Source organism: Faecalibacter macacae, assembly GCF_003687725.1.
Classification (GTDB): Bacteria; Bacteroidota; Bacteroidia; order Flavobacteriales; family Weeksellaceae; genus Empedobacter; species Empedobacter macacae.
The window spans coordinates 244-55,728 of sequence record NZ_RDOJ01000013.1 but is presented as its reverse complement, the minus strand read 5'-3'; the positions used below and the strand labels follow the sequence as shown (position 1 = coordinate 55,728).

General features: G+C 34.1%; 73 protein-coding genes, 1 tRNA gene and 1 CRISPR repeat array (1 of these 75 only partly in view). Of the genes, 13 read left to right on the top strand and 61 right to left on the bottom strand.

Translation table 11 applies throughout. The features are described 5' to 3' along the window. From paaC to EAH69_RS09935, 11 genes are all read right to left on the bottom strand, one after another. A protein-coding gene (gene paaC, locus EAH69_RS09985) for a 1,2-phenylacetyl-CoA epoxidase subunit PaaC (protein WP_121935062.1) crosses the window boundary here: on the bottom strand, positions 1-66 show its beginning. The gene continues 711 nt to the left of window position 1, outside the view; the window shows 66 of its 777 coding nt (coding positions 1-66); the start codon lies at positions 64-66; the stop codon falls past the left edge of the window. Between the two features lie 3 nt (positions 67-69). After that, a complete protein-coding gene (paaB, locus tag EAH69_RS09980) occupies positions 70-357 on the bottom strand; it encodes a 1,2-phenylacetyl-CoA epoxidase subunit PaaB (protein WP_121935061.1) in 288 nt (95 codons plus the stop codon). Between the two features lie 6 nt (positions 358-363). Then, complete coding sequence (gene paaA, locus EAH69_RS09975; RefSeq protein WP_121935060.1) at positions 364-1,329, bottom strand: 1,2-phenylacetyl-CoA epoxidase subunit PaaA; 966 nt, start codon at positions 1,327-1,329, stop codon at positions 364-366. 28 nt (positions 1,330-1,357) lie between these two features. Continuing rightward, positions 1,358-2,440, bottom strand: a complete 1,083-nt coding sequence (paaE, locus tag EAH69_RS09970) for a 1,2-phenylacetyl-CoA epoxidase subunit PaaE (RefSeq protein WP_121935059.1) — start codon at positions 2,438-2,440, stop codon at positions 1,358-1,360. 10 nt (positions 2,441-2,450) lie between these two features. Next, on the bottom strand, positions 2,451-3,023 hold the full coding sequence (locus EAH69_RS09965) for a TetR/AcrR family transcriptional regulator (RefSeq protein ID WP_121935058.1): 573 nt from the start codon (positions 3,021-3,023) through the stop codon (positions 2,451-2,453). A gap of 10 nt (positions 3,024-3,033) precedes the next feature. Further along, positions 3,034-4,365, bottom strand: a complete 1,332-nt coding sequence (locus EAH69_RS09960; protein ID WP_121935090.1) for a phenylacetate--CoA ligase family protein — start codon at positions 4,363-4,365, stop codon at positions 3,034-3,036. Between the two features lie 115 nt (positions 4,366-4,480). Then, entirely contained in the window at positions 4,481-6,538 is a 2,058-nt protein-coding gene (locus EAH69_RS09955; RefSeq protein ID WP_121935057.1) for an alpha-ketoacid dehydrogenase subunit alpha/beta, read from the bottom strand. A 21-nt stretch (positions 6,539-6,559) separates the two neighbouring features. Then, positions 6,560-7,795 carry a dihydrolipoamide acetyltransferase family protein gene (locus tag EAH69_RS09950; protein ID WP_121935056.1) on the bottom strand — a complete coding sequence of 412 codons (1,236 nt, stop codon included), beginning with the start codon at positions 7,793-7,795 and terminating at the stop codon, positions 6,560-6,562. A 112-nt stretch (positions 7,796-7,907) separates the two neighbouring features. Then, complete coding sequence (locus EAH69_RS09945; RefSeq protein WP_121935055.1) at positions 7,908-9,284, bottom strand: MFS transporter; 1,377 nt, start codon at positions 9,282-9,284, stop codon at positions 7,908-7,910. 33 nt (positions 9,285-9,317) lie between these two features. Next, positions 9,318-10,634 carry a DcaP family trimeric outer membrane transporter gene (locus EAH69_RS09940; protein WP_121935054.1) on the bottom strand — a complete coding sequence of 439 codons (1,317 nt, stop codon included), beginning with the start codon at positions 10,632-10,634 and terminating at the stop codon, positions 9,318-9,320. A gap of 211 nt (positions 10,635-10,845) precedes the next feature. Continuing rightward, entirely contained in the window at positions 10,846-12,084 is a 1,239-nt protein-coding gene (locus EAH69_RS09935; RefSeq protein ID WP_121935053.1) for a DUF3748 domain-containing protein, read from the bottom strand. A 130-nt stretch (positions 12,085-12,214) separates the two neighbouring features. Here EAH69_RS09935 and EAH69_RS14065 point away from each other — a divergent pair, with 130 nt between their 5' ends. Together EAH69_RS14065 and tyrS are read left to right on the top strand one after the other, a co-directional pair. Next, positions 12,215-12,340 (top strand): hypothetical protein, encoded by a 126-nt coding sequence (locus EAH69_RS14065; RefSeq protein WP_262602243.1) that lies wholly within the window; start codon positions 12,215-12,217, stop codon positions 12,338-12,340. A gap of 231 nt (positions 12,341-12,571) precedes the next feature. Beyond that, positions 12,572-13,771, top strand: coding sequence for a tyrosine--tRNA ligase (gene tyrS / locus EAH69_RS09930; RefSeq protein WP_121935052.1), 1,200 nt, complete (start codon positions 12,572-12,574; stop codon positions 13,769-13,771). Positions 13,772-13,806: 35 nt separating this feature from the next. Here the strand turns inward: tyrS and EAH69_RS09925 are convergent, their stop codons facing one another. Further along, positions 13,807-14,133, bottom strand: a complete 327-nt coding sequence (locus EAH69_RS09925) for a DUF493 domain-containing protein (protein WP_121935051.1) — start codon at positions 14,131-14,133, stop codon at positions 13,807-13,809. Between the two features lie 212 nt (positions 14,134-14,345). Between EAH69_RS09925 and asnB the strand changes: the two genes are divergently transcribed. Then, positions 14,346-15,959 (top strand): asparagine synthase B, encoded by a 1,614-nt coding sequence (asnB, locus tag EAH69_RS09920; RefSeq protein ID WP_121935050.1) that lies wholly within the window; start codon positions 14,346-14,348, stop codon positions 15,957-15,959. Between the two features lie 70 nt (positions 15,960-16,029). After that, positions 16,030-16,539: a CRISPR direct-repeat array (repeat unit 48 nt; unit sequence GTTGTGAATTCCTTTCAATTTGGTATTTTTACTAAAGCAATTACAACT). A 108-nt stretch (positions 16,540-16,647) separates the two neighbouring features. On the opposite strand, the gene EAH69_RS09915 is transcribed toward asnB, so the two are convergent. The 28 genes from EAH69_RS09915 to EAH69_RS09775 all read right to left on the bottom strand — a co-directional run bounded on the left by EAH69_RS09915 (position 16,648) and on the right by EAH69_RS09775 (position 36,276). After that, positions 16,648-16,935, bottom strand: a complete 288-nt coding sequence (locus EAH69_RS09915) for a hypothetical protein (RefSeq protein WP_147439128.1) — start codon at positions 16,933-16,935, stop codon at positions 16,648-16,650. A 103-nt stretch (positions 16,936-17,038) separates the two neighbouring features. Then, positions 17,039-17,806, bottom strand: coding sequence for a DNA adenine methylase (locus EAH69_RS09910; RefSeq protein WP_230466778.1), 768 nt, complete (start codon positions 17,804-17,806; stop codon positions 17,039-17,041). A 220-nt stretch (positions 17,807-18,026) separates the two neighbouring features. Then, on the bottom strand, positions 18,027-18,572 hold the full coding sequence (locus EAH69_RS09905) for a hypothetical protein (RefSeq protein WP_147439127.1): 546 nt from the start codon (positions 18,570-18,572) through the stop codon (positions 18,027-18,029). Between the two features lie 7 nt (positions 18,573-18,579). Then, positions 18,580-18,993, bottom strand: a complete 414-nt coding sequence (locus EAH69_RS09900) for an N-acetylmuramoyl-L-alanine amidase (protein ID WP_121935047.1) — start codon at positions 18,991-18,993, stop codon at positions 18,580-18,582. Positions 18,994-19,319: 326 nt separating this feature from the next. Continuing rightward, positions 19,320-19,637: a hypothetical protein gene (locus EAH69_RS09890; protein WP_121935045.1), complete on the bottom strand. Its 318-nt coding sequence runs from the start codon at positions 19,635-19,637 to the stop codon at positions 19,320-19,322. A 1-nt stretch (position 19,638) separates the two neighbouring features. After that, positions 19,639-19,830, bottom strand: a complete 192-nt coding sequence (locus EAH69_RS09885; RefSeq protein ID WP_121935044.1) for a hypothetical protein — start codon at positions 19,828-19,830, stop codon at positions 19,639-19,641. 5 nt (positions 19,831-19,835) lie between these two features. After that, positions 19,836-21,131, bottom strand: a complete 1,296-nt coding sequence (locus EAH69_RS09880; RefSeq protein ID WP_121935043.1) for a hypothetical protein — start codon at positions 21,129-21,131, stop codon at positions 19,836-19,838. Continuing rightward, complete coding sequence (locus EAH69_RS09875) at positions 21,131-22,030, bottom strand: hypothetical protein (RefSeq protein ID WP_121935042.1); 900 nt, start codon at positions 22,028-22,030, stop codon at positions 21,131-21,133. The genes EAH69_RS09880 and EAH69_RS09875 overlap by 1 nt, the downstream gene beginning before the upstream one ends. Position 22,031: 1 nt before the next feature. Beyond that, positions 22,032-23,579: a hypothetical protein gene (locus EAH69_RS09870; protein ID WP_121935041.1), complete on the bottom strand. Its 1,548-nt coding sequence runs from the start codon at positions 23,577-23,579 to the stop codon at positions 22,032-22,034. A gap of 2 nt (positions 23,580-23,581) precedes the next feature. Further along, complete coding sequence (locus EAH69_RS09865) at positions 23,582-24,415, bottom strand: hypothetical protein (protein ID WP_121935040.1); 834 nt, start codon at positions 24,413-24,415, stop codon at positions 23,582-23,584. Further along, complete coding sequence (locus tag EAH69_RS09860) at positions 24,412-24,870, bottom strand: hypothetical protein (protein WP_230466777.1); 459 nt, start codon at positions 24,868-24,870, stop codon at positions 24,412-24,414. The genes EAH69_RS09865 and EAH69_RS09860 overlap by 4 nt, the downstream gene beginning before the upstream one ends. 19 nt (positions 24,871-24,889) lie before the next feature. Further along, the gene (locus EAH69_RS09855; protein WP_121935038.1) at positions 24,890-25,732 is read right to left on the bottom strand and encodes a nucleotidyltransferase; all 843 of its coding nucleotides are present in this window, start codon (positions 25,730-25,732) and stop codon (positions 24,890-24,892) included. A 1-nt stretch (position 25,733) separates the two neighbouring features. Continuing rightward, positions 25,734-26,042: a hypothetical protein gene (locus tag EAH69_RS09850; RefSeq protein WP_121935037.1), complete on the bottom strand. Its 309-nt coding sequence runs from the start codon at positions 26,040-26,042 to the stop codon at positions 25,734-25,736. Continuing rightward, a complete protein-coding gene (locus EAH69_RS09845; protein WP_121935036.1) occupies positions 26,042-26,386 on the bottom strand; it encodes a hypothetical protein in 345 nt (114 codons plus the stop codon). The genes EAH69_RS09850 and EAH69_RS09845 overlap by 1 nt, the downstream gene beginning before the upstream one ends. Continuing rightward, complete coding sequence (locus tag EAH69_RS09840; protein ID WP_121935035.1) at positions 26,383-26,661, bottom strand: SH3 domain-containing protein; 279 nt, start codon at positions 26,659-26,661, stop codon at positions 26,383-26,385. Before EAH69_RS09840 ends, EAH69_RS09845 begins: the two co-directional genes overlap by 4 nt. Then, on the bottom strand, positions 26,661-26,867 hold the full coding sequence (locus tag EAH69_RS09835; RefSeq protein WP_121935034.1) for a hypothetical protein: 207 nt from the start codon (positions 26,865-26,867) through the stop codon (positions 26,661-26,663). Before EAH69_RS09835 ends, EAH69_RS09840 begins: the two co-directional genes overlap by 1 nt. Positions 26,868-26,874: 7 nt before the next feature. Then, positions 26,875-27,369, bottom strand: a complete 495-nt coding sequence (locus tag EAH69_RS09830; protein ID WP_147439125.1) for a hypothetical protein — start codon at positions 27,367-27,369, stop codon at positions 26,875-26,877. Further along, entirely contained in the window at positions 27,347-28,318 is a 972-nt protein-coding gene (locus EAH69_RS09825; RefSeq protein ID WP_147439124.1) for a hypothetical protein, read from the bottom strand. The genes EAH69_RS09830 and EAH69_RS09825 overlap by 23 nt, the downstream gene beginning before the upstream one ends. A gap of 11 nt (positions 28,319-28,329) precedes the next feature. After that, positions 28,330-28,953 carry a DUF6046 domain-containing protein gene (locus EAH69_RS09820; RefSeq protein ID WP_121935031.1) on the bottom strand — a complete coding sequence of 208 codons (624 nt, stop codon included), beginning with the start codon at positions 28,951-28,953 and terminating at the stop codon, positions 28,330-28,332. Beyond that, the gene (locus EAH69_RS09815; RefSeq protein WP_121935030.1) at positions 28,953-31,166 is read right to left on the bottom strand and encodes a phage tail tape measure protein; all 2,214 of its coding nucleotides are present in this window, start codon (positions 31,164-31,166) and stop codon (positions 28,953-28,955) included. The genes EAH69_RS09820 and EAH69_RS09815 overlap by 1 nt, the downstream gene beginning before the upstream one ends. Beyond that, positions 31,159-31,347: a hypothetical protein gene (locus EAH69_RS09810; RefSeq protein WP_121935029.1), complete on the bottom strand. Its 189-nt coding sequence runs from the start codon at positions 31,345-31,347 to the stop codon at positions 31,159-31,161. Before EAH69_RS09810 ends, EAH69_RS09815 begins: the two co-directional genes overlap by 8 nt. 47 nt (positions 31,348-31,394) lie before the next feature. Continuing rightward, on the bottom strand, positions 31,395-31,700 hold the full coding sequence (locus EAH69_RS09805; protein WP_121935028.1) for a hypothetical protein: 306 nt from the start codon (positions 31,698-31,700) through the stop codon (positions 31,395-31,397). A 23-nt stretch (positions 31,701-31,723) separates the two neighbouring features. After that, a tRNA-Thr gene (locus EAH69_RS09800) sits at positions 31,724-31,795 on the bottom strand. 117 nt (positions 31,796-31,912) lie between these two features. Further along, positions 31,913-32,221 carry a hypothetical protein gene (locus tag EAH69_RS09795; protein WP_230466776.1) on the bottom strand — a complete coding sequence of 103 codons (309 nt, stop codon included), beginning with the start codon at positions 32,219-32,221 and terminating at the stop codon, positions 31,913-31,915. Between the two features lie 130 nt (positions 32,222-32,351). Beyond that, a complete protein-coding gene (locus EAH69_RS09790; RefSeq protein WP_121935026.1) occupies positions 32,352-33,602 on the bottom strand; it encodes a DUF2586 domain-containing protein in 1,251 nt (416 codons plus the stop codon). Positions 33,603-33,610: 8 nt separating this feature from the next. After that, positions 33,611-34,060, bottom strand: coding sequence for a hypothetical protein (locus EAH69_RS09785; protein ID WP_121935025.1), 450 nt, complete (start codon positions 34,058-34,060; stop codon positions 33,611-33,613). 80 nt (positions 34,061-34,140) lie between these two features. Next, positions 34,141-35,151 (bottom strand): hypothetical protein, encoded by a 1,011-nt coding sequence (locus EAH69_RS09780; RefSeq protein WP_121935024.1) that lies wholly within the window; start codon positions 35,149-35,151, stop codon positions 34,141-34,143. Between the two features lie 9 nt (positions 35,152-35,160). Then, entirely contained in the window at positions 35,161-36,276 is a 1,116-nt protein-coding gene (locus tag EAH69_RS09775; RefSeq protein WP_230466775.1) for an ATP-dependent Clp protease proteolytic subunit, read from the bottom strand. 165 nt (positions 36,277-36,441) lie between these two features. Here EAH69_RS09775 and EAH69_RS09765 point away from each other — a divergent pair, with 165 nt between their 5' ends. The 8 genes from EAH69_RS09765 to EAH69_RS09730 all read left to right on the top strand — a co-directional run bounded on the left by EAH69_RS09765 (position 36,442) and on the right by EAH69_RS09730 (position 42,865). Then, positions 36,442-36,936: a DUF1804 family protein gene (locus EAH69_RS09765; protein WP_121935021.1), complete on the top strand. Its 495-nt coding sequence runs from the start codon at positions 36,442-36,444 to the stop codon at positions 36,934-36,936. Then, the gene (locus tag EAH69_RS09760; RefSeq protein WP_121935020.1) at positions 36,933-37,196 is read left to right on the top strand and encodes a hypothetical protein; all 264 of its coding nucleotides are present in this window, start codon (positions 36,933-36,935) and stop codon (positions 37,194-37,196) included. The genes EAH69_RS09765 and EAH69_RS09760 overlap by 4 nt, the downstream gene beginning before the upstream one ends. Next, positions 37,180-38,700, top strand: a complete 1,521-nt coding sequence (locus EAH69_RS09755) for a phage terminase large subunit family protein (RefSeq protein ID WP_121935019.1) — start codon at positions 37,180-37,182, stop codon at positions 38,698-38,700. Before EAH69_RS09760 ends, EAH69_RS09755 begins: the two co-directional genes overlap by 17 nt. Then, positions 38,697-39,113, top strand: a complete 417-nt coding sequence (locus tag EAH69_RS09750) for a DUF1320 family protein (protein WP_121935018.1) — start codon at positions 38,697-38,699, stop codon at positions 39,111-39,113. The genes EAH69_RS09755 and EAH69_RS09750 overlap by 4 nt, the downstream gene beginning before the upstream one ends. Next, the gene (locus EAH69_RS09745; RefSeq protein WP_121935017.1) at positions 39,113-40,390 is read left to right on the top strand and encodes a phage portal protein family protein; all 1,278 of its coding nucleotides are present in this window, start codon (positions 39,113-39,115) and stop codon (positions 40,388-40,390) included. Before EAH69_RS09750 ends, EAH69_RS09745 begins: the two co-directional genes overlap by 1 nt. Positions 40,391-40,401: 11 nt before the next feature. After that, positions 40,402-41,733: a phage minor head protein gene (locus EAH69_RS09740; protein ID WP_121935016.1), complete on the top strand. Its 1,332-nt coding sequence runs from the start codon at positions 40,402-40,404 to the stop codon at positions 41,731-41,733. Positions 41,734-41,831: 98 nt separating this feature from the next. Then, positions 41,832-42,356: a phage virion morphogenesis protein gene (locus EAH69_RS09735; protein WP_121935015.1), complete on the top strand. Its 525-nt coding sequence runs from the start codon at positions 41,832-41,834 to the stop codon at positions 42,354-42,356. Next, a complete protein-coding gene (locus EAH69_RS09730; protein WP_147439122.1) occupies positions 42,356-42,865 on the top strand; it encodes a hypothetical protein in 510 nt (169 codons plus the stop codon). Before EAH69_RS09735 ends, EAH69_RS09730 begins: the two co-directional genes overlap by 1 nt. On the opposite strand, the gene EAH69_RS09725 is transcribed toward EAH69_RS09730, so the two are convergent. Beyond that, positions 42,862-43,053, bottom strand: a complete 192-nt coding sequence (locus EAH69_RS09725; protein ID WP_121935013.1) for a hypothetical protein — start codon at positions 43,051-43,053, stop codon at positions 42,862-42,864. The genes EAH69_RS09730 and EAH69_RS09725 overlap by 4 nt on opposite strands. 71 nt (positions 43,054-43,124) lie before the next feature. On the opposite strand from EAH69_RS09725, the gene EAH69_RS09720 reads away from it, so the two are divergent. Then, complete coding sequence (locus EAH69_RS09720; protein ID WP_121935012.1) at positions 43,125-43,310, top strand: hypothetical protein; 186 nt, start codon at positions 43,125-43,127, stop codon at positions 43,308-43,310. 28 nt (positions 43,311-43,338) lie between these two features. Here the strand turns inward: EAH69_RS09720 and EAH69_RS09715 are convergent, their stop codons facing one another. The 20 genes from EAH69_RS09715 to EAH69_RS09620 all read right to left on the bottom strand — a co-directional run bounded on the left by EAH69_RS09715 (position 43,339) and on the right by EAH69_RS09620 (position 54,050). Continuing rightward, the gene (locus tag EAH69_RS09715) at positions 43,339-43,812 is read right to left on the bottom strand and encodes a hypothetical protein (protein WP_121935011.1); all 474 of its coding nucleotides are present in this window, start codon (positions 43,810-43,812) and stop codon (positions 43,339-43,341) included. 109 nt (positions 43,813-43,921) lie between these two features. After that, a complete protein-coding gene (locus EAH69_RS09710; RefSeq protein ID WP_230466773.1) occupies positions 43,922-44,443 on the bottom strand; it encodes a 3'-5' exonuclease in 522 nt (173 codons plus the stop codon). 13 nt (positions 44,444-44,456) lie between these two features. After that, complete coding sequence (locus EAH69_RS09705; RefSeq protein ID WP_121935009.1) at positions 44,457-44,708, bottom strand: LolA-like protein; 252 nt, start codon at positions 44,706-44,708, stop codon at positions 44,457-44,459. After that, positions 44,699-45,118, bottom strand: a complete 420-nt coding sequence (locus EAH69_RS09700) for a hypothetical protein (RefSeq protein WP_121935008.1) — start codon at positions 45,116-45,118, stop codon at positions 44,699-44,701. The genes EAH69_RS09705 and EAH69_RS09700 overlap by 10 nt, the downstream gene beginning before the upstream one ends. Before the next feature lie 102 nt (positions 45,119-45,220). Continuing rightward, the gene (locus EAH69_RS09695; protein ID WP_121935007.1) at positions 45,221-45,541 is read right to left on the bottom strand and encodes a hypothetical protein; all 321 of its coding nucleotides are present in this window, start codon (positions 45,539-45,541) and stop codon (positions 45,221-45,223) included. Position 45,542: 1 nt separating this feature from the next. Beyond that, a complete protein-coding gene (locus EAH69_RS09690; RefSeq protein ID WP_230466772.1) occupies positions 45,543-46,211 on the bottom strand; it encodes a DNA methyltransferase in 669 nt (222 codons plus the stop codon). 1 nt (position 46,212) lies between these two features. After that, positions 46,213-46,641, bottom strand: coding sequence for a hypothetical protein (locus tag EAH69_RS09685; RefSeq protein WP_121935006.1), 429 nt, complete (start codon positions 46,639-46,641; stop codon positions 46,213-46,215). Positions 46,642-46,648: 7 nt separating this feature from the next. Further along, positions 46,649-46,951 (bottom strand): hypothetical protein, encoded by a 303-nt coding sequence (locus EAH69_RS09680; RefSeq protein WP_121935005.1) that lies wholly within the window; start codon positions 46,949-46,951, stop codon positions 46,649-46,651. Continuing rightward, positions 46,948-47,136, bottom strand: a complete 189-nt coding sequence (locus EAH69_RS09675; RefSeq protein WP_121935004.1) for a hypothetical protein — start codon at positions 47,134-47,136, stop codon at positions 46,948-46,950. Before EAH69_RS09675 ends, EAH69_RS09680 begins: the two co-directional genes overlap by 4 nt. Then, positions 47,136-47,396: a hypothetical protein gene (locus tag EAH69_RS09670; protein ID WP_121935003.1), complete on the bottom strand. Its 261-nt coding sequence runs from the start codon at positions 47,394-47,396 to the stop codon at positions 47,136-47,138. The genes EAH69_RS09675 and EAH69_RS09670 overlap by 1 nt, the downstream gene beginning before the upstream one ends. A gap of 112 nt (positions 47,397-47,508) precedes the next feature. After that, on the bottom strand, positions 47,509-48,174 hold the full coding sequence (locus EAH69_RS09665; RefSeq protein ID WP_121935002.1) for a hypothetical protein: 666 nt from the start codon (positions 48,172-48,174) through the stop codon (positions 47,509-47,511). A 1-nt stretch (position 48,175) separates the two neighbouring features. Beyond that, positions 48,176-48,409 (bottom strand): hypothetical protein, encoded by a 234-nt coding sequence (locus EAH69_RS13865; protein ID WP_147439121.1) that lies wholly within the window; start codon positions 48,407-48,409, stop codon positions 48,176-48,178. Between the two features lie 286 nt (positions 48,410-48,695). Then, positions 48,696-48,914, bottom strand: a complete 219-nt coding sequence (locus tag EAH69_RS09655; RefSeq protein WP_121935000.1) for a hypothetical protein — start codon at positions 48,912-48,914, stop codon at positions 48,696-48,698. Further along, the gene (locus tag EAH69_RS09650; RefSeq protein WP_121934999.1) at positions 48,892-49,242 is read right to left on the bottom strand and encodes a hypothetical protein; all 351 of its coding nucleotides are present in this window, start codon (positions 49,240-49,242) and stop codon (positions 48,892-48,894) included. Before EAH69_RS09650 ends, EAH69_RS09655 begins: the two co-directional genes overlap by 23 nt. 14 nt (positions 49,243-49,256) lie before the next feature. After that, positions 49,257-49,898, bottom strand: coding sequence for a P-loop NTPase family protein (locus EAH69_RS09645; RefSeq protein ID WP_121934998.1), 642 nt, complete (start codon positions 49,896-49,898; stop codon positions 49,257-49,259). Further along, positions 49,879-50,331, bottom strand: coding sequence for a hypothetical protein (locus EAH69_RS09640; RefSeq protein ID WP_121934997.1), 453 nt, complete (start codon positions 50,329-50,331; stop codon positions 49,879-49,881). The genes EAH69_RS09645 and EAH69_RS09640 overlap by 20 nt, the downstream gene beginning before the upstream one ends. Further along, positions 50,324-51,175 carry an AAA family ATPase gene (locus tag EAH69_RS09635; RefSeq protein WP_121934996.1) on the bottom strand — a complete coding sequence of 284 codons (852 nt, stop codon included), beginning with the start codon at positions 51,173-51,175 and terminating at the stop codon, positions 50,324-50,326. The genes EAH69_RS09640 and EAH69_RS09635 overlap by 8 nt, the downstream gene beginning before the upstream one ends. A 56-nt stretch (positions 51,176-51,231) precedes the next feature. Next, entirely contained in the window at positions 51,232-53,184 is a 1,953-nt protein-coding gene (locus EAH69_RS09630; RefSeq protein WP_121934995.1) for a hypothetical protein, read from the bottom strand. Positions 53,185-53,548: 364 nt separating this feature from the next. Further along, positions 53,549-53,758 carry a hypothetical protein gene (locus EAH69_RS09625; protein ID WP_121934994.1) on the bottom strand — a complete coding sequence of 70 codons (210 nt, stop codon included), beginning with the start codon at positions 53,756-53,758 and terminating at the stop codon, positions 53,549-53,551. A gap of 79 nt (positions 53,759-53,837) precedes the next feature. Further along, positions 53,838-54,050 carry a hypothetical protein gene (locus tag EAH69_RS09620; RefSeq protein WP_121934993.1) on the bottom strand — a complete coding sequence of 71 codons (213 nt, stop codon included), beginning with the start codon at positions 54,048-54,050 and terminating at the stop codon, positions 53,838-53,840. Positions 54,051-54,114: 64 nt separating this feature from the next. Between EAH69_RS09620 and EAH69_RS09615 the strand changes: the two genes are divergently transcribed. Continuing rightward, the gene (locus tag EAH69_RS09615; protein ID WP_147439120.1) at positions 54,115-54,780 is read left to right on the top strand and encodes a S24 family peptidase; all 666 of its coding nucleotides are present in this window, start codon (positions 54,115-54,117) and stop codon (positions 54,778-54,780) included. Positions 54,781-55,485: the final 705 nt, after the last annotated feature.

The window sequence follows — 55,485 nt, the reverse complement described above, 5'->3', positions numbered from 1 at the left end:
TGTATCTGCTAAATGCAAGATAAAATCTATGTAATTTTGATTGTTTTGATAAACTGTTGCAGTCATAAATTACATGTTTTTAATTTCTTCTGGTACGTCATAAAAAGTTGGATGACGGTAAACTTTATCTTCAGCTGGATCAAAGAATTGATCAGCTTCGTCTGGATTAGAAGCATGAATATTAGAAGATTCAACAACCCAAATACTAACACCTTCCATACGACGAGTATAAACGTCACGAGCATTTTCTAATGCCATTTTCTCGTCAGCAGCATGTAAACTACCTACGTGTTTGTGATCTAATCCTTGTCTACTTCTAATGAATACTTCCCATAAAGGCCAATCTCTATTTTCCATTTTATTTTATGCGTTTTTGCGTTGTTCTTGATTTAATTCTCTTTGTTTTCTCTTTTCTTGGTATGCTGTTGCAGCATCACGTACCCAAGCACCATTTTCATGTGCTTTACGACGAGCATCTAAACGTTGTTTGTTACATTTTCCGTTTCCTTTTACCACATTCCAGAATTCTTCCCAATCAATTTCTCCGAAATCGTAATGTCCTCTTTCTTCGTTCCATTTTAAATCTGGATCAGGAATAGTTAATCCTAAATATTCAGCTTGATGAACTGTGATATCTACGAAACGTTGACGTAATTCGTCATTAGAGAAACGTTTAATTCTCCATTTCATTGATAGTTCAGAGTTAGAAGATTCTTCATCTTTTGGTCCAAACATCATTAATGTAGGCCACCACCAACGGTTCATTGCATCTTGCATCATAGCTTTTTGCTCTTCAGAACCACGAGATAACACCACTAAAGATTCGTACCCTTGTCTTTGGTGGAAAGATTCTTCTTTACAAACACGAACCATTGCACGAGCGTAAGGTCCGTAAGAAGTACGACATAATGGAACTTGATTTAAAATCGCTGCTCCGTCAACTAACCATCCAATCATACCTATATCTGCCCAAGTAAGAACAGGATAATTGAAGATTGAAGAGTATTTTGCTTTACCAGAATGTAAGTCATTTAACGTTTGAATACGTGAAACTCCTAACGTTTCTGCTGCGCAGTATAAGTATAATCCGTGACCAGCTTCGTCTTGAACTTTAGCTAACAAGATTTTCTTTCTATTTAAAGAAGGAGCTCTTGTGATCCAGTTCGCTTCTGGTAACATCCCTACAATTTCTGAGTGAGCATGTTGAGAGATTTGTCTAATTAATGTTTTACGGTATGCTTCTGGCATCCAATCTTTTGGTTCGATACGAACCTCGTTTTCGATTTTATTATCGAAAACTTGTTGTAAGTCAATTTCTTTAGCGCTCATAGCTTTTTCTTTTTTTCAGTTGAATAAATTACTTGATATCAAAATTTACTACTACTTCTTCAGAACGTGGATGCGCTTGACATGATAATACAAATCCTGCTTCTACTTCGTCTGGTTCTAATGAGTAATTGATATCCATGTGTACCTCACCTTTTTCTACTTTACACTTACAAGTGGCACAAACACCACCTTTACAAGCATAAGGTAAATCGGCACCATTTTTTAAAGCTGCATCTAAGATTGTCTCACCGTGGTAACCTAAATCAATCATTAAAGCCGAAGCATCTAATTTGATTGTTAACTTACTCATCGTATCATCAGAATCTGTTACTGCATTTTGGTGTTCAACCTTTTTCGCTTCTGCTGCTGCACTGTAGAATAATTCGAAATGAACTTTCTTTTTATCTACACCTGCTTCAACAAAAGAATCACGACCGCTTAAAATCATTTCTTCTGGACCGCATAAGAATACTTCATCTACTTGTTTAGGATCGATAATGTTTTGTAAGAAATAATCAATTTTCTCACGATCGATACGTCCACTTAAAATTTCAGCATCAGCAATTTCACGACTTAAGATGTTGTATACACTTAAACGCTCCATGTGCTTGTTTTTTAACGCTTCAATCTCTTCTTTAAAGATGATGTTACCTTTGTTACGGTTACCATATAATAGCACAAATTTGCTATTAGGCTCTGTGTTAAGAACTGCTTTCATGATAGACATTACTGGTGTAATCCCTGATCCTGCTACAATTCCTACATATAATTTTTCGTTTGAATCTTCAACTTCTGTATAAAAAGTACCTTGAGGAGTCATTACATCTAATGTATCTCCTGGCTGTAAAGTATCATTTACATAAGTTGAAAAAACTCCATTTTGAATCTTTTTAACTGCTACTCTTAATTCGCCTTCAGTTGGGCAAGAACAAATTGAGTAAGAACGTCTAATTTCTTCGTCGTTTTTAATGTCTTTAAACGTAAGGTATTGACCTTGTTTAAATTTAAATTCGTTTTGTAATTCAGTAGGCACATCTAATACAACAGAAACACATTCTGGAGTTTCGCGTACGACTTGCTTTACTGTTAATTTATGAAAATTGATTGCCATTACTTTAAGCTTAATTTTTTAATCCGTGTACTAAAAACGTTGTTAAATCATGTTTTAATTCGTCTGCCGTAACATCACGTCCAGGACGATACCATAATTCAATCCAACGTAAAGATGATAATAAGGTGAAAAGAGCAACTGAAACATGTAATTGTTTAAACTCACCCGTTTGCATACCTTTTGTTAAAATATTTGCAATACGGTTTTCATATCCTTTACGAACTTCTTTGTATAATTTCTTTTTAGGATCTGAAAGATTTTTCCAATCATTATTTGCAACTGACACTTCGTTTGGTTTTTCGATAATCAATTTGATATGTAATTCGATCAACCCTTTAAGTTTATCAGTATAAGAACATTCTCTTTCTTCAATTTCAGTGATAAAAGACAAGTATTCGTGAGCTACACTGAAACAAATTTCTTCTAAAATTTCATCTTTAGAACGAATATGATTATAAAGACTGGCTGCTTCTATTCCAACTTTTTCAGCTAACTCTCGCATTGATGTTGCAGAATAACCTTTTTGTTTAAAAATAATGGCAGCTTCGTTAATAATTAGTTCTTTCCTACTCTTTTTCGCCATAAATTTTCAACTATCGATTATCAAGAATACGGTTTAGTTTACCACCATCACTTTGAGGTAATGAACCATTTTGGTATAATTTCACCGCCATTCCTAAACCAATATTGTCTTTGATTTTCTTTTGAATGTTAGAGATTAATTTCTTAACCTCATCAGGTGCTCCACCGTTTAAATCATCAAATGGAATACCATAGTGATTAAAGTAGCTTGGATTAATTTCGATACCAACTTCAACTGCATCCATATTTTTAGGACGAGTTAATACAACTTGATAATTTGCTGATAATTGAGGGAAATCTGGTAAGATATCCGCAACTTGTGTATGGAAGAAGTTTACACCTCTAATAATCATCATATCATCTGCACGACCAATGATTGGACCCATTTTGATATGTGTTCTTTTTTCTGAATGTTCGTACGTTAATGTAGTAATATCACCAGTCCAATAACGTACCATTGGCATAGCTTCTTTTGTTAATGAAGTTAAAACTAAAACTCCTGGCTCACCGTAAGGTAATGGTTCACCTGTAACTTTATCAACGATTTCTGGGAAAAAGTGGTCTTCCCAAATGTAACTTCCTGTTCCTTGCTCTTCAAAATCTTCATTTGAAACTCCAGGCCCAATGATTTCACTTAAACCGTAAATATTAGATGCTTTTAAATTTAATCCTTGCTCTACTTCTGAACGTAAAGCTTCAGACCATGGCTCAGCACCTAAAACAGCTACTTTTAAATTAAAATCTCTAATATCTTCACCTCTTTTCTTTAACTCTTCTGCGATTGTTAAAGCATAAGATGGAGTTGCTGTTAAAGCTTCCGCTTGAAAGTCTTTTAGTAACATGATTTGTTTCTCAGTTCCACCTCCTGAAATTGGAACGACAGCCATTCCTAATTTTTCAGCACCGTAGTGGATACCAATACCTCCTGTAAAAAGACCATACCCGTAAGCATTTTGCAATTTCATACCTGGCTTACAACCTGCTGCAGCTAATGAACGAGCTACAACTTCAGAGAAAACTTCAATATCATTCTTTGTGTAGGCTACAACTGTAGGTTTACCTGTAGTACCAGAAGAACAGTGTACACGTGACAACTCTGTCTGTGGTACAGCTAACATCCCGAATGGGTAGTTTTCACGTAAATGATTTTTCTTCGTAAATGGAAGTTTATGTAAATCGTTTACCGATTTAATCTCGCTAAGATTAACTCCTGCTTGATCATATAAGTCCTTGTAAAAAGGAATGTTATTATAAGCACGTTGCAGCGTACTTACTAATCTTTCATTTTGAACTGTGCGCAATTTATCGATTGGCATCAATTCCATCTCTGTGTTAAAGATCATATTTTGGTTGTGGTGTTTAAAATACGTTATTCCAAATTTAAATAAAAAAATTAAACAAACTAACATTTGTTAGTAAAAATTGATTTTTTTTTTACACCTCAACCAAATAAATATGCTAATACCTTAATATTGAATCAATTACACTGATTAATTTTTCCGAATTTGGTAACATTTCAGCCTCTAAAACACTATTTAAAGGTATAGCAGGCATGTCTTTAGCACCTAAAACCTCAACGGGAGCATCTAAAAATTGAAAACATTCTTTCGAAATTCGGCCAGCAATTGATTCAGCATAAGATCCAGATACTTGTTCTTCAGTTAAAACAATACAACGATTATGTTTTTTTACACTATCATAAATAGAAGTTTCATCTAAAGGAACAAGAGTTCTTAAATCAATAATTTCAACTTGATTATCAAAATTCTTAGCTGCTTCTTTCGCCCAATACACACCCATACCATATGTAATAATAGTTACCGTGTTTTTATCTTGACATGGAGAAACCTCATCAACAACACGCGCTTTACCAAAAGGAAGTACATAATCTTCATCTGGTTCTACAGTTGCAGCATCCTCTGTCCCTTTCATTTTAGACCAATACAAACCTTTATGCTCAAGCATCACTACAGGATTCGGATCATAATAAGCAGCTTTCATCAAACCTTTCAAATCAGCACCTGTTGATGGATAAGCAATTTTAATTCCTTTAATAGAAGTTAAAACACTTTCGACAGAACTTGAATGATAAGGTCCTCCACTACCATAAGCCCCAATAGGTACACGAAGAATCATAGAAACCGGCCATTGTCCATTTGATAAATAATTAGAACGAGCAACTTCAGTAAACAATTGATTAAGTCCTGGCCAAATATAATCTGCAAACTGAACCTCAACAATTGGTTTAAGACCAACAGCAGACATACCAACTGTAGAACCAATAATAAACGCTTCTTGAATTGGCGTATTAAACACACGTTCTTGACCAAATTGTTTGGCTAATGTTGCAGCTTCTCTAAATACACCACCAAGACGTAATCCAACATCTTGTCCGTACAATAAGGCCTCTGGATGTTTAGCCATTAATTCACGAATAGCAAAAAGAGCTGAATCAACCATAACAGTTTTATCTTTACCTTCAGGTGTACGATTTCCTTTTTCTTCTGTTATAGGAGTTGGAGCAAATACATGCGAATACAAATCTTCAGGTTTTGGATCTTCAGCTGCACACGCTTTTTCAAAATCAGATTGAACTAAATCATAAATCTCTTTTTCAATTTGATCAATTTCAGTAACCTCAACATCATACGCATATAAAAGTTCTTTCAATTTATTGTAAGGATCACGAGATTGTGCTTCTTCTAAATCATCACGATACCATTCTTTACGTACACCTGATGTATGGTGATTTAATAATGGAACTTTTGCATGAACTAAAACTGGACGATTTTCATTTCGAATGATATCAAACGCTTTTTCAATAGTAGTATATGATTCAATGAAATCTGTACCATCTATAGTAAAAGTTTCAAGACCTTTAAATCCTTTAGCAAAATGAGTCATGTCTTGAGCACGAATTTCATCAGCGGAAGCAGAAATATCCCATTCATTATCTTGAACCAAATATAAAATAGGCAATTTTTTAAGGACAGCCATTTGTAAAGCTTCAGACACTTCCCCTTCTGTACAACTTGCATCTCCTAGTGAACAAACAGCCAAAGGTTTCTCATTTGCTAAAAGTCCAGTTTGTTGTGCATACTGAATTCCCATCGCAATACCAGTTGTCGGAATCGCTTGCATACCCGTTGCACTACTTTGATGAGGAATTTTAGGAAAACCCTCTCGCTTTAAACTTGGATGAGAATAATATGTACGTCCACCAGAAAAAATATCATCACGCTTAGCTAATAACTGAAGCATTAATTCGTAAGGTGTAATTCCTATTGATAAAAGCATTGCATCATCACGATAATATGCACTTAAATAATCTTGCGCAGTTAAATGAAGTCCAGTTGCTATCTGAATCACTTCATGTCCACGTGAAGTTGCATGAACGTATTTACCTGTAATATGTTTTTGATCTTCGTAAAGTTCAGCCAATGTTTTAGCAGTTACTAAATATCTAAAAGCTTTTTTTACTGTATCAATATGAATTTTATTTTTTTGAAGTTCCATTTTTTAATGATTTTGTGGTTTTTAAATGGATTGATTAATATCCCAATTTTCCATATAATCTGAGATGCGTTTTAAGAAAACACCGCCAAGAGATCCATCAACAACACGATGATCAAAAGAAAGTGATAAATACATAAATTGTCTTACAACAACTATATCACCATATTCAGTTTCTAAAACAGCAGGTTTTTTCTTAATTACACCAGTCGCAAGTATAGCAACTTCAGGCTGATTAATAATTGGAGTTCCCATTAAGTTTCCAAAAACACCAACATTGGAAATTGTAAATGTTCCACCAGAAATATCATCAGGAGATAATTTATTTGTACGTGCTTTATCTACAATTGTATTTACGCCTTTTGCTAAACCTTCAAGATTTAAAGTATTAGCATTTTTAATGACAGGAACAATTAAATTATTATTTGGTAATGCTGTTGCAATTCCGATATTGATATCATTATGTTTGATAATCTTGGTCTCTGTATCATCAACAGAAACATTAATCATAGGGAAATCTTTAATTGCACGAACAACACAATCTACAAGGATTGGTGTAAACGTTAGTTTTTGTTTATACTTCGCTTCAAATTTATCTTTATTCGCTTCGCGCCATTTTACCAAATTAGTAACATCTGGTTCTACATAAGCAGTGACATGAGGAGAAGTTTGTTTACTATTCTTCATGTGCTTTGCAATCATCAGACGCATCTTATCCATTTCAATGATTTCAGAATTTCCACCAAGCGATGAAGATGCTATAACTTGTTGATGAGCTACGTTAGATTTTGAAGGATTACTGATATAATTTAATACATCATTTTTAGAAATACGACCATTATGACCAGAACCTTGAATTTGTAAAACCTCATCAAGATTAAGATTTTCTTCTTTAATGATTCGCTTAACTAAAGGCGAAAGAAATTTATCAGTTTTTACAGGAGTTGATGTAACTTGAATATCAGACACTGGTATATCTACAAGTACGTCTTCTTTTATTTGATTTGTTGAATTAGAATCAGAAATATCAATTACAGCGAAGACTTCGCCAATAGCAATTGTATCTCCTTCTTCATATTTTAACTCTATTAGTTTACCAGCGTGAGTTGACGGTACATCAGAATCAACTTTATCTGTAGAAACTTCAGCAATAATTTCATCTAAATTAACAAAGTCACCAACTTGTTTTAGCCATTTAGACAAAGTAACCTCTGAAACACTTTCCCCTAATTTAGGAATAGTAAGTTCGATTATATTCATTTTTGTAGTTTGCAGTTTGGGTGATGAAGATATTAAATATTTTTCTTTTTAAGACAAACGATTGTTAGTTCAAATAAAAAAAGGCTCAATAATTTGAGCCTTTAAGAATCTTTTAATCCTTTGTTAAATCTGTTTTATAAGTTTCTGGAACTGTAAAATAGTTAACAAGAATTGCTATGAATATTAGTATTAATGGATACGTTAAACCAATATAAGGCGACATTGCTGCCGATACAATTAATGTGCTTTTTAATAATTCTGTTACAAATGTAGTTGCACCACCGATAAATCCGTTACCCATATTCTGAGCAAATCCCATACTTGTATAACGAATTTTTGTTGGGAAAATTTCTAACATAAATGCTCCAAGTGGACCGTAAGTAGCAGCTCCTGCGATAGAAGTTATTAAACTAATACCTGCAATAGCTAAAATAGCTGGAGTACCAATTTCATGAATTTCTTTTAACCCTTCTGGATTTCCAATAGTCATGTACATGTAGAATGAAAAAGGTATTAAGATTAATGAAGAAATCATACCCCCTAACATTACAGGTTTACGACCAATTTTATCTGATAAAGACCCGAAATATTGGTAAAAGAATGAACTGAATAATGTTGCAATTAATACAATTATTAATACAGTTTCATAAGGTAACATTACAGCACGTTGTAAAAAGAATAACGTAACAAATAATGTTGTTTGCATAATTGTAGATTGCGCTGCGTTTCCACCGAAGATAGCTTTTAACATCACTTTAATATTACCTGGAGTTGTGAAAGTATCTTTTACTGGAGACTTAGACGTTTTACCTTCTTTCTTTAACTGTTCAAAAACTGGTGATTCGTGTAACTTCTTACGGATAAAGTAGCTGATTAAAACTAATACCCCTGAAAATAAGAAAGGAATACGCCATCCAAAAGAATTAAATGCTTCTTCTGTCATAGCAGCTTTTGTAAAATATACTACTAATAAACAAATTAATAAACCTAATGGAACTGTTGCTTGAATAAAACCTGTGTAATGTCCACGTTTTTCTTGTGGTGCGTGTTCAGCTACGTAAATAACTGCACCTGCATACTCACCAGAAATTGCTAAACCTTGGAAAATACGACAGATTAATAAAAGAACTGGTGCAAACCAACCTACAGATTCGAAAGTTGGAATTAAACCGATACCAAAAGTCGCAATCCCCATCATAATTAATGAAACTAAGAACGAATATTTACGACCAATTCTATCCCCAATACTACCAAAAACTAATGATCCAATAGGGCGAAACATAAATGATGAAACAACAACAGCCAAAGTCTCTAAAAAGTGAGAAGATCCGTCGTTAGGAAATAATTGTGTAGATAAAACTCCTGCTAAAATAATAGCTAAGAACATATCGTACCACTCGATAAGTGTACCAACTGAAGAAGCGATAATAACCTGTAAAATGTTATTTTCCTTTTTTTCAATTTGTGAAGAATTTGCAGATACTTCCATGTGTGTAATTATATTTTAAATGATTTAATATTATTAGAAACTATATGTTGTTGTTAAATGAAAACGATAATTTGTTGCTAAAAACTTATTATCATATCCAATTGCTTTGTTAGTTGCATCAGCCCAACGAGCAGAAGAACGTTCTAACTCTAAACGTAGCTTTAAAGCCTTATTTGGAGTAAAATCTAAACGTGGAGCAACCTTATATAAGTAATTTACTGTTCTACCACCTTGAGTTGCAGATAAAGCACCCCAATTAGTTGTAACCCCATAAGAAGTAGCCACTGCTCCTTCCACAGGATTATCTACACCGCGATTATAAACTGCTCCTGCAAATGCACCTAAAGCCCATTTTCCTTTCGTATTTTGTTGAACATCTAACCAAACTGATTCAGTATCAATTGGCTTATACGTTTCAACCTGTCCTGGTAATTGATATCCTACGTATCCACCTAATTGCACAAATGTTGAAGCGTTTTGCATTAAGTATCCTGTAGCTGTAATTGTAACTGGTTTTGTGATAACTTTAGCGTAAGCAGTTGCAGAAAAACTCTCTGCTCTTTCTGTAGATTTTAAACCTTCGCTTGCTAATTTTGGTTTAAGTGATTCATATTGTACACCTCCACCAAAAACAAACTTATCAGATTTATATTGCAGTTGTAAATGCGCTGCAGGACCACCGTTACGATAAGGATCTGTATTTGGTGTAAAATCTCTTTGAGAATGAATTGCAGCAATAACCTTTACATTATCTGTGAACTTATGTGTTAAACGAATTTGAGGATTTCTATTTAAACCATAAACTGGAGCTCCAGTTCCGTAATTAACAACATTAGGTAAAGCTTCTAAAACTACAAATGGATGCCAATATTGACCAACTCCTAATTGCGTTTTTTCCCAATCTAACATGATATACGCATGACGTAAACGAAATTCGTTAATACCACCTTCGGTAGCACCAAAAAATTCACCTTCTAAGATACCTGAAGATTTAGCTCCCATAATTTCAGGACCTTTTAAATTAACTCCAGCTCTAGAAATAACTGATAACATATGAAATTTACCCGTTGCATTAATATCCTGTCCATTAGCATCCAATTGACGATCTTTCGGATAAAGCATTACAACATTCTCACCGGCTCCAATATTTTGTCTTGAATCTGCGAAAATATCATTACGAATAAAACCGTAAAAATTGACCTCAACTTTTTGATCTTTACCAATTGTTAAATCTGGTTTTTCAATTTTAACAATTGAATCGTTATTGGAAGTCGTTAAATTTTGAGCATAAGCTTCTAGCCCACTGAATAACATAGTTATCAGTGAAAAATTAATTAGTGTTTTCCTCATTTTTATTTGTGATAATGTGTTAAAATTATACAAAAAAATGAAACTTACAAATGTTAGTAAGTGTTTTTTGTACACTATTGATTAAAAAAGTATAATATTATTAATTAAAGCAATATTTATAGCATCTTCAAGCCTTTAAAAAACCTTTTTTGTTAGTTTATCTAAATAAGACAAAAAAAATGCGTTCAGAAAACGCATTTAAATCGAATATTTATACCTTAATTTTGAAAATTTGAAGAAATTTTGAAGCTGATTTTTCTTCAACATATTTATTATAATAAATAAATTGACCGTTTTTATCAAAATTTGGGATTCCACTTAAAGCAATATCAACATCTAAAACCTTTATATTACTTGAATCACTAATAGATGAATAACATAGAAAATCTTCACAGAAATAAACTAAATATTGTCCATCTGGTGATAGATTAATTGGTGAATATATAGAAGAAGTATGAAATGTAACTTGACGAATTTGATAGGAATTGAGGTTTAATTCAAAAATATTAGTGCATAAATTATCATCTTCCATCAAAAAATAGATATTCTCACCGGTTGAATCTGATCTTAACCAATGCCTAAATGTAGAAATCCCTTTTGGTGTATAAGTTACTCTCTTTATCACAACACCTTTAGGAACACTTGGAAATTGTGTTTTTGTTCCTTCTAATATTACATTATCTGATTTTGTTAAGTCTTCAGGTAAAAGAGCATGAAAAATTTCAGTCTTACGATTACCATCATCATCTCTAACCCAACCTTGAAAAATTAACTCACGTTTATTACCTAACCAACATTCATCAAACGCTTTTTCAATTTCATCTGATCCATTTTTAGCTCGTTCAACAAGTTTAGAAATAATAACACTAAACATTTCTCCAGAAAAATTCTCTTTTGAATTATTCGAGGAAACTATAACCTTTTGTGGGAACATTACACCAACTGCACGTTCATTAGGTAAATTCTGATCTGCTAAAACCTCGTCATTATATGTAAAACTTATTAATTCTCCGTTAGGATGCCAGGAATGTGAATGCGTACCTCCACGTAAAGCTCCTTTTGTATAAGGTTCTATTACATTTCTTGCATCAAGATGAATTGGAACATTTGGAAAAGATACATCAATTGCTACCGCAGAACGTCGCGCAATACCGTATGGTTTATCCTTAGTTGCATTATCTAATCCATGAATAAAGATAACTTTGTCTTCAGTTGGCGAATACGTAACAGCTCCGACTCCAGGACCAAATTCATTAGGATTCTCAACTTCATACAAAACTTCAATCTCTTTCGTAACAACATTTACACGTTCTATACGAGTTGTTGTTCCTATCTGCGTATCATCATTTCGCGTATCATAAACTATCCACTGATTATCTGGTGAAAAAACTTGACAATGATGCAGTGTATGCCCATAGTTACCGAAAGTTAATTGAATTGGTTGTTCCATCTATCTATTACTTATACCTACAAATTTATTGGATTTTGAATTGAATTAAATAATAACTTTAACATAGTTTTAGACTATATTTAAAATCAATGAATTAACTTTAAAACTATCAAACAAAAAATCTATTATTATGTCAAAAAAGAAACAAGAAAATCACTTAGAAGTATTAATTAATAAACTAAAAGATCCTACATACAAATTATTAAAATCTACTAACAGAGAAAAAAAGCGAAGAAGAAATAATGCAAAATCTTAATCAATTTTAAATTTTGAGAACTTAAAAAGTTCTTTATATCTTTGCATCACATGAAATTTTTAAATAGCATATTACGTCTACCATTTTTCAACGACTATTATTTGCCAATAATAGTTCGGGAAGATTATGCCTATTTACGAAATCATTTTTCGTAGTATATTTTATATAAATTATAATTTTTATCACCCGAACAGTATCTATTCTGTTCGGGTTTTTTTATGCAATACAATCATGAATAACATTCAAATTTTAAAAGAAAACGTAGAAATCATTCTACCACAAAACGGTTTGGAAGAAAAACTAATCTTAAGCAAAAACGAAAATAGACCTTTAAAAATTAAATTAGGTTTTGATCCAACTGCTCCAGATTTACATCTTGGACATGCTGTTGTTTTGAAAAAATTAAAACAATTTCAGGATTTAGGACATCAAGTCATCATTTTGGTAGGGAGTTTTACTGCTCGTATTGGTGATCCAACAGGAAAAAATAAAAGCAGAAAACCTTTAAGCGTTGAAGAAGTTAACAGCAACGCAAAAACTTACATTAATCAATTATCTAAAATCTTAGCAATTGATAAAACTAAAATCGTATTTAATTCGGATTGGTTAGATAATAAAAACTTTAGCGAAATTATCAGTTTACTTTCTAAAGTTACAGTTGCGCAATTAATGCATCGTAATGATTTTAATAAAAGATTTACAGAAAATACACCAATTGCAATGCACGAATTGGTTTACCCTATTTTACAAGGTTATGATTCGGTAGAGATTGAAGCTGATATTGAAATGGGTGGAACAGATCAATTATTTAATTGTACAATGGGAAGGCAATTACAAGAACATTTTAATCAAAATCCACAAATTGTAATGTGTATGCCGCTATTGAAAGGATTAGATGGTAAAGAAAAGATGAGTAAATCGTTGAATAATATTATTGGATTGACGGATGAACCGAATGAAATGTTTGGTAAAACTATGTCTATTCCTGATTCATTAATTGAAGAATACATTGAACTTGTTACGGATTTTACATCGGATAAAAAACAAGAGTTAATTCAAGAATTAAAAGATGGAAAACATCCTATGGACGTAAAAAAACTTATTGCTAAAAATATTATTACACAATACCATAATAAAGAGGATGCTAAAGAATCGGAATTGTTTTTTGTAAATCAATTTCAGAATAAAAAATTTGAAGACAAATCATTCTTGCCTATTTCAAAAGAAAAATTCGAATCTGAATTAATGACGTTAGTAGAGTTATGTCAAGTTTTAAAAGAATCTGACACAAAGTCAGCCATTAGAAGATTAATCGAAAGCGGCGCTGTACAAGTAAATCAAGAGAAAATTTTAGATCCATATATTAACATAACTATAGAAGCTGGAACTAAAATAAAAATAGGAAAAAGATTATTTTTTGAAATAATTTAAATAAAAAGAGTTCAGGAAACTGAACTCTTTTTGTATTATAACATCATTACACCAGGTATCTGAGAAACTTCTTGATAGAAATTAATCACTTGATCCGAATCTAATGCATAGATTACTACTGTTATAGATGTATATTTTCTATTTTTTGATGCTTTATAATCAAACTTAGGGTTAGCATTTTTAAAAATCTCTTTTACCTTACCCATTGTTTCCTCACTTGTAGGATAAATAAATTTATATGTATAATCAGCAGGAAAAGAAGTTACATCATCTAATCTTTCTTTGAATTTAACATAGAAATCTTCTTTGTTTAATCCATCACTGTCTTTTATATTCTGAAAATTAATATTGATATCGCTCATAATACTTTGTTTTCTTAGTTAATGCATATTTTATGCCAACAGCCCATATTTACTTTTTCAACAAAAAATGAATGAAATATTGTCATAAAGTTTAAATATTATCTTAATAATCTATTTAATATTTAATATATAAATCAATATTGTATTATAAATTTCACTTTATAAACCTTATTCTAATATTTGCATCAAATAATGAATTAAACTAAAAACTTATGTGTGGAATATTAGGCATTTTTGATAAAAAAGATTTAGATGTACAACATGTACAAATGCTAAGTCAACGTATGAGACATCGTGGACCAGATATGCAAGATTATCAGGTAAATAATTCTAAAACAGGAATTATCACTCACGAAAGACTTGCAATTATCGATTTATATACAGGAAAACAACCTATACAAGGTACAAATACTGCCTATGTTGTACATAATGGAGAAATATACAACCACGTAAAACTTAAAGAAACAGAATTAACAGATTATACTTTTAGAACATCAAGCGACAGTGAAGTAATTGTAAAATTATACGAAAAATATGGAACTGATTTTTGCAATTTATTAGATGGTGTTTTCGGATTTATTGTAATGGATAGCGATCGATTTATGATAGCTCGGGATCCAATCGGGATTAAACCACTTTACTATGGACAAGACAAAGAAGGTGCATATTACTTTTCGTCAGAAATGAAAGTTATTGAAGACCAAGTTGAAGATTTATCCGCCTTCCCTCCTGGACATTACTTTACAAAAGAAACTGGTTTTGTACAATATTATCAACCAGAATGGGCTGATGATAAAGTTTGCACAGAGGAATTAGATTATGTTAAACTAAAAGATAGCTTAATTGAAGCAACTCGTAAAAGATTAATGAGCGACGTTCCTGTTGGTGTCTTACTTTCGGGTGGTTTAGACAGCTCGTTAATATCATCAATCACTGCACGATTAATGAAAGATGAAGGCAAAACATTACATTCTTTTTCAATCGGTTTAGATGAAACATCTCCAGATATTATTGCAGCTAAAGAAGTTGCAGATTTTATAGGGACAGAACATCACGCGATACATTTTACTTTTGATGAAGGTTTAGCTATTATTGATAAATTAGTTTGGCATTTAGAAACCTATGATATTACATCTATTAGAGCTTCTACTCCTATGTACATAATGTCTAAATATATTACAGATTTAGGAATTAAAGTTGTTTTATCTGGTGAAGGTTCTGATGAAATTTTTGGTGGTTATTTATACTTCCATAACGCACCAAGTGATCAAGAGTTTCAGAAAGAGACAATTCGACGAGTTCAATTATTAAGCACAGCAGATTGTTTAAGAGCCGACAAATCTACCATGGCTTGGGCATTAGAAGCTCGTGTTCCTTTTTTAGACAGACATTTTTTAGATGTTGCCATGAAAATTGATCCATCGTATAAAAGACCAAACAGAGCCGAAGGTAAAATGGAAAAACACATCATTAGAAAAGCATTTGATGATAAAGAACAACCATGGTTACCTGAACATGTATTATGGAGACAGAAAGAACAATTTTCTGATGGAGTTGGATATTCTTGGATTGATCAGTTAGTAGATTATTGTGCTACACAAATTTCTGATCAGGAAATGGAACAAGCCGAAACATTATTCCCAATCAATACTCCTACGACGAAAGAAGCGATGTATATGCGAAAGATTTTTCATAAACATTTCCCAAGTGAAGCTGCTGCGAAAACTGTAAAAAAATGGATTCCGAAATGGCAAGAGAATGAAGATCCATCAGGTCGTGCATCAACAATACACGAACAAACAACCGAAGTTGTTGAAATTCATTAAATATATTAGCTGCAGAATGTTTTCTGCAGCTTTTTTATGTTTACTACTTAAATATTGTTCGACTGCGCCAATTGTGAATTCCTTTCAATTTGGTATTTTTACTAAAGCAATTACAACTAAAACCTAAAGCATATAAAAATGCTTCTCGTTGTGAATTCCTTTCAATTTGGTATTTTTACTAAAGCAATTACAACTAATGTTATAATTAAATAAGTGTTACTTTAGTTGTGAATTCCTTTCAATTTGGTATTTTTACTAAAGCAATTACAACTGTATAGTGTTTTTTCTTTATAGTGTTATTGTTGTGAATTCCTTTCAATTTGGTATTTTTACTAAAGCAATTACAACTTATGCTGCCTTCAATTGGTTCGGATTCTTGTTGTGAATTCCTTTCAATTTGGTATTTTTACTAAAGCAATTACAACTGAATGGCCCGTTGCCAACATAGGATCAATGTTGTGAATTCCTTTCAATTTGGTATTTTTACTAAAGCAATTACAACTTAGCAAACAAATCAAAAATCCTTGTAAACGTTGTGAATTCCTTTCAATTTGGTATTTTTACTAAAGCAATTACTATAATCCGCAAAACGAAATGTACAGTTTTTCAAAACGAAATGTACAATAAAATCACAAAACTTATCCTAAATATAAAAGCCGTTTAAATCATCTTTAAACGGCTTTTAATATTACTTTAATGGTGACCAAGGTATATTAATCATAGACTGAGTTAATTTAATGACTTTTTCAGTTTTTGTTTTAGAAACCAATAACCAATCAAAGGCTGAGTAATACCTTACAAAAGCAGTTAAGCTTGTTATTTTTGTAGATCCTTCAAAATCCTGTTCACTTATCTTAAAATATGGTGCTTCACGCTTACTAATTAATTTAATATACAATGGATGATCATTCAAATTCCAATAATCACTCAACTCGTATTCCCAAAAAATTTTAAAATCATAACGTTTCAATTCCATATCATTAATTTTAACACAATAATACATAAAATATATGCATTTTGAAGTGTAAATTTTTTGTAAACCCGCTAATAATCACTACCTTTATATAGTAATTGGGATTTTACAATTTAAACTTATACAACATCATATCAGTGTATTTAGCTGAATGATTTAATGTTGTATTTATACTTACAGTTGTAGCTCCTTTAAATGGATTTACATCTCCCTGAGAAGTTCGTGTCTCCATCCATTCGCATAATTCCACGATTTGGCTTTTATTCGACGTGAAATACAAATAGTTCGTTCCTACTAAAACATCCAACACGTTTAAATAATCCTTCAATTTCCAGTAGTTATTACTTGAATAGGTTGAACAATCAGTACTTAAATAAGGTGGATCTACCAAGAATACAACATTATCAAAACCTTTGTATTGCTCGAATAATATTTTATAATCCTTTGAAACTACTTCAATACCATACAAATACCCTTCAGTGGTATAATTGCTCTGTCTTACATTGTTATAGAATGTTTGTTTTTCTAACTCATCATAACAAGTAACATACTTTGCACTAAATAATAATGAACTGGATAAAGTGATATAATCCACAAATCCAACCTTTGTTTCCTCATCTTTAATAATTTTTAAAATCTCATTTTTATAAACCTCTGGAATTAGCTTATCCTTAGGCAAATCATTAGTTATAATTCTTATTTTATTCAATAATTCATTAGTATTAGCAACTGCAGCTATTCGATGATTAAAATTGTCATAATCATTATAAATTACCTTAGAATTTGGTTTTAGTTGTTTTACCGTATGGCTTAAGATTCCTGAACCCCCAAACAAGTCAACATAAATCATTTGATCAGGATAATTGTGAATCACTTATTTTACAGATTTTAAGAATTTTCTTTTTTGCCCTTGAAATGGTAAAGGACTTTGTGTGTAATTTTTCATTTGTTTTATTTATATATTATTTATATTTGTTGCTCCTACGGTAATGAACGCAAAAAACCCACAACTAGAAGACATTTCTGTCCTCCAACTGTGGGCTTTGTGCTATTTTAAAATTACCGTAGGAAGTATTTTAATTTGTTGGAGGACTTTATTTACCTCCTTTTAGTTGTTTAATTGCAACATAAATTGCTGTCCCAACAACGAGGACTGATCCTATAACTGCATATATCCAAAAGCTTATATCTGTTTTTTCTTTGGTTGTATCACTTTTGAAGCTATCCAATAACTGCTCGGATCGTTCCGTTTTATTTTGCTGAAGATTAGCCTTTATAATACTATCAAACAATTTAATTGCTTCAGCTTTTGTAAAGGTTTCATCCTTTGAATGGGTTTTATCTAAAGCCATTTGCAAGGCTCCTTGTATATCAACCTGCAACCCTTTATCAGTTTCATGAATAGAAAACGAGCCTTTATCTTCATTAGATTTACCGTTAAATACTAATCCAAGCTTTGAAAGCAAACTTTCATTGGATGAATAGTTACTTAAAAAGTCATGCGATGAACGCTCTATTTTTATATCTGCAGAAGAATCATTTCGGATTTGATTTTCGGTTTTAATTTCAATACGTTCCACTTCCTTTACTTTGCGCTTGGTAGCACAACTAAATGGTAACGACATCAATGTCGCTACCATTAACAACTTAAAGACCTGCATACTCTTTTATCGCATTAAATGACGGACAATCCTTTTTAACGCCCTGAAAATCTCTATGGCCTACTACACGAGCATTTGGATATTTCGATTTCATTGTTTTAATCAATGTAATTAAAGTCTTTTTTTGCGCATCTGTACGATTATCTAATGCTTTACCCTTAGCATCAACACCACCTTTATAAGAGATATGAATTGAATGCTTATTTTGACCTGCTACACCATTACAGATTTCTTCATCCTTAGCTAGACGCTCATAACTTCCATCAGCAGAAATTAATAAATGATATCCTGGAGATTTCCAACCTAAGCCAGTTTTCCACCAATTTTTAATTGCAGCAGTTGTTTGATCTTGCGGACCAGCCGTGCAATGAATTACAATGTATTTGATATTTCTTGCCATAATTTTTAAAATGAGTTTATCCTGATCGTGTAGTTTTACACAACCTTTAATTGATTTTTAAATACTGTTTAAATGAATTTTAAAACCTACTGAATAGTAAGCTTACCACGCCTATTTGAATGCAAAAACGCAAAATACCAATTCCATTTGCTAGCATATCTTTTTGATCAAATTTTAGATCTTTCTTTTCCTTTTTTAACCCAACTATGAATGAGATAATTATAGCTGGAAGGATTGACCAAAATTGAATAATGAAAAAGCTTGGAATAAAGATGATCCAACAAATCAAATTACTCAGGCTTTCGTGAGCAATTTTGTCTACGTATCTATTTAGCCACTCCATCATCTTTACCGAATATAAAACCTAACACTCCTAGAGGTGCAAGCATAGCAATAATTACCGCTTTCTCTGGTTTATTATAAACCTTCGGAAATGCTTTATTAATTCCAATTGCAATAAGTGTAATTGTTATATTTGCCAAGAATACAGACAATGCTATATTTCTTGCGTTATGCTCTCCCATCAATGACAGGATTAGCATAAATAATAAACCACCACCTATTAGCTTAGTAGCCAAAACACTACTTACTATCCCTGTAGTAGCGTAATACTTCATGTAGAAGTTCCCTAATTTTTTTAACATATTATAATAAATTTTGCTCGTGAGTTTGGGTTAAAAATTCAATATTTTCAACAACATCAGAAAGTTCTTGAACTAAATTCTCGTAAGTACCTACTTTTACAGTTGAACTTTCGCCTTGTTCTATTGTTAAATCGGACTCTGCTTGATTAATTGAAGTGATTCGATTAAAAGCGATTGTTATTATGTATCTCATTGTAATTATGGTGTAAAAATTTGATTACCAGTACCTGCTGTATTAACTATTGTCCATGTATGTCCGTATACATTAACCAATTTATAAATCTTTTCCATGGCTGTAGTAGGTGTACTACTATCTTGATATACTCCTGAAGGTCTAGTGTTTATTCCTGTAGCAGTAGAGTTCGTATAACCCATAGTTATAGACATTTGTCTAAACTGAGTATTCCCTGCTGATGTAGAAGCATTAGCCACTACAAAATCGTACCACGCTCCTACGTGAGCATCTACTCTAGATTGAGTTCTGTACGTACCTGTTAACTCAACTATCTTTAATAGAATACAGTTAACTACTCCTGTAGGAACAGTTGTAGGGAATGAAGCATTGTTTGAAGGTCCATACCCTAATCTGTTAATTTGTGTACCTGCTTTGAATCCTGTTCCCCAACTCGTAAGGGATGAGCTACCTAAAGTTATATATATTAACTGTAACGCATTATATATAGCGTCAGGAACTGTTGTAAATGTATTGTATTGGAAGAACACATTTCTCAAAGTTGGTATATCTTTTAGATTGTTAGCGAAAGAATTATTTCCTAAACTAGAACTTACCATATTAATAGTTTCTAAACCTTTGATATTATGTATCCTATCCATACCATTTACTGTGTTTACAGCAGAACCATCAAATACTGAAGCAAGAGTAAGTGATTTAAGTTCTGAATTAATCAACCATAAAGGTATAGTTGTAAATCTTTCTAAGAAACAACCATACAATATAAACGAGTTACTTCTAAGACCTCTTAGTGCTGTTGGGAAAGTTTCCCATCTTCTAAGAGTATCAGCACTCCTAATATATATACCATTCGTAAAATTGTATGCTCCTAATGATCTAGGGAAATCTCCATAGAAACCTACGTAGTCTAGTTTCATGTAAGTGGTACTAGAAGGGTATTTAAAACTTATCTTTATTGTTCTCTTAATAAGATAATCTACATTATAAGTATCCTTATATTCAGCTGGGACATCTTGAAAATAGTGTAATGGTGTAGCTTCATATTTAAATACACCTGATGCATTTGGTTGATACGTATGTATACCTGTACCGTCTGAAAAATCAATATACATCTCATTATTAGAATTACTAGATATAACCTCGAAGATAACATTAGTAGCATTAGATGTCCCAGCTGATTGTACTTGTAAATCAGGGAAACTTGTCCCTGAAACTTCTAAGTGTATTGTAGATAAATCAGGGTACTTCCATAAAATTTGACCTGACCTTCCTATGTTTCCGAAAAACTTTACTATATCCATTATATGTCAGTTAAGTTAACTTTCTTCCATTCTACACCAGCTTTCAAATACATCACTCTAGGTGTTATTGCTACGGCATACACAAACAATGCATCAGGAAAGCTTTCTATAAGTTGTTGTTCTGTTGGAGCAGTATTCGAATCCCATATACCAATAATATCAACAACTTCAGCATTTTTCGCATTATTCTCAGCGTCTAAACCTAGAACTCTGACGATATTTCCGTTTTCAGTAACTTTATCCATCTTAGCGTCCCATCCCAACATCCTTTGAGCAGTGATTGTATCTAAGGTTGATTTGTTACCATGTGTATGGTTATTAGTAAATGCAGTATTCCAATTAGTAATTAAAGCAGTTGTAACCCCATTAGCTGCATGTGTATTCGCTATTGGTGTATAACCAAGTGCAGAAATAACCTTAGCAGAAGTTAATTCATAGTTTACTAAACTATCTAACTTTGCTTTATCTGCTGTCGTATAAGATGCTGTTGTTGCGTCTAACACAGTCTTATTACTATGCGTATGGTTGTTTGTAAAAGCAGTATTCCAATCACCAATTAAAGTTGTTGTAACTCCATTTGCAGCATGAGTAGTTGCCATTGGCGTATAACCTAAAGCAGCTATAAGTTTAGCATAAGTTAATTCATATTCACCCGCTTGTGGTTTTAAAACCCAAGCATCACTAGCATTCTTTTCCCAGTTATAAACTTTTACAGCCTTTTTTGTTGCGTCTGTATAAATTCCAATTGCACGTCCAACTTCTCGTAATGCAACTGGAAATACAGCCATAGCATCAGCCTCAGATTCATAAGGACCTTTATTTGGGTCAATATCATATATAGGATTTGTACAATCTATACCAAAAGGGAAAGGTGCACCATATTTTATCTCTGTAGCCATGTTATAAGTCTTTTAATGTTATTTTATGCGTATGATTTTTATCGCTGTAAGGTTGTGCATTATATAGCTGATACTTTCTGTACGAAACTGCATTTCCTCCAGCATCATTAACTGTTACTAATCCTTTATCTGTATAGGCATTCGTAATGTCAACATTACCAATTTCTACATCCACAACTGAAACTAATTGTTTGGTTGCAACAACATAAATATCATAGTAATTGATACCCATCGTGGCAGTTAAGTCCATTGTGTTAACATTTGCCCATGCCTTTTGTGGAAGAGATCTTGCAGGTGTCGAGCCATTACTATTACCAAAGAATGTTTGGTAGCGGCCTAGAAAACTAACTGAAGCAGTTAAACTACCAGCCGCTAATGGTGAACTAAAATTCTCACCTTTATTATTTTTTGGTTGCACAGTAGATGCTGCATAATTTACTTTAGCAGAGAAATTATTATTACCTGATGCTACAACATGGGTAATTGTTTTAGACGTGTTAACTCCATTTACAAGACCATTAAATTCATAACTAATTGCAACACCAGCACGTGCGCCTTGAGAGGCATTCACACTCCAAACACCATTAACAACAGCTCCTCTAATATCACCACGGTTAAAATTAGCAGTCAAAATAATTTGAACACTCTCACCAATCTCTCTAACACTACCTGCATTATGAGACAATGATAAACTTGGAGCAATTAAATCTGGAGTAAAAGTTCCTGTAAATAATACAGACGCCAACCCTTGTGTAGTTGTACCAGCAGGTATTAAATCGCCAACTTTTACAGAACCAATGTTATAATCAGACACAATGTCTTCAACAGTTCCTCCACCTTCAGTAACTCCTAACTGTGTACGCCATGCAGCTATATGCTCGGAGCTTAATCCTGTCGCATTTTTTAAGGCATATAATGACAAATCCATACCACCACCGCCACCACCTGAACTATTGGCTATTTGTTGATTTACCCATTCTTGAGTAGCATACGGAATCAATTTACCTCTCACTTCCTCAGCGGTGTAGTAATTAGATAAATCAATAGAAACGTTAGCAAGCTGTTGATTCACCCACGTTTGGGTTGCCATATCAGATAATGCAGTTGTAAATTGGATTTGAGTAACGTAATTAGTCAAATCCAACAAACCTCCCAACGCATCCCATTCGGTTCCATCCCAAACGTAATTCATACCTGTATCTGAGACATTTCGAACATCTCCGTTAAGATTTCCATCCATTGGTAAATCTGCATAGGTAGCAACTGGAGACATTAATCGATAGATTGACGTAATTTGATTATCAATCATCGACTGAACAATAGCTGGTGTTGTATATTGAACATGAATATGTTCTACATTAGACTTTGAATCTAATGTTTTTCGCAAATTTTGAACGGATGTAATAGGAATTAAATCATTCTTGTGCCAAAAAGAATCTAGCCACGCCCAAAAATGTGCCTCTAATGGTTTTAAACCTCGTTTAAACCATTGCTTCAAACTATTTTTATCAGTAATTCTTAACTGATCTTGTTGTGGTTCTAATGCCATAACTATCCTTTATACATTATTTTTGCTAGCACATAATATGGTGGTCTATTCTCGTGCGCTTCACCGGCGCCCGACTCGCCAACTGATACGGTAAACGTCCCACCACCTGCTGAAGATGTTTGTGCAGACTCGTGGTTTCCAAAAGGATTATCATCGGCCTGAGTACGATAACCGCGAGCCTTAATTGCTTTGAGATACGTGTGTGTATGATCTGGAATTGATACTGAACCACCATGCGTATGCCTTCCGTTCTGATTAGCCGTTAAAGCAACTTCTTTTGCTCCACCAACTTTTCCAAGCTCGTTGTAATCAGCATCATTCCCTTTATATCCAACCACAAAACGGCCTCTTAAATCAGGTGTTCCGTTTGATCCATCGCACAAAAACCAACCTGTTGGAATATTATCCAATGGACCGTAATAATCTTGAATAAAACCTACATGATTTGCACGTTTAGACAACTCTTTATTGGTTATTGAACGATGAAAATCTGCCCAAGGATAATTATTTTCAGGACTAGAAGATTCTCCGAATGTTGCCCATCGTTTGATATAAACTATTTTAGTTTCACCACTTTCAAAATTTCTTGACTCCTCTTCTTGCTGAATAATCACATATTGAGAAGCTTGTCCTCCTCGAAATTCGTATAAAATATTATCAATGTTGACATAGCCATTTGATACTTGATTACCTGTAATTACGCAACCAGAAACAATTGCTAACGATGCAATTGTACCACCAAAAACATTGAAGACTTCATACGATTTTTGCATTGCATCCAACGTATTAGTTTCCATCGGGAAACCTCCTGCCTGTTGTATATCTATATGATTCATAATGTATCTGTTAATGTTAACTTTTGAATTATTCTAAGATTGATAATATTGAAACGTGTGCCTTCTAACTTGTAAAAATTGACCAATGCCACCACATCGTATTGATTTGCCGTTACATTAGCCATATCGACTGTAAAGTCATAACCTGTATCGGAGTAATCCTCAGCTCGTCTAAGAAATAAAGTCCCTAAATACTTAGGCTTTTGTTCTGCGTGCGTATAGATGTAATTACGCTCATATCGATCTCCTTCAATAATTCTGATTTTACGCTCATCCAAATCAAACATATCATTCAAAGCCGCTTCCATGTAGCACTTTTGCCAAGTATGATCTAACTTATAATGATCATCTAATCGGAGTTGATTAAATTCATCATGAATATGTACAACTGGAGCAATTGCTGATTGTAGAAAAGCTATGATTTTTGATTTGCGTAGAAACGTCGGCAAAAGCAACTGAACAAGCTTATTGAAATTAAGATTGTAATACTTCATAAGTAATTCCGTTAAAGTTCTCAATCTTGAAATAGCCACTCTCAGGCACTTTTCTCACATCAACTGAACGCCAATCGCCATAGCCTGAAGTAGCAGGATTTACCCAGCATGATTGAACCAAATCAACCGATACCAACTCAACACCTGTAACACTTTCTAACTTATTAGATAAGTCTTGAATTTGTAGAGCTCCATCAAAAGGCAATTCTTTCATAAATTCTTTCAAAGCATCTTCTACAGGAAAGTTGGCATTTCGTCTATGCCTTCCTTGCTCATCAATCAATAATGGATCTCGGAATACTCGAATTTTTAAACGTAATAAATCAGGCACATAATTGATAATTCGATACGGTACACCAGTACCTTTAATCTCTGAGGTATAACGATCAATTGTTTCCATCACTTCTTGAGGTAATGGAGATAATTCCTCATCAACTTCTGTAGCTATCTTAATGATAACTTCTCGCTGTGTATCGGATTCGTTTACGGCACAATATTTTATTATTTTCGATTCAGAAATTTGATCCTCAGTTGCATCTGAGTTATCGAACTGATCCGTTTCAGGTATCAAATCAAAACCATACTGAAAATTCAAATACATTTGCTGAATCCAAGCCAAACGATGTGTTTTCTGTTTTGCAATTTTCTCATCGATTTCCTTACGATGTTGGGAGAATAATTGCGCCAATTGCTCGATAGCAAATGCCACGCAATAGAACATTAAACGCCAAATAGAAGTTTTAGAAGTAGAAGTTAATCCACTTAATGCAGCATTTCTTTCTTTCGCTGCTATCATTGTATTTTGATATTGTTCTACGCTCATATTACTTTACTTCAAAATCGATTTCAATTCCCCAATATTCAATTCCTCCATTGCTATCTACAAACTCTTCTGTAAGTCGAATTTTATCAATTGCAGTTGCTGGATTGATATTTCTATTTTGGAAATAATCGGCCACCAACTTTTGTCCAAAATCAGAACCTTCAGGAACTTTTAAAACCTTTCCAACCTCCAAATCATCTGTCATTGAAATGTTATTTTCAATAGCCAATGGTAGAACACCAATGGCAGTCCCAAATAGACGAATAGAGATGTCTAAAAGACTTTGATTATGTAGGATTGTTATTGTCATTATGGATGTTTTTCTAATTCAGAAATTCGCTTTTTCAACGTATTATTTTCACGCTGTAAACCATTGTATTTATTTGACCACTTCGATTCTACTTCTTGGATTTTTTTCTCCCAATACAAATCTTTTTCTACTAATTTTAATTTCAATTCAGATATTTCCTTTGTATTCTGGTCAATTAAACGATCAGTATCAGCAATCATATCCTTATAAATCGCCTGAATATGTTTTGTTAACTCAGCGTCCTCAACTTTTCTTGTTACTTTGGATTTAGACACCCAAGCGATAATCGCAGCTACAACACCTGTTAATAATTCTGATATATAAGGCGCAAAAAATTCTTTCATAATTTCTTCATGTTTATTTCTATAAGGCTCTTCATTTCATTATAGTTTTTGTTGTCCTTTGCGAGGTGTATCATTACTCGTTGTGTGACCTCTTCTTGCGATGCATTACTATTGAGTAACTGGAAGAGATTAGGACCTAGCGTTGGAAACTCTTTTAAATTTCCTTGTGTCAATCGTAAGATGATACCTACTTCTTGAAGTGTACTTTCACCCAATTGAAAGTCGCCACTTAAAAAAGTCAAATCATCGTTATTGTCTAATACTATATCTTCCATTATCCTTCAAATGTTGCTGTTCCTGTAATTGGCCCTGCCGACGACGTACCTGTTATCACTAAAGTGCCACTCATCAGAAATTCATAAAATGCAGCAGTTAATCGTGCAGCATAAATTTCTTTTGTTGCCTCGTAATCCTCAGCTTGCACCATTTCGTCTTGAATGGCAATGATTCGTGTAATTAATTGTGCTTGATTTAATGGCATTTAAACACTATTTAAACAGTTTTAAAACTTTGTCTTTTAAGTTGGTAAACTTCAACTTACTTGTCTCAGCAAACTTACCTGGCCCCGAAGGTGTCTTAATAATTGCTCCATTCAATTCCTCCAACAATTCCTTTAAAATTTCTTTTAAAGATTCATTTTCGTGTTGAAGGATTAATCCGTCTTTTGTCACTTTAATTTCGGCATCATCAGCCGTGAAAATGATTTCGTCAACCTCATCGCAATCCATCATAAAAGCATCTACTTCTTGATTACCAATTGCACCAATAATACATTTCGTATTAAGTTTTGGTTTTAAAATTTTATGACCAATTCCCAACGCGACATCGTAGTATTCCAAACCATCTACCACACCGACAACCGTTGCAGTCTTTTCTTCCCAGTTCACTTGCTTCACGATTCCCCAAGCGGTCTGAATGGGAATTTGCTTTTTCGATTGCTCTTTCAGCAAATTATAAAGTCTATCGTGTTGCGTTCTGTCCATAGCGATTGCCTAATTTGATTTGCTGACGATATTCAGCCTTCTTAAATGTTTTGGTCACAGATTCTACGTAATAAATTCCGTCACGATCTGGGTAGATGTATGATTTTAAATTCACCTTCCAACCATGTTGAACTCTCGGAATTCCGAAAGCGGTAAATGATCCATCAAAACCATCACGTTTATTTGCTTCGTAAAATCGTTTTACTTGTATTTCTAATTCAGGTTTAGTACGAACACTAAATTGCCATTCAATATTTTTATCCGCATTGTTATCTCCATAACTGTATTCGATTTTTACACCTTTAGAAATACAACTTCCATTTACTTTAACCGTGATATCCTCACGATTGCGATATTGTAAATCGTTACTAACCGCATTGCGTTCTAAATTGAAATTGACAATATTTTGATCTGAATTATCTGCGTATATTTTGCCTGATACTATAGTTTTGGTATTAGGTTCGATATAGGTATAAATCTTTAATTCTGAATTCAACTTATCTAACACTTCACCAACGGTTGTCTTTGAAAAGCGTACGGTTCCAAGTTCCAAACCTACCATTGCATCGATTTGATATCCTGGTATAATTTGCTTCAACAACTTTCCTAACTGAATTGATTTTGCCGAAAAATTAACAGGGATTTGTTTCACCTTAAACATCTCATCTTGGCATTTGATTTCAATCGGAATTGAAGCTGAAACTTCGGTAATGTAACCAGTAAACTCAGTTGTTAAAACACCATCATAACCTAACTCAATCTTAACTCCGTCACCACGTTTAAACACTTCTCGCACCTTGAACTTATCAAAGTACTTCACGTTACGTGGCAATCGAATAATTGCGGTATCGGTTAAGATTTTCCAACTTGTCTCGATCTCAACTTCCGAAGGTTTCAGAATAACAATATCTTTTCTTCCTTCTCGCGAAAACGTAATTCGCGCACACATTGCCAACGTCATTATTCAAACTCATCTAAGGTTAGTAATAAAGGCTCGTCTGAAATTGCTCGGATTTCGAACGGTATCACATCTGGCTTTCCTTGCACTTGCTGAAAATCGATTGATTCGATTGTTATTGCATGAATATTTTTCTCTGTAAATAAACTTCCCAACACATCCACTGCACCTGCAATTTGTTCAATTCGTAACAAGGCTTGTTTTTGCTCCTCAGCAGTTCGCACTCCTGGTTCGTTTAAACACAGGCCACGAATTCGGATTGACCAATCGTCAAATCCATATATTTCTTTTACGGTTCCATTGTTCCCAAGAACATCAGTACGCGTAATATTTTTTGCTCTCGAAAAATCGACCAACGAAGACGCTGGCATTTGAAAATCTGCTATTGTTTCAGAAATCAATTCACCTTTCGGATTATAAAATTGATAAGAACCTCCGTGAATTTTGATAGGAAACATAATTGGAGTTCCCAACCAACTTAACTCGCGTGATTGCTGATCATCAACAAACTTTACATCTGAATAATTTAATGCAGGCGATTGCTGATTAGAATACACATCTGCCACATAGATTGGTGCGTTGATTCCGAATGCAGTTCTAAATATTGATGGTAACTTGTAACTCATTATCCTATTGATATTACGGCATCTTCTAAACGATCGCCAATTTTTGAAGCAACTGCTTCAGCTAAATATCTTACATCCGTATTTCCTTTCGAATTAAAGTAGTTGTTAATCGTCATCGTGATAGATGTAGAACCTTTACTTCCAGAAATACTCATATTTCCTTCCTTGTCGCCAGCTTTATTACCTTTCTTTTTAGATTTTGGATCTTCACTACCGTCATTGTAGTAAGATAAAGTTGGCGTTTTGCCTGTTGTAAAGTCGTTGATAGATGGTGTCGTACTTGATTCTTTTTTAGAATCTTTCGCTTTCGCTTGCCCTTTCGCATACGCATCACTAGCTTCACCTTTGAAATCATTCCATAACAATTTTACGATTTTAACAGCTCCAGTAATCTTATCCAAGACTACTTTTATTCGGTTGTAAATCGCATCGAAAATCTGTGCAATCCAATTGTAAAGACCTCCGAAAATATTTTTAAAGATGTTTAAAATACTGTTTAAAGCCCCTTTAATAAAGTTATACACCGATGTAATGATAGTTGATATTACATTGTAAACACCAGTAAACACTTGGACCACTTTATCATAGATATAACCGAAAGTCATCGACCAGAAATTCCAAATATTAGAAACTACCGTTTTGATGATTACCCAAATAAATTGAAGGATTGGACGAATGAAGGCAACAATTTTTGTGAAGACTAATTTGATCACTTCCCAAACACCGTAAAAGAATCCACGGAACTCTTCGGAAGTATTCCAGAAGTAAGCAAATAATGCAGTAAGTGCTGCAACTAATGCCAAAATCCAACCGATTACTGGAATACTCATGATTGATACACCAATTGCTCTAATGGCACCTGATAATGAAAAAGCCGAAACGGTTGCCGCGCCTTGTGCTGCTGCAACACCTGTTGTACTTACAGCAGTTAACGCCATTGCCGCACGATTAGCTGCTAAAATTCCGTTTAACGTGTTGTAAACTCCAACTAAACCTAAAGCACCTTGTCCAACTTGACCAATAACTTGCACATATTCGCCAGCACCACCTATCACATTTGCAATAGACATTTGCACATCAGCTATGAAAGATTTTAATCCTTTGTTGGCAGTTTCAACTGATTTAATTTTGTCAAGATCTAAATCAATTGATGCATAACCTTCAACCCATGCACGTGAAGCGTCTTCACCTGCACCTTTGAAAATATCGGCTAAAACTTGTTGCTTCGCTTGCGCCGATGAACCTTTCATTGCATCTGAAACCATACGAATTGCATCAAACGCACTTTTACCTTCGAAATCTGAAACTTTTAAATTAACTGCATTGATTGCGTCAATCTGCGCTTTCGTCATTTCAGTAACCGACATTTGAGCCTCTTTTAAAGAGTCCATTGCTTTGTCAGAAAATATTCCAGACTTTCCAGCTTTTGCCATTACCGCAATAGCTTCAGCATTGGATAAACCTAACTCGTGAAAGAAACTTGGATATTCGCGCAACTGATCCAACATATCCTTATTTGCATCAGCTCCTTTTTCAAATCCTTTTTCAATCAAAGCGAAGTTCTCTTCATAAGAACCTCCATTCGCTTTGGTCATCGCATTAACTGACTGCGCTATCTTGTAAGGTTCTTCTTGGAAAATCTTCCCATATTTATAAGCCTTAGAAGTTAACGCATCAAGTTCTTTTCCCGATGCATCTGTCAATCGTTGAATTTCAGCACGAAGCGAAACGATATCATTTGAAAATTGAAGCGAGTTTGACAAACGATCAATCATATCAATCGTCTGATTAATACCTGTTGAAACAGTTGACCAATTCTCTTGTGATTCTGCAAATTGCTTCGAACGTTCCGTTAAATGTTCAATATCATCTTCGGCACCTTGCAAGGCTTCACGCAAACGCTCTACCTTTTGCTTAGCTTGTTCAAATTCTTGCTTTATTTTTTCGCCTGCTTCACCTGGCGCAGCTTTCTTAGCTTCACGACCTAATTCAGCAACTTCTTTTTCGGCTTCCTTTACTTTATTAGCTAACTCATCGTAATACTTCTTGGAATTAACTAAGGCTTCTTTGGTTTCTTTTTCGTTAAAATGCACCGCCTCTGTTACTTCCTCAACTGCCTGAGTAATTTCATCAACCGATTCCGTCACCTTCTTAGCAGGCGACGTAATTTTGTCAATTAATTCGATTATCCATTTTGTTGATGTATTACTCATTTTTACCGAAGGCTTTTGCTAATGCTTTTAAAACTGCGGTTTCCATCACCTCAGCTTCTAATTTTGATTTGATTTGTTGAGTGTAAACCCACTCATTGAAATATTTTGCCCACTCTTCATCCGATAATGTATCAGGATTAATTCCTAATTCTACACGAATAATTGCGGAGACTTTTTGCATCCATTGCGGATCATCTTCCTCGTCTTTTGGGTTAAGAACCGACGAGGTTAAAGCTTTTTTACTTCGAAAGAAGCTTTGGTAAATAATTTACCTACAACCTCAAGAACTGTTGCATAAACTTCGCCATCTTCCAACTCTTCCATTGGGCCAGCAACAACACAATTTGCCAACATAATTTTAGAAGCTTTGGACGTTTTAGAACTGTCACTTTTAAGTAACGCAATCGCCTCAATAACTGAACGCGTTGGTTTTTTTAAAACAAATGTTAACTCTTGATCTTCTGAAGTTGTAAATTTTAATTCGCTCAACTTATTTCCGTGTTGCGCTTTTAACGCTTGTAAATCGTATGACATTATTTTTAGGTTTTTAAAATTTGTGGAGAATATCGGAGTCGAACCGATGACCTTTTACCAACAAGGCAAACGCTCTAACCACTGAGCTAATTCCCTAATAATTATTTTATAGTGCAGCGTTGAAGCAATGAACAACGGGACACTTATTTAAAGGTTATAAAAAGGGCATTTAAACAGTGTTTAAACACCCTTTCAACTAAACCTAAAAAACACTAAATGACAACATTCCAGTCGATGTGCGAACACACCAACTCTGCTTCGTAAGCCAAAGTTTTATCATTCTGCGAAGCTTCCACTCCACGTCCTGTAAACTCCACATTGCGCACGATATCTTTTTTAATCGCACCACTTTGATCTTCGTACATGACGATTACATCAAAAGGCTCGATATCTTGAATTCTTTTTCCTGTAGGTAACACTGCTTGAATCGCATCGTATTCCTCTTTATAAAATGTTGCCGACACCTCTGCCGTGTAGTTTCCACTACCACGCCCAATTGGATATTTACCAGCACCGTACACGTTTTCTTTTTCTTCGGCATCCGTGTAGCTAAATGATGTGATCCCCTCAACATCACGACCAAGGATATTGAACGTGATTGCGTTCCATCCTTGCATCTTACCGAACTTGTTAATTATAGTATCTGCCATTTTATCCTAATTGATTCGTTAAACCTAAGTCGATGTCAAACTCGTGAACAATTCCGTCCATCACGATTTGTGCTTTAGCCACAATCGGATTTTGATCATCTACATACTGTTTTGGATTGATGTAGAAATCATACCCACTGATTTCGTCAGCTTTCATCATCTGCTCTAAAGCTGCATTTACTAATGATGTCCAATAAGCCACAGTTGATTGCTTTACATAACCAGTTACAGGATCTTTTTTAAATGTAGATTTGATACGAGGAATTAACGTGTTGCGAATAATGCGAGCCGCTTTGTTCCACACACGATTATTTTCGATGAACGCATAATCAGATTGACGCTCGATTGCCGTTGGTGAACTTGAAAAATATACACCGCTATAACCTTCATAAGTCACAGCATAGATGTAACCTTTACTATCTAAGGTATCTAAAGATACTTTTGATAATGTTTCAGTCAATACACCATCAGACATGTAAGACGTTAACCAAAGATTTTTGAAAGCATTTGTTAATGGATAATCCATTTGCCCTTTGGCATAGTTTGGTTTTGAAACCACATCGACAGAACCTAAATTCTCGTTGATTCTACGAACTGAAAGCATCCCTAAAGCTGAACCAATTGCTGCGTAATTTTTATAAGCTACGTCTTGATCTGCAATAAACTTATCCTGTGCAATTACCACAGAACATTGCTTTGCATTTTTAGCACGGAAATCAACTGCTGTTGTTGGATTAATTGCTGTTGGCGATTTACCTTCTAATAAGATAAAATCAACATAGCGAGATTCTGCAAATAATGCATCTGCCAAATTAGCTTGTATCGTTTCGATGTCAGTTCCTAAAGTTGTTACTGTATCATCAAATCCAGCAAATCCAAAACCTTTGATTTCTTTATTTGCTCTAATCGTAGGCAACACTGTTGCAATACAATCTTTGACATAAAACGGAGTTGACTCCTCAGTCACTGGACGCTCCACACCGATTAAAAATAAAGTTGCTGACGGATCTAATCGAAATACTTCCGAGATGTGATGGTAAGCCAACACTTTCTCATTCGCATCGTAAGACGCATCAATACCTAACGCTATTGCATCTTCTACTTGTAGTAATTTAGTTGCAGTATTAGCTGTTAAGTTTAAATCTTCCAATGGCATAGCCATCACAAGAGCAAAGTAGTTGTCTGTAGAATCTGCTCTACGACCTAAACCACCTTCTAAACGATTAATATTTACACCTGTAGTCTGTGCCATTAGATCTATTATTTAGTTTCGTCCTTACCTTCTTCAGCACCTTCGTCTTCTGAACCTTCAACATCTTCTGTTCCTTCTATTCCTTCTGTTGCCAATTCAGCGATTCGAGATTCAAGAACTTCAAGAACTGTTTTACGTTTTTTTCCTTCTTGCTCTTCAGCTAAGAATTTCTTTAACAGCTCCACATCAGTTACTAGTTGAAAAGCTCCAATTAAGTATCCTGCAGATTCTTTTAATGAGATTTCAGTTTCAGCTTCTACAACTTCCTCATTAGCGCGAGGATTCTGAAAAGCAAACACTGCCATTTTCTCCTCTGATTTCGCATGTAAATCAGCACGATTTTCTTCTAAAAAGATTTGACCATCCGTAGTGCAAAACACTTTAGCCACATCTTCATTTTCAGAGAAATAAACATTAGCTTGTTTCTCTAATTCTGATTTTGAATATTTTTTTTGCATGAATTTTCGTTGTTAAAAAAAAGCTCACCGCTCGAAGCTAAATGAGCTTTTTTAAAGAATTAATATTAAAAAAATGAAGATTATCCTGATACTTTTCCAGATATAATTGCAGCCGAACCTTCAACACCGTAAGTCACGATAATATGCCAAACTCGGAAACCAATTGTGTTTTCTCTACGTTCTGGATTTTCAGCAGCCGAACGTGCAAAACGTTCTACTGAACCTACTGCTTTCGCTGTTGTTCCTTTGTGGAAAACGACAGACGATTTGCGTCCTGTCGTTTGCGAACCATAAGCCAACTTCGCTAAAGTTGTATCGTTATACTCAGGAGTTTTAGACTCTTCGTAGATGATGAAGCCGTAATACTTCTTAGAAATCGCACCCTCTGTATGGTTATGGTATTGTGTGTAGAACTTACGATCTTCCTCTAACAAGTCAGATACATGCTCGTCACATAATAATAAGACACGACCATTTTTATTGATACCTTTCTTATTCATTTTCTCCTGAAGCTTACGTAAGTCTTTAGTCGTTAATTTCTTGCGACCAGTACCATCGTTTTCTCCAGTAGTTTCCATTACGAATAAGTTTTTAGACTCGTCATTAGCTTGTGGCGCTAATCCCCATAATCCGTACTCTAACGTAACATCTTCTAAAGTCTCACGATGTTGTTCTTGCACATCAGAAACCTTCTCGTAAGGCAATGCATATAATTCGTCAGCTGTAACTGTAGTATTTTCAGTATCGAATTTGTGTAATGAAATAACAACATGGCTATCTTCACGACGGTTAGATACAATTGGATAATTGGTATTATCAATTAACACAGCTGGTGCAGCACCACGCTTAGGAATTTTGATTGTATCGTTATTTACCCATTGCTGTTTAGATCTAATCTCAGAAACCCACGTATGCTCGTGGCGTAACTGTTTAATCATTTCTTTTTCAGCAAGCTGATTTTTAACAGGCAATGCAACCGTTGCGATTGAACCCATGATAACACCTGTATCTTTTCCAAAAACAAATGATGAGAATGCCGCAATCAACATGATTGCTGACAATAAAATTGATTTATTTAATTTGAATTTCATGTGAAATAATTATGAATTAAAATATTGACGCTCTAACTCTTCTGCTCTTGCAGGATTGTCGATTTTTAACTGCTCGTACGCTTGTGGATCTTTCGATAAATAATCATCCAACGTCCAATCTTTATGCGCGTTAACTTGACCATTCCCAGCATTAGCATCTACACCAGGATTTGGTTTCTCAACCGCTGGCATTGCATCTAACACCGCTTTTGTTCCGTTGTAGTCTGCAACCGCTAAAGCTTTCCAATGCGCTTTGGCATCAGCCGTGAATTTCTTTTTCGCAAAATTTTCATTCACTAATGCTTCGGCAATTGTTTCTTTCGATTGTTGTGCCTCAGCAGCTAAAGTATCTGCTGTTTGGGCTTTTGTTTGTGCAGCATCTAACGCCGCTTCGATTTGCTCATCTGTCGCATCTGCCGACAAGCCTAGCTTAGAAATTAACTTATCTCTGTCCATATAATTTGATTTCGAATTTGATACTTCGGGAATAACAGGTGCGCCACACGCTTCTAACAATGCCACATCTTCTGCTTTAATTTCTTGATCAGTCTGAATCACTTCTGCAATCAGACCTTTCGATTTTGCCTCAGTTGCATTCATCCAATAATCAGATTTCCATAACTCGTCAATCTCATCTTCTGTCATATTAAATGCCTTGGCATACGCTTGACGATAATCAACCGTCGAATTTTTCAACATCTTCAATTCACCTTCAATCTGGTCCTCGTTTCCGTAAGTACCCATCATTGGCTTGTGGATCATGAATTGTGAAGTTGCATAAGCTTTCACTTTGCCAGGATATTCAACTAAAATTCGAGTTGCTGCCGAAGCCGCAATTGCTCCAACCACAATTTCCTGTACTTCAATCTTATTTAACTCGTTGATGATCTCCGATGCTTCGAACACAGAGCCACCACGCGAGTTGATATAAATAGTAGCCTTATTTACCCCTCGAGAAACAAAGCCATCGATTAATGCACGTATGCTGTTTGCTGAATTATCGCTGTATTCTGATATACGATCAATAATGCGAATTGTCGCTAAACCTTCACTTGATGACGCTTCAACAACCAATTTTGATTGTTGAGAAGCAGCGGCTACTATATTTATTTTTTCACGTTTCAATTTTTTCGTTTTGACTGATTTCGAAAACAAAGTTGGGGCAGAATCAAGCGGATTAAAAAAAGCAGTTACAAATCAGGTAGTTACAACGGATAATTCATCCGTAATTCACAGACAATTTGTAACGGCTATTCACGGAAAGCCTCTATTAGATAGCACCTTTGTACTATGGCAAAGGATAAAGAGAGACAAATAGCACAGGACTATTTCGTGAATCAAGGCTTGTCGGCGAAGCAAATTGCCGAAAAAGGATTGGCAACGGAAAAGACCATTGGGAATTGGATAAAAAAAGGCAACTGGAAAAAGTTACGCGATGCGAAAATGAATTCTACGTCAAATAGATTAGATCGTATCAACGAAGTAACAGATCAGTTAGCAGAACAACGCCTACAACTTTTTAAAGAGATTGAAGAAGCGAAAGAAAAAGGTGATCAAAAGTTAGCAATGGACTTGCAACGTCAAGCTGTTCAAATTGATGACTCAATTTCTAAATGGAACAAACGCGCCGAAAATGTAGACAAAGAAAATCGCATTTCATTATCTGTGTACTTGGAAGTGATGGAAGATATTTTCAATCATTTGCAAATGCACAACTCTGAATTATTCCTTAAAACCATCGATTTTCAAGAAGAACACATCAACACTATTTCCAACAGATTATGATCAAAGAACTTTACATCATCGTAAGAAGCCTTTACAAAGGGAAAGCTTCTAAAGAACAATACTATTTAGAAATCGGTACAATGCTTCTGCGCAAAGGTACAGGTTATCAAGTTGGCGACGCTTTCGATTTGCCAATAACAAAGAAAGGAAAGCCAGCAACTAAGAAAGTATGGATTGCCAACTTATTTTTTGATTTCGCAAAGAATAAAATCACGCACCAATTCACAACTAAAAATCCTCTAAATGAGAATAAAGGATAAAAAGGCGCTTGAACGCTATCAAAAGAAATTAGACCTCGCACGCTCGGCTGGCGTTCGTAACCCTTTTGAAACGAAAGAGGAAACGAAAGCAGCAATTGAACGTGCCAAGAAAGATTTTGCTTTTTGCGTACAACGTTATTTTCCACATTTTGCCGATGCTGCAACACCTTATTTTCATATTGATTTTGCGAACATGGTCGCTAAAAATCCAACCTTCAAAGGGATGTGTGTATTTGGTCGCGCCATGGCGAAGTCTGTTTTAAATGATATTTTATTACCGTTTTGGTTTTGGATCAGAGAAGAGCCAGTTTACTTAGTAATTATTGGTAATAATTCGGATAGAGCTTCGCAATTATTGGAAGATTTACGTGCTGAATTCGAAGCCAATCCACAGATTATTCACGACTTTGGAATACAACATAATCCAGGAAACTGGGAAGAAGGTTTCTTTGTAACAAAAGGCGGTTTTATTGGTCAAGCATTAGGTATGGGGCAATCTGTGAGAGGTTTGCGTGTAAAGAATCAACGTCCTACGCATTTGGTTGCCGATGATTGTGAAACGAAGGATTTACTTAAGAATCCGAAGCGGATGAATGAGATGGTCCGTTGGATTGAAAGAGATCTAATCCCAACTATGGACGGTGTAATTCGTCGTTATGTGCATGTTAATAACCGTTCGGCTGCTGTGATGATGATGACGATTCTACGTGATAAACATCCCAACTGGAAATGGTATCAGGTCGATGCTTACGATCCCGTGACTTACGAACCTGCATGGCCAGAAAAATACAGTAATACGTATTACAAAGAAGTTGAGGAAGATATCGGTCAATTAGCTGCTTATTCCGAATACAACAACAAACCACATATTGAAGGTGAAATCTTCAAGGAAGAGCAAATTCAATACGCACCAATGCCGAAATTGAATCAATTTAAAATCATTATTGGTCGTTGGGATGTTGCGTACGCAGGTACAGCAACTGCCGATTATAATGCAGTTGTGGTGCAAGGTGTAAAGGATAAAGATTTCTGGGTAATCGACACCTACTGCAAGCAAAGTAAAATGCGCCAAGCGGTAGAATGGATGGCGAATTATCAACTGAATTTACCTAAGACTGTTGTCGTGCATTGGAAATTTGAAGCGCAATTTTGGAATGATGAAGTTGAACGTACTATTTCGGAAGTTGAACAAGCTTTTAAAATAACTTTAAATATTATTAAAGTAAATAATCCGAAGCAAAATAAATACGACCGAATCTTAAAACTTCAACCTTATTACCAAAATGGGCGAATTTTTTACAACGAAAAATTAAAACCTCATCAAGACGCACAGGTCGGAATTGCACAGTTGTTAGGAATTGAACCTGGTTACAAAACCCACGACGATTGGCCTGATGCACATCAAGGTGGAATCGAAGATTTAGAACCGTATGTAACTTACGACTATGGTCGAAGCACAGATATTTTACAAGGTCGCATGAATCCAAATCACGAACGAATATGATTTACTTATCACAAGAATATTTACAGACACACATTTACGATAAGCTGTTAACTGAAATCACAACTGATTTTGAACAAATGCTTGACAACTTAGAAGTTGAATGGATTGATGTTTTTAAATCCATGCTTTCCAGTCGTTATGATGTGGAAGCTATTTTCAACACTGAAACTCCTATCCAAAATGAATTGATTAAGCGTATTCTTAGCAAATTGATTATTTACGATGCAGTACGCAGAAATGCCGCACGTAAAGTACCAACAGACTACGAGAACGAAAAGAAATGGGCAGAGGAAATGCTGGAGAAAATAGCGATTGGAAAATTGACCTTGGACGATTTGCCAAAACCACAAGACAACACAGATCCTGGGCAGTTTATGAGTGGAAATTTAAGTAACGAAAACTTTTACATCTAATGGAATTCTTTAAAAATATTTATCAAAAAGCCGAAAGTTATTTTCTTGGTCGTGCTGATGAAAGCGCACTTCGTGTGGCAGCCGTAAGTAAAGGTGGAGGAATTTCGACAAGTTCTCAAATCAATTACGAGGCTGAAAATATGATGTCAAAATCATTGAAAGATTGGCAAACTGCAATTATGTTAGCGACTGATCGTGAAGAGCCAAACTTCGCTGATTTAAGTTCATTGTACAATAATCTTTTATTAGACAATCACCTTAGCTCTGTGATAGACACTCGTATTTTATTCTGTCAACGTTCGCCTTTTAAAATCGTGGACGAAAAAGGAAATGAGAATGAGGAATTGTCTTATCTATTCGAGCGTACGTGGTTTGATGATTTCGTTCGATTGGTATTAATGAGCCGCTTTCAAGGTCGTACTTTGATTGAAGCATTTGACCTGAATGAGGAAGGCGAACTGAAAGAAGTCAACGAAATTAAACAAGGTTATTTCAACGTTAAAAAAGGAATCATTACCAAAGAAATTGGCGATACCAAAGGTTGGCCCTATCGTGAAGGAAATCTGCAACCATATTATTTACAAGTTGGGAAAGATTACGACTTGGGAATGTTAGCACAAATGGCTCCAGCTATTTTAGCTAAAAAGTTAGGCATGGGCGCGTGGCAAGATTACGTGGATAAATTTGGCGTTCCACCTTTATTCATCACAACTGACCGTATTGATAATAATCGATTAAAAGAACTTTACAACGCTGCAATCAATTACAAGCGAAACAACTTTATGATTGGGCAAGGTAACGAGAAATTTGAAGTTGGAAACACAGGCGGTGTAAGTAGTTCCGATACGTTTGACTTGTTGGTTGAACGTGTGAATTCGGAAGTATCTAAACGTGTTTTAGGTGGTGCAGGATTAACGGATGAGAAAAGTTTTGTCGGTTCTACAGAAGCGCAAATGAAGTTGGCAAATGACCGATTCGAATCTGACAAATTATTGGTAAAAAATATCATCAATGGCGAGTTCCGTCAGAAGCTAATTAAACTTTCGCCTATTTATGCACCAATGCAAAATCATTATTTCGAATGGGATAATCAGGAAGCAATGAGCAAAGCAGACATGGCGGATTTAATTAATAAAATGAGTCAGAATTACATCATTGATCCTGAATGGGCGGAGCAACAAACAGGTGTGCCAATTATTGGTGTGCGTGAACAAATGATGACCTCAACTAATCAAGAACAATCAAACCAAAATCCTGCTGACGTAAAAAAAAAGTAATATCGGCTAAGTTGTTAAAAGAAGTTGAAGCCTTCTATAGCAACGAGGCCGAGCATAACATAGGTTGTAGTTGTGGCGAATGTGAGCCACACGCTATTGATATTTCGGATTGGGAAAAAGTTATGGAGCAAATTATGCGCGATACGTACGAAGGTAAATTAAAACCTGGTAAGTTATCAGCAACGCATATCCGTGAAACCTACAACGAATTAAACAAAGGTACAGGCGAAGGTTATGGTAAAGATTGGAATAAAATGAATCCTGATACCATTGAACCTACAACTTTGCATTTACAACAAAACATCTTTAAGTTTTCGATGGCGAAAGACCATGCGATGCTTTTAGAGATTAATAATTTGTTGACTAAAAATGGGAAGAAAACGGGTTGGGAAGAATTTAAAACTGAAGTTTTAAAACTGAATAAAATCTACAACATTAACTATTTACAAGCTGAATGGCAAACTGCACGACAAGCAGGTAATCATGCAGCCAATTGGGAACAATATCAAAAACGAAAACATCTTTATCCAAATCTTAAATACAAGACTCAGGAAGATGATCGTGTACGTGATGAGCATGATAAATTAAAGAATGTTGTCGCTCCAATCGATTCTAAGTTTTGGAAGATTTATTATCCACCTAATGGATGGCGATGCAGATGTTACGTTGTACAAACTGCCGAAGACACAACCAAAGAGGAAGATTTACCAGAGGTAGATCCACGAGATGTAAAACCTGAATTCAGAAACAACATTGCGATTTCAGGCGAGATTTACAAAGAAACTGATTCTAACAGAGGTAAACCCCATACTTTCTTTTCTTTAGCAAATCAAGCCGATAACGAGACAAAAAAAGCCTTTGAATTAATGAAGTTAAAAACTCCATCACAACTAAGATTTAAGGCAGATAATTATGCTACTGTTAAAGTTAATCCATTTACTGACACTCGACCTGATGAATTACTAGGAAATTATAGAACAGCCGTTTTACTAGCAAATAAACAAGGAGTTAACATTGAACTTAGACCACAAATTAATGGAAAAATTATTACTGGAATTTCTAACCCAGAATATTTAATTGAAGGTAAATTGGCAGATAGAAAAAGTCCAGAAAGCAAAAATTATAAGAAAACATTAAAAAAGGCGAATGACCAAGGATGTGAAGTAGTTGTTTTTGACTTATCAAAAAATAATGATTCCGTTGAAAATGCATTAAATTCTATTGAGAATATATTATCAATGATACAAAATAATAAACCTGTACATCCAAATATTAAAGAGGTTTATATTATTTCATCTGATAGAAAAATTATAAAACATTACTTAAGAAAAAAAGCAGACTAAGAGCCTGCTTCTTATAATAGCCACTCCAAGGAAAGCCGAGAAGTTTCATTACAAGACAAATATACAAATTATTTAAACACAATTTAAAAACCTTTTAAATGGCAGTTAATCAAACACCTGATTTTGCGAAAATGGCCGCAATGGTAATGGATGAATTAGCCGTGGAAGTAGCAGACTATGCACAACGTTTTTTTAAGAATTCGTTCAAGGACCAAGGATTTACGGATTTATCATTTATCCCTTGGGTGAAGCGTATGGATAGCGAACCGCATTTAATTCTGATGAAGTCTGGCGCGTTGGAAGATTCGATAAAAATAACGGAAGCAACCAAAACAAAAATTGAGATAACCGCTGGCGAAGGTTTGCCCTACGCCAGCATTCATAATACAGGCGGAACGATACAGGTTAAAGTGACAGCCAAGATGCGCAAATTCTTTTGGTATATGTATTCGAGTACAGGACAAGGGAAGTGGAAAGCAATGGCTTTGACTAAAAAAGAATCATTTCTCATAAATATACCACAGCGCCAATACATAGGCGAATCAGCAACTTTGTCGCAAGACATTGACGAGATGATTATTTGGAAAATTCAAAATGTACAACAACAAATATTACCGAAGTAATGCAAAATTGGAAAGATTTATACCTCGAATTAAGTGACAAAATCAACGAGAATTTAAGCGATATCCGTTGGATTGATTTATGGCACAACCAAGTAAACTTTTTGGAAACCGAACATCCATTTCCTACTCCTGCAGTATTCTTAGCCTTTCGTTCAAAAGCAATTGATGATGTAGGAAATAATGTGCAAAATCTAACCTTGCAAGTAGATGTGTATTTGTATTTTGAAACATTTTCTGATACTTTTCGTGGAAGTCACAACCAAGAAAGCGCCTTGGATTTCTTAACGAATTTAAACGACATCTATGCGTTGTTACAAGGATCAAGCGGAGAAAATTACAGCAACATGAGACGAACAGACATACATCCAGTTGATACAGGAAATGCTGGTAATCTTTACCGACAAGTTTTCGAATGTGTGTTGATGGATTATGCGGCTTGTAAAATTTATGATGACACTACAGCAACAGAACTTATAATAGATAAACAAAACAACCGCTACATTATTTAATAGCGGTTGTATATTATTTTCTCTATAGTTGTTGGTGCTTTATAATATCGAGCAGCCAACTCACAAAAGATAAATTTATCTGTTAATTTTTGCACTCCATATTTAGAACAAGGCATACTCATACGCTCGTAATCCTTACGGATATCGCTATGTAATTCTATAGTAACTTGTTTAATTGGCTTTGACATATCACAAAAATAATAAGACTTTCTTTAATTTACAAAAGTTGTTTTTGTACATTTATCTAAATATAAAAGTTATGGATATAAGTTACGCTGAAAAAGCTATGGAATTTGTTTTTGAACAAAAATTCAAAGGAATAACATTAACTGAAGAACAAATACGAGAGGTTATGGAACAAGCTAAAAATGGTGTAAGTAAAGAAAATTTCACATTTACTAAAACTAAAAAAGCTTCATGGTTAAAACGTTTATTCAAAAAATAAACCACTCAAATTTGAGTGGTTTTATATTTTACATTTTTAAATTTTCTATTTGCCAACCATCTAAACGGTCATATAACACAAACTTAGTGTTTGGTGTTGTCGATTTTCGATTTTCAGAAGATTGTTCAATTTTTGTTACTTCAGCTGAAGGATCAAAATATTTTTTCCAAATAGGATAAATTTGTTCTAAAGATAAAAGTGTTGTACTCTGATATCGGTAAATATTATCTTTAAACCAAAACTCTACAAAAAAACATTTATCACAATTTCTAATATCACGTAAATCATCTTTCACATCTGCTTCAGATAGCGTTGGATCAACAAAAATAAATCCTAAAATCGGACGTTGTTTTGATTTTATTGCTTTATAAAATTTATAGTCTTTTTGATTCAAATTATTAAAATCATTTGCAATCTGTGAGGCTTGAACCGAATCTAATTGATTTAAATCTTGCCCAAAACTAAAAACGGATAAACAGATAAATAATAAAAGTGATTTCATTTGTTTGATTTTTACAAATTTACATTATTCTAATTAATAACAATACGGTTTTCCGTAAAACAACAAAAAGCCACAAAGCATCAACTATGATACTCTGTAGCTTTTTCTATTAATCAAACTTCAATTTCTTATAAATCTTACAACAATACTTTATTTGGTGCATACAGTCCGAAATAGGATGATGTTTTGTACCAACAAAAGGCTCAGCCTTTTTGATTTCAGGCGCAAAATGAACTAAGGTACGAACATCTCTCTCATTAAAATGATTCCAAGGCAATGGAAAATCTATGGCTTTGTAGGCGTTTCGAAGTATTTCACAATCAAAGTTGATTCCATTTGCCCAAACATAATCGGTCTCAAACTCAAAGAAAAGATAAAAATCTTGCAAAGCTTGTAATAGTTCCACACGATCTTCTGTTGTTAGGAATTGTTCCTGTGCTTCTTTGCCTTGTTTCATCCACCAATCTACAGTATCTGCATCTACTCGCAAACCGTAATCTATACAGCTTTGTTTGTCTATCTTGAAATAAACCGAATCGCCAACAATTCCTGTTTCTAAATCAAATCTTACAGCGGCAATCGAAACTAAGGCAGCATCATTTGATGTTGCCAATGTTTCTATATCTATCATCACGTGGTTCATATTAATCAATTAAAAATTTAAATTTATCATCATCCAAATCAATAGTTCTATATACTTTCATCCCAAATAAAGTAAAGTTAATAAAGTCAAAAGCATTAAATCGATCAGGAAACCTATTTCTTGAAATTCTTTCAAATTGACGAACTGTATCAATATTCATCATTATTCCTTTTGGTTTTATATGATAATTCACAATGAAATTTCTAACCTCTATTTGAACATTATCACAATATAAATCATAATCTACTCCCATCTCTTTTGATTTAAATAAGTTTCGGCATACGGCATTGCTGTACCATCTTTTTTCTTTTTATCACGTTCCACTGGTAGATGAAGTAAAGCGGCTAACTGTTCTAATGGCTTTAACTTTTCGTATTTTTTCTTCGCCATAGATTTGGTTCCGTGTTTGCCGTATTCTTCCCAAAAGCGGTCAAAACTTAAATCAGCTGGAACTTCTTCTACTTTAAAATTACCTGCCTTATCTATCCATGTTTGCATCATATCTAAGGTTGAAGGTAAATTCGTATAAAAGAAATTAGCTACAGCACGGCTTGTATTAGAAATGTTAAGCGAGAAATTAATTAGAAAACCGTTTAAATTATATTCATAAACCACTTCACCTGTAAATTGCTCACTCGTCACGATGTACTTCTTTCCTTTCATTTTTATTAATTAGTCTAATGGTGATTATTAAATCTTTTATCTTTTCTGTAAAATAGGCTATTGAAATCCCTAATAATACTCCTTCTAATATTGGTCCCGGTATCATAACTGAATGTGTATTTGATCTGCAATTTTTAAAACAACCATATTTATATATCCGTCGTCACTCCCAATTGTCTGAAAATCTCTAAGGATAAAATGTAAGGCATACGCTTGATGATATTTTAATCCAATTTTAAAGACTTTGGAATTCATTCTTTCAGTAATAAACTTTTTGAGCATCTTATCAGCCAATTCGATAATGATAGATTCCACCAATTTAGTTTCTGGAGTTGGTAAATGCTGTTGATTGATACGGCTTTCTATGATTTGATTAACCACATTCAACTCCTCGTTTTTTAGGTTTAATTTTACTTTTTGCATATTAAAATACTTTTAGTTGCGATGTATGATTACTGATTCGTTCTATTGCTTTATTGAAATATTCTTTATCTAACTCACAAGCTGTTAACTCGAAGCCATAATCGTGACACGCTATTGCAATACTTCCTGAACCTAAATGCGTATCAAGTATTTTATCACCTTCATTAGCGAATTTATCTGATAGCCATTTATAGAGATCTACTGGCTTTTGAGCAGGATGAATCTTAGCGTTAACTTTAGCTAGTTGAATATTATTAGCCACTTTATTACAAGAACTTGCAAATGTTTTACGAAAAATCATAGCTTGTTTATTAGTAAATGAAGTATAAGCTAATTCATACATCGAGAAAGTTACGCCTTCGGGCTGTCCTTTATCCCAAACAACCCAATTTTTAGATGGAGGAATATGCTCAGTAAAATAGTTAGCTCCCCAAATGATTTGATTTTTTGATACTCTGAATAATTCTTCAAAATATTCTTTGCCTGCAGGTTTTAAATCCCAATTCTTTTTTGAATAATTTGTTATTTTTCCTTGACCCTTTTTTTGACCAATTGAACCGTTTCTATTAGCTATGTTAATTCCATATTCAGGATCAACAATAGCTAATTCAAAATAATTATCAGGATAACGTTTCATTAATTCCATATTATCCTCATTAGTTATTTTCATCCTATTTCCATTTAGATTTCACCATATTTTCTAATGCTTTAATGACTTTCGAGATATCCTCGTAATTCATATCCTTTAATTTCTTATCCTGTACAGGACATCTTGCAGAACGAAACCAACCGCCTAAGCGTTCTAAACTTGCAAATCCTGTCTTTTCATCTATCCAATCTAATTCTTTGGCTAAGGATAATATTTTCATGTGTCGAGGATTGTTTTTATCAAAGAGCGCATAAGAAGTGTAATCTGCAACTCTACCAGTCGTTAAGTAAGTTATTACGTCGTCAGCTTCATTTCTTGAAAGGTCTTTTGTAGATTTTACCTCTCTAAAAAGAAACTCGGAAAAGAACTCCAACCGCTCGTCACGGTTAGAGAATTTTCCACTACAAATCGTTTGAATGATTTGGATTTGTTTTGGGTTAATTGTTGTCATAGTATAGTCAAATAGGTTCGAATGAAACAATTTTGGAAGCATATTCAATAGCTTCTACAGGATCAGTAATATTTAACCATACAAAACAAAAACCTGTATAAACACAAAATCCTTGATTAATTCCTGTACTGCCGATTAGTAAAGCTGGTAAATCTTCCTCAGCTAAACCGTTTTCATTCATCACCTCTTGTTTAATATCATCTTTAATTAAACATTTTGAATAATAAAACATTTGATCTATACCTTCTTTTTCAAAACCAAGCGGTAAAAATGTTGCATCATTTTTTTTATAAAAATCTTCTTTTCTCATTCTTGTATATTTTTAAATTTAACTTTAACTCCGTTTTGAATAGCCTTTAAATGCTTTTTAAACAGTTCAATTTCGAAGTATTCAAATTGTACTTCAGGAATCCATTTTCCTGATTCGGATTGATAAACAGCCTTGCCGTTTACTAAATATCCTTGCTCGGAAAGTTGTGTGATTTGGTTTGGCATTATAAATTTTCATTTTCTTCGCTTTTCTTCATGTACTGAAAACAAAGCTGGTTAGCTATATAATTAAATTCTAAAAGGTTTTTATCTTGACCTGTAAGTTTTTTAAAAACCATTGTTGGAACATGATTTGCCACAACATGGATAAATGAAGTCAAGTCTTCATTTATCATCTTATTGATACTATCATCTTCATTAATCAACTCATTTAAAGCTTCTAAAATCTTATAAGATGCTTGTAATCTTTTTTCTTCTATATCCATAATTAATCGTGATTTTGGTTATTTCTTTTACTAATCGTTATCGCAACAAGAACTGCAATAAATAGCCACCATGTTCCTATGATGATGGCTATTGGTTTTAAGATTTCTATCATTAGTCAATTGAAAAATTAAAGTTGACACGTCTGATATTACCTTCTCCAAAATCAACCATTTTGTAACCTCGTGCAAAACGTGAAGTTCTAATATCAATCAAAGCCTTGTCGATGATGTCCATTCCTTCAGAGAACAATTCGCTGTTAGCACGATCACGCATTTTGTTTAATTCTCTAACCTTACGAGGATCATAGTTTCCATTCGCATCTGTTTTAAGAGCGATTTCTAAGAACTCCATCAAAATCTTTTCGTTTTCTGTTTCACCTGCAAGGCTCGACATATACTCTCGTATTTTTACGATTCCTTCGCCCTCGGTTCCGTTGAATGTTGGTTTTACATTCCAACCAACTTTTATCGACGCAGAACCATCATCAAGTGTAAAAGTGTGCGAATCTTGCTCACGCTTTTTATTTCCGTACACTTCAGCTCGTAGTTCAATTGCTGGTTCTATGTGTTTGAAAAGATTCAGTAAACGTTCCTCCACATCATCACGTTTATCGATGAAAAAAGGCACTTCAGATAGAACCACATCATTCTCTAATTTTTTAAGCAAATCTTTGTCTTGTTGTTTTTTTGCTTTTTCCGCTTTATCCTTTTCTTTGATTTGTTTGTTTAAATCCGCTAACTGTTCTGGAGATAACTTCTCGATGTCTATTGCTGTCATATTATATTGAGTTTTTGTTTGATTTTAATTGATCTATCGCAGCTTCTACTGCTGACATGCGTGAGTGTGCTTCCGCACTTGCATTTAAATACCTTCTATTAAGTGATGGTAAATCTTTATTAGAATTATGCTTGATTCTTTTCAGAATAATTCCTCTTATTTTGTTTGATTTTCGACAAACTCTAAAAGTTCGTTTGATGAACCTGCGATTACTTAGTTCGATTGAATTTTTCATTTATACTATTTTAAATAATTCCACGATTCTTTGATTTTGGTTTCTAAAAGAACAAACCCACCTTTGTCTATATTCTCAACCCAAGTGAAATACTTTGGTTTATAATTCTGAATTTTAATCTTCAGTAGAAGATCTTTTATCTTCGTAAACAAATCAGTTGGTAATACTTGGTCTCGATGAATTACTTTATGAATTAAGCATCGTTCATACAAGCTAAACACTTGTCTTACATTGGTATCGTAATTGAGCGTTAGTAATAGTTGCTCATTTGTAAATTTTATTTTCATTAGATCAGTACGCCTATTTGTTGATATATTTGAGTTGGTACTTTATTATCGATGGTTTTTAAACCTAAATCTTTCATTTCCTTTAGCTGAAAGGCATATAATGCAGCTTCTTTAATTGCTGTTCCTTTCATAGGATCGTTTGGATTTTTCTCTATCCACGCATTCAGTCTTTCAATGCGTTTTTCGTGTTGCTTTTTACTTAGATACTGTTTGTCCATTGTTTAGCTTGTTAATTAAGGTTGCTGGATAGTAATCTTCTATTTCTTTGGTCATCCATCTAAAAACCTGAAAGACTTCCATTGGATTAAAACCACCTGTCAAAAAATCTCTATTTTCTTTGTAGAAGCGTTGTTCTATTTTTCGGTATTGGTTCTGATACCAGTTCCAAATTGCTTCGCTTCTTGTTATTTCTTCAAGTAATGCATTTTGTATTTGTGCTGTTCTAAAAGCCCATACTTCAAATGCTACTCGTGTTTCATTGCGGTACTGTATAGTTGATAATTGCAATGCCGCTTGTATTGTTATTTTAATCTCCTCGTAATTCATAGTGTTGTTTTGTTTTAGATAATTTCTTTCCAGTATTTTGCAGCCTTTTCAGGCCAAATCGTAAAAGGTTGACCGCCTCCATTTAGTCGGCCCGACGGAAACATTTTATAACCTTCAATCCAAAGCTTCAAATCCACGTCGTAACGGATATCATCAGCTAATGCTCCTTTTGGTTCTTTTCCTTTCGCTTGAGAAACCCAAATAATTCCTTTGCCTTTGTCCTGCATCAACTCTTTTAATTGGTAGTATTGATTTTTAGTAATGCGTGTATATTGGACAGAATCTATAATCAGGAATTGTGGCGATTTTGGTTTATTCATTCGTTCAATCATATCTTCGAATGGTTCTCTATCTAACAGAATAAATGAGTTTTCGCATTCATCCATAAAAGTTCGGTTAATGGTCATCTGCATCGTATGGCTTAATCCTTCTTCTAGTGAATTGTAAGCTACTTTACCGAACTTGGTAAGATACTTTGCCAGTTGCATTGCAAAAGATGTTTTACCGTTGCTAGAATTACCCCAAATGATTGCAGAGAATGCTTTATCTGGTTTACCGAGCGAATCAAAGAACTCGTTTTCAAATGCTAATGGCGAAAACTTTTTTGTGGTAATATTTGAAATTGAAAACGCTCTGTTACTTTTCTTTTTTGCCATATAATCGCTTGTATATACAATAGGTTGCGTTGGTAAATGGAAAATCTTTTATAATATCTTTCATCTTCTCTCCGCTCGCTAACCTTTCTTGAATTTCTTTATGATTTTCTTCTGTTACTTTTCTGTGCCTAATGGGATTAATTTTCATTCCTCTCTTCGCCCAATAGATATTAGTGTAATGATCTCCTTTAGTGGGATCTATTAAAGTAGCGGATAAACCCTTATTCTCTGCTAAGCCATGAAAACATTCACACACTAATCTAGTTATTGTAATATTTCTGGATAAAAAGTTTACATTCCGTCTTACTCTCTTTGTTTCAGCGACATAAAACTCTTTTATCGTCAGTTTATTTCCGTTTAACAAAACTTCAGTGCCGTCCTCATTAACTTTCAAGCCATCTATAACTGGATGATATCGAAACTCCTTATTCATTATTCGCTCGTTTATTTGCTATTACTAATCTTTTTACTCTTCGGATATCACCATCACAATCCTTTGCAATGGCTTTAATTGACTTGTCGTCTGAGACTCCGTTCATTTCACAAACTACTTTTACATCTGCAAAACTTGTTTGTTCTAATTCGATAAATCGAAGTCCAATTCTCGAATAAATTTCACGATAACCTTTCTTTTGTGCCGCAACACCTCTTACAATACGACGCTCTAGGAAGTGAGTGGCCATCAACATGATACCTGCGTGATCTTCCAACTCGTTAAAAAGTGTAATAAAGAATAGTAATACATTATCCTGAAGTTTATCAGCTTCGTCTAAAATAACTAACGGTCTGTCTATTGCTTTTAAAGTAAGCACTACCTTTTGCATCATTTCTGGCATTGTTATACCATCAGTTTCTTTCCCCATCTTTGAAAGCAATTCTTTCAAAAACCATTTCTTATCCCAATAGTCGCTACAGCTTAATCGAAAAACATTCATATTATCTGCTTCGTATTGTTTTGCAGTTGATGTTTTACCACTTCCTGCATTAGCTGTTACCGCCATTACTAAACTTAACGCCTGTGCATCGCCAAATAATCGCAATAATGTTTTTGCATTTGTAGTTTCAGCAAATTTCCATTCGTTAGTGCCTATTCCTAAGAATGCAGAAACTTTACGCCACATTTCGTCGGCAATATTTTCCCAGTTATGATTTCTCATTTGGCTTAATGTTGCCGCAGAAACACCTACCATTTCGTTAGCCACTTTGTTTTGTGAACCCTTCTGTGCTATATATCTTTCTAGCTCTTCTACTACTACAAACTTGTCTTGTTGTGTCATTTTATTATCTTTTAATTATTCTTTAAATAGTGTTTAAACATTGATTAAATAAGGCTTTACCACTTTCCATGATACTCATCTATATCAGCTTGCATTTGTTCTTCTTTCGGAAGTTGCCCTTTGAATTTCATGTTCAATTCTTGGTCTGCAATCAATCCTTCTACAGTTACACCTGCACGCTTCATGATTTCTTCTGCTTCTGCTAAATCTCTTTTGAATTCGTCCTCACGAACTGCAATATCCTTTAACATCTGATCGCGCGAATGTTCTTTCATCAGCACTGGTATCTGTTGGTAGGCTCGTTTTTTCTCGGCATAAGCCACAAATCTTTTTTCACCTGTAGAAGTTGTTTCGTATAAGGCAATGAACTGATCTAATTGTTCAGGATCATAGCGTACGATTAACTTCTCACCAACATACTTGCGACGGAATTCTGTATCAATCTGTCCTTCCTCGTCGTACACTTCGTATAAATAATCTTTACCTTCAACTGTCATTGGCATTCCATGACCGTAATACTTCTTAGGCTTCGATTCATCTACCCAGAATAAGCTTAATTGATCTGACCAATCAATCTCACTTCTAAATGGAGCATCTTGCGCATACAAATCATTTCTACAAATCGTCATATCACGTCTACATTTTGAATTCCATTGCATCACAGCCAATTCAAACCATTGCCACAACTCTTCTTTTGTTGGTAATGCACCTTTAAACTCGATTAAGAAATCAGTATTTGGTTTATTATCCTCTTTACGAACCTTTATTGATTGTTTGTCAGAGAACCACATCTTACCAATTACTTGTTGTTGTAGGCGGTTAAAAATCTGCTCAGCAGGCGATCCTGTTTTACGACCAACCATGTGTGGATAATGCGTTCCTTTTTCAGGCATCAAACGATCATATAAATCTTGCATTTTAGCCGATTTGTGACCCGATTGATTATCGTATGTAAATAAATAAGGCCTTGCACCTGCTTCGTTTACTGCCATCTTAATCGCTCTAAAGTGGGCCGCATGATTTTCGGTGAAAGCGATATCCCACCCGATAATCTTTTCTGAATAAACATCAAACACAATATCAATTTTCATTGAGGCTGCCATTTTCTGTTTGTTATCTTCATAATGCACCCAATCCAGTTTAGTACCATCAATCGACCACCAAGAGTTTGGAAAAAACTCCGCACGATCTCTGGAAAGTGAATGCCCATATTTTTTCATATACGCATCTTTACCGTGACGTGCCGCATACCATTTGCGCATTTGATCAGGTTTATTTAGCCATGTTAACACTGTTTTTTCAGCAATCGACTTCCAACCATTTTTCTCACGAACTTCATTGTACACATCCATCACCTCAGGAACCGAGTATTTAATCGGCAAACAATATTGCGCTAACAGAAAGTCTGCAATATCTCCTGTTATCTTAACCGTATTCGTGTTTAGGAACTTCCCTGAGACATTCGCCTCATAACCATCGTTTAAATACTTTCTAAAGGCTCTTTTAAACGATAATTCATTCTTGTATCTCGTGTGCAACCAGGTTGTTGGTAAATTTTGAATAGCTTCTAACATTTTAGACCACATTTTGGTTTTACCTCCAAACTTGCGTTGCACAACCACATTAGTGGCAACATGATTAACTGCATTAAAGATTGTTGCTTGGTGCGTGTATTCCTTTTGCTTTTCCTCTGGAAGATTAGAACCATCTTCCAACAAATAAGATTTGTAGAACTTTTCAGCTTCCATATCATACTCGATATAATCCGCCAATACTACATATCGCACTTGTTCGTATGGATCACCAGCCAAAGCCTTAATCTTCGTTTTAAAACGATCAGGAATACTTTCATAAGCAACCAATGCACGACGTCCGTTACCACCAGTCGTCAGCTTTTTTAATTGCCCTCTATTTATCATAGCATCATAATTTGACTTAGTTATGATCTTTGCATCATCATAAAGCCAAACAGCAGCTACACATAATGTATTCTGGTAATATTCAAACATTGTTTTGTTTTATTATTTGTTCCCGCTCACGGCTCGAACGTGAGTGCTTTCCTATCGGGAAAAAAACATTATATTTAAGCTTCTAATCAAAAAATATAATGTTATGAGTTATTATAATGGAGAATACGAGCATACTTTTTTTATTATAGTTAAGTCCGATTCCCACGAAACCACACTTCGATTTATGAAAAAACTTAAAAATGCTATTGATCCTTGGTTTTTTCAAATCACTCATCAAAACGAGCATAAATCTGCCAGAAAAGGTGATGTTCTAAGAAGAGATTTATATATTAGACACGTTGCTTATCCACAAGATATCATCATATTTAATGAAATGCTGAGAACTCTAATCTGGCATTATAATTTACATTTCGACATCGATATTAGGATAGATGATAGGGGAACTATCCCCGAGGATAGTCGAAGAAATTTGAACAATTAACACATCTAACTCCTCTACTGCCAAATCACATATTTCGCTAATTGGTTTATCATTTTCAATTGCCATAATTGCTTGATTAGCTTTTTCTGCTAACTCATGTAGCAATTCTTTTGCTTTGTTTAAATCTTTCATTTCTATTATTTATTTATGTTAACTACTATATCTGCAAGCCATAATTCAATGGCTTGTACTTGTATTTTTGTTAGATCTCTCATATAATCGGATTTTTTTTAAAATCTTTTATAGCACGTAAACTTGCACCCGCAAGCTCTTTGTACTTCTTTTCTATCGTTTGTGCAGTAAGGCTATGCTTATCTTTACGAATGGCTTGTCTTACAAATGTTGTTGATACTCCAAACTCTTCTGATAAAGCTTTTACGACTTCTGTATTATAACTCAGTCTTTTTTTTATAGATTTGTCCATTGCTTATTTTGTTTCTATTACAAAACAAATATATAAACAATTATTGATATTAAATAAACAAAAGATGATTGAAATTTTAAATATTAATGAAAGAATATCGTATATAATTGATAATCAATATAATGGTAATCAAAAAAAATTTGCTGAAAATATTGGTTTTTCAGCGCAAGTAATATCAAATATTGTTTCAGGTAGAAAGAGTAAACCAAGTTATGAGGTTTTAAACGCCATTGTATCAACAAATGTTTATATAAATTCAGAATGGCTTCTTACTGGGAAAGGAGATATGTTAAAACAAGATTTAATTTGCGATAAAGAACCTAAAACAGATTATATACCATTAATACCGATAGAAGCAATGGCAGGTAAAGGAAATAACGGATCTGTACAAATTCTGCAAAAAGATATAATTGGAGGTTATGTAATTCCAGAATTTACGCAACGTGGTGTAGAATATATCATACGTGTTAGTGGATCAAGTATGTACCCAAAATACAGTAGTGGTGATTTGTTGGGTTGTAAAACAGTTAATGATACTTCATTTTTCCAATGGGGCAAAATATATGTATTAGACACGGATCAAGGTCCTATGGTCAAACGTTTATTCCCTACAGATAAAGAAAATGTATTAGAATGTAGAAGTGATAACAAAGACTATCCACCTTTCCCTATAAATAAAGATTCTATTTACAAAATTGCAATTGTTATAGGCGTTTTGCGCTTAGAATAACATAACATATTGACTACAAAAGAGATAATTAATATATTATTTTAATTTTAAGTGTATTATCCCTATGCTTATCATTAATATAATAACGTTTTACACACTTTAAAGGTATTATAACTACTTTTAAAATACATTTCAAAACCTATTTTGTATGTCCAACTGTATGCCCAACTGTATGTCCAAAATCTTTTTTTTAAATAAAATATAGCATCAGCAGATCTACGCAAAAAAATATAAAAAAGCCCTTTAAACAGTCGTCTAAAAGGCTTTTAATATTTCATAATACCGCTATAATAGTAGTTTTAAGCAGTATTTCAGGTTATATTGGTATATACTTTCGTTAAATGGTATTTAAAGGCATTTAGAAAGGTAATTAAATAGTAGTTAAATGTAGATAAATATACTTTTCGTTAAGAGTTGGAGAAAAGGCTTTTTTTGCTTTAAAGCTTCTATTTATCGGGGTTTTCAGGCTTTTTTTATTTAATATACTTTTATACTTTTCGTTCTATCCCCTATATTACAACCCACTCCAACAAACTTTAATGTTCCAACTGGTTGTGAATTCCTTTCAATTTGGTATTTTTACTAAAGCAATTACAACTAAAGCAGTATTAGCGCTTTCACCATAAGCGTTGTGAATTCCTTTCAATTTGGTATTTTTACTAAAGCAATTACAACATAATACCGAATACGAAGCATTTAGTTTAC

Coding starts and splice junctions, on each gene's coding strand:
- paaB (WP_121935061.1), bottom strand. CDS start 357: ATGGAAAATAGAGATTGGCCTTTATGGGAAGTATTCATTAGAAGTAGA.
- paaA (WP_121935060.1), bottom strand. CDS start 1,329: ATGAGCGCTAAAGAAATTGACTTACAACAAGTTTTCGATAATAAAATC.
- paaE (WP_121935059.1), bottom strand. CDS start 2,440: ATGGCAATCAATTTTCATAAATTAACAGTAAAGCAAGTCGTACGCGAA.
- EAH69_RS09965 (WP_121935058.1), bottom strand. CDS start 3,023: ATGGCGAAAAAGAGTAGGAAAGAACTAATTATTAACGAAGCTGCCATT.
- EAH69_RS09960 (WP_121935090.1), bottom strand. CDS start 4,365: ATGATCTTTAACACAGAGATGGAATTGATGCCAATCGATAAATTGCGC.
- EAH69_RS09955 (WP_121935057.1), bottom strand. CDS start 6,538: ATGGAACTTCAAAAAAATAAAATTCATATTGATACAGTAAAAAAAGCT.
- EAH69_RS09950 (WP_121935056.1), bottom strand. CDS start 7,795: ATGAATATAATCGAACTTACTATTCCTAAATTAGGGGAAAGTGTTTCA.
- EAH69_RS09945 (WP_121935055.1), bottom strand. CDS start 9,284: ATGGAAGTATCTGCAAATTCTTCACAAATTGAAAAAAAGGAAAATAAC.
- EAH69_RS09940 (WP_121935054.1), bottom strand. CDS start 10,634: ATGAGGAAAACACTAATTAATTTTTCACTGATAACTATGTTATTCAGT.
- EAH69_RS09935 (WP_121935053.1), bottom strand. CDS start 12,084: ATGGAACAACCAATTCAATTAACTTTCGGTAACTATGGGCATACACTG.
- EAH69_RS14065 (WP_262602243.1), top strand. CDS start 12,215: ATGTCAAAAAAGAAACAAGAAAATCACTTAGAAGTATTAATTAATAAA.
- tyrS (WP_121935052.1), top strand. CDS start 12,572: ATGAATAACATTCAAATTTTAAAAGAAAACGTAGAAATCATTCTACCA.
- EAH69_RS09925 (WP_121935051.1), bottom strand. CDS start 14,133: ATGAGCGATATCAATATTAATTTTCAGAATATAAAAGACAGTGATGGA.
- asnB (WP_121935050.1), top strand. CDS start 14,346: ATGTGTGGAATATTAGGCATTTTTGATAAAAAAGATTTAGATGTACAA.
- EAH69_RS09915 (WP_147439128.1), bottom strand. CDS start 16,935: ATGGAATTGAAACGTTATGATTTTAAAATTTTTTGGGAATACGAGTTG.
- EAH69_RS09905 (WP_147439127.1), bottom strand. CDS start 18,572: ATGGTAGCGACATTGATGTCGTTACCATTTAGTTGTGCTACCAAGCGC.
- EAH69_RS09900 (WP_121935047.1), bottom strand. CDS start 18,993: ATGGCAAGAAATATCAAATACATTGTAATTCATTGCACGGCTGGTCCG.
- EAH69_RS09890 (WP_121935045.1), bottom strand. CDS start 19,637: ATGTTAAAAAAATTAGGGAACTTCTACATGAAGTATTACGCTACTACA.
- EAH69_RS09885 (WP_121935044.1), bottom strand. CDS start 19,830: ATGAGATACATAATAACAATCGCTTTTAATCGAATCACTTCAATTAAT.
- EAH69_RS09880 (WP_121935043.1), bottom strand. CDS start 21,131: ATGGATATAGTAAAGTTTTTCGGAAACATAGGAAGGTCAGGTCAAATT.
- EAH69_RS09875 (WP_121935042.1), bottom strand. CDS start 22,030: ATGGCTACAGAGATAAAATATGGTGCACCTTTCCCTTTTGGTATAGAT.
- EAH69_RS09870 (WP_121935041.1), bottom strand. CDS start 23,579: ATGGCATTAGAACCACAACAAGATCAGTTAAGAATTACTGATAAAAAT.
- EAH69_RS09865 (WP_121935040.1), bottom strand. CDS start 24,415: ATGAATCATATAGATATACAACAGGCAGGAGGTTTCCCGATGGAAACT.
- EAH69_RS09855 (WP_121935038.1), bottom strand. CDS start 25,732: ATGAGCGTAGAACAATATCAAAATACAATGATAGCAGCGAAAGAAAGA.
- EAH69_RS09850 (WP_121935037.1), bottom strand. CDS start 26,042: ATGACAATAACAATCCTACATAATCAAAGTCTTTTAGACATCTCTATT.
- EAH69_RS09845 (WP_121935036.1), bottom strand. CDS start 26,386: ATGAAAGAATTTTTTGCGCCTTATATATCAGAATTATTAACAGGTGTT.
- EAH69_RS09840 (WP_121935035.1), bottom strand. CDS start 26,661: ATGGAAGATATAGTATTAGACAATAACGATGATTTGACTTTTTTAAGT.
- EAH69_RS09835 (WP_121935034.1), bottom strand. CDS start 26,867: ATGCCATTAAATCAAGCACAATTAATTACACGAATCATTGCCATTCAA.
- EAH69_RS09830 (WP_147439125.1), bottom strand. CDS start 27,369: ATGGACAGAACGCAACACGATAGACTTTATAATTTGCTGAAAGAGCAA.
- EAH69_RS09825 (WP_147439124.1), bottom strand. CDS start 28,318: ATGTGTGCGCGAATTACGTTTTCGCGAGAAGGAAGAAAAGATATTGTT.
- EAH69_RS09820 (WP_121935031.1), bottom strand. CDS start 28,953: ATGAGTTACAAGTTACCATCAATATTTAGAACTGCATTCGGAATCAAC.
- EAH69_RS09815 (WP_121935030.1), bottom strand. CDS start 31,166: ATGAGTAATACATCAACAAAATGGATAATCGAATTAATTGACAAAATT.
- EAH69_RS09810 (WP_121935029.1), bottom strand. CDS start 31,347: ATGCAAAAAGTCTCCGCAATTATTCGTGTAGAATTAGGAATTAATCCT.
- EAH69_RS09805 (WP_121935028.1), bottom strand. CDS start 31,700: ATGTCATACGATTTACAAGCGTTAAAAGCGCAACACGGAAATAAGTTG.
- EAH69_RS09790 (WP_121935026.1), bottom strand. CDS start 33,602: ATGGCACAGACTACAGGTGTAAATATTAATCGTTTAGAAGGTGGTTTA.
- EAH69_RS09785 (WP_121935025.1), bottom strand. CDS start 34,060: ATGCAAAAAAAATATTCAAAATCAGAATTAGAGAAACAAGCTAATGTT.
- EAH69_RS09780 (WP_121935024.1), bottom strand. CDS start 35,151: ATGAAATTCAAATTAAATAAATCAATTTTATTGTCAGCAATCATGTTG.
- EAH69_RS09765 (WP_121935021.1), top strand. CDS start 36,442: ATGGCAAAGGATAAAGAGAGACAAATAGCACAGGACTATTTCGTGAAT.
- EAH69_RS09760 (WP_121935020.1), top strand. CDS start 36,933: ATGATCAAAGAACTTTACATCATCGTAAGAAGCCTTTACAAAGGGAAA.
- EAH69_RS09755 (WP_121935019.1), top strand. CDS start 37,180: ATGAGAATAAAGGATAAAAAGGCGCTTGAACGCTATCAAAAGAAATTA.
- EAH69_RS09750 (WP_121935018.1), top strand. CDS start 38,697: ATGATTTACTTATCACAAGAATATTTACAGACACACATTTACGATAAG.
- EAH69_RS09745 (WP_121935017.1), top strand. CDS start 39,113: ATGGAATTCTTTAAAAATATTTATCAAAAAGCCGAAAGTTATTTTCTT.
- EAH69_RS09735 (WP_121935015.1), top strand. CDS start 41,832: ATGGCAGTTAATCAAACACCTGATTTTGCGAAAATGGCCGCAATGGTA.
- EAH69_RS09730 (WP_147439122.1), top strand. CDS start 42,356: ATGCAAAATTGGAAAGATTTATACCTCGAATTAAGTGACAAAATCAAC.
- EAH69_RS09725 (WP_121935013.1), bottom strand. CDS start 43,053: ATGTCAAAGCCAATTAAACAAGTTACTATAGAATTACATAGCGATATC.
- EAH69_RS09720 (WP_121935012.1), top strand. CDS start 43,125: ATGGATATAAGTTACGCTGAAAAAGCTATGGAATTTGTTTTTGAACAA.
- EAH69_RS09715 (WP_121935011.1), bottom strand. CDS start 43,812: ATGAAATCACTTTTATTATTTATCTGTTTATCCGTTTTTAGTTTTGGG.
- EAH69_RS09710 (WP_230466773.1), bottom strand. CDS start 44,443: ATGATAGATATAGAAACATTGGCAACATCAAATGATGCTGCCTTAGTT.
- EAH69_RS09705 (WP_121935009.1), bottom strand. CDS start 44,708: ATGGGAGTAGATTATGATTTATATTGTGATAATGTTCAAATAGAGGTT.
- EAH69_RS09700 (WP_121935008.1), bottom strand. CDS start 45,118: ATGAAAGGAAAGAAGTACATCGTGACGAGTGAGCAATTTACAGGTGAA.
- EAH69_RS09695 (WP_121935007.1), bottom strand. CDS start 45,541: ATGCAAAAAGTAAAATTAAACCTAAAAAACGAGGAGTTGAATGTGGTT.
- EAH69_RS09690 (WP_230466772.1), bottom strand. CDS start 46,211: ATGAAAATAACTAATGAGGATAATATGGAATTAATGAAACGTTATCCT.
- EAH69_RS09685 (WP_121935006.1), bottom strand. CDS start 46,641: ATGACAACAATTAACCCAAAACAAATCCAAATCATTCAAACGATTTGT.
- EAH69_RS09680 (WP_121935005.1), bottom strand. CDS start 46,951: ATGAGAAAAGAAGATTTTTATAAAAAAAATGATGCAACATTTTTACCG.
- EAH69_RS09675 (WP_121935004.1), bottom strand. CDS start 47,136: ATGCCAAACCAAATCACACAACTTTCCGAGCAAGGATATTTAGTAAAC.
- EAH69_RS09670 (WP_121935003.1), bottom strand. CDS start 47,396: ATGGATATAGAAGAAAAAAGATTACAAGCATCTTATAAGATTTTAGAA.
- EAH69_RS09665 (WP_121935002.1), bottom strand. CDS start 48,174: ATGACAGCAATAGACATCGAGAAGTTATCTCCAGAACAGTTAGCGGAT.
- EAH69_RS13865 (WP_147439121.1), bottom strand. CDS start 48,409: ATGAAAAATTCAATCGAACTAAGTAATCGCAGGTTCATCAAACGAACT.
- EAH69_RS09655 (WP_121935000.1), bottom strand. CDS start 48,914: ATGGACAAACAGTATCTAAGTAAAAAGCAACACGAAAAACGCATTGAA.
- EAH69_RS09650 (WP_121934999.1), bottom strand. CDS start 49,242: ATGAATTACGAGGAGATTAAAATAACAATACAAGCGGCATTGCAATTA.
- EAH69_RS09645 (WP_121934998.1), bottom strand. CDS start 49,898: ATGGCAAAAAAGAAAAGTAACAGAGCGTTTTCAATTTCAAATATTACC.
- EAH69_RS09640 (WP_121934997.1), bottom strand. CDS start 50,331: ATGAATAAGGAGTTTCGATATCATCCAGTTATAGATGGCTTGAAAGTT.
- EAH69_RS09635 (WP_121934996.1), bottom strand. CDS start 51,175: ATGACACAACAAGACAAGTTTGTAGTAGTAGAAGAGCTAGAAAGATAT.
- EAH69_RS09630 (WP_121934995.1), bottom strand. CDS start 53,184: ATGTTTGAATATTACCAGAATACATTATGTGTAGCTGCTGTTTGGCTT.
- EAH69_RS09625 (WP_121934994.1), bottom strand. CDS start 53,758: ATGAAAGATTTAAACAAAGCAAAAGAATTGCTACATGAGTTAGCAGAA.
- EAH69_RS09620 (WP_121934993.1), bottom strand. CDS start 54,050: ATGGACAAATCTATAAAAAAAAGACTGAGTTATAATACAGAAGTCGTA.
- EAH69_RS09615 (WP_147439120.1), top strand. CDS start 54,115: ATGATTGAAATTTTAAATATTAATGAAAGAATATCGTATATAATTGAT.